General features: G+C 69.4%; 52 protein-coding genes (1 of these 52 running past the window's edge). 23 read left to right on the top strand and 29 right to left on the bottom strand.

Annotated features, from left to right (window positions below):
* From IG04_RS0138035 to IG04_RS0138015, 5 genes are all read left to right on the top strand, one after another.
* Nucleotides 1-1,082, top strand: partial view of a sensor histidine kinase gene (locus tag IG04_RS0138035; RefSeq protein ID WP_051771614.1) — the 3' portion only. Its footprint begins 25 nt before the window's first position; the window shows 1,082 of its 1,107 coding nt (coding positions 26-1,107); the start codon falls outside the window, past its left edge; its stop codon occupies nt 1,080-1,082.
* A gap of 168 nt (nt 1,083-1,250) precedes the next feature.
* Nucleotides 1,251-2,297 carry a M12 family metallopeptidase gene (locus IG04_RS0138030; RefSeq protein WP_063758367.1) on the top strand — a complete coding sequence of 349 codons (1,047 nt, stop codon included), beginning with the start codon at nt 1,251-1,253 and terminating at the stop codon, nt 2,295-2,297.
* An 11-nt stretch (nt 2,298-2,308) separates the two neighbouring features.
* Nucleotides 2,309-2,494, top strand: coding sequence for a hypothetical protein (locus IG04_RS0138025; RefSeq protein ID WP_030481599.1), 186 nt, complete (start codon nt 2,309-2,311; stop codon nt 2,492-2,494).
* A gap of 13 nt (nt 2,495-2,507) precedes the next feature.
* Nucleotides 2,508-2,765, top strand: coding sequence for a hypothetical protein (locus IG04_RS0138020; RefSeq protein WP_030481598.1), 258 nt, complete (start codon nt 2,508-2,510; stop codon nt 2,763-2,765).
* A 4-nt stretch (nt 2,766-2,769) separates the two neighbouring features.
* Nucleotides 2,770-3,081 carry a YbaY family lipoprotein gene (locus IG04_RS0138015; protein WP_030481597.1) on the top strand — a complete coding sequence of 104 codons (312 nt, stop codon included), beginning with the start codon at nt 2,770-2,772 and terminating at the stop codon, nt 3,079-3,081.
* Nucleotides 3,082-3,097: 16 nt separating this feature from the next.
* Here IG04_RS0138015 and IG04_RS0138010 read toward each other — a convergent pair whose 3' ends face one another.
* Nucleotides 3,098-6,190, bottom strand: coding sequence for a glycoside hydrolase family 2 (locus IG04_RS0138010; protein WP_051771608.1), 3,093 nt, complete (start codon nt 6,188-6,190; stop codon nt 3,098-3,100).
* A 101-nt stretch (nt 6,191-6,291) separates the two neighbouring features.
* Here IG04_RS0138010 and IG04_RS46955 point away from each other — a divergent pair, with 101 nt between their 5' ends.
* A complete protein-coding gene (locus IG04_RS46955) occupies nt 6,292-6,462 on the top strand; it encodes a hypothetical protein (RefSeq protein ID WP_157513086.1) in 171 nt (56 codons plus the stop codon).
* A gap of 113 nt (nt 6,463-6,575) precedes the next feature.
* Here the strand turns inward: IG04_RS46955 and IG04_RS0138000 are convergent, their stop codons facing one another.
* From IG04_RS0138000 to IG04_RS0137990, 3 genes are all read right to left on the bottom strand, one after another.
* Nucleotides 6,576-8,357, bottom strand: coding sequence for a CocE/NonD family hydrolase (locus IG04_RS0138000; RefSeq protein ID WP_051771606.1), 1,782 nt, complete (start codon nt 8,355-8,357; stop codon nt 6,576-6,578).
* 120 nt (nt 8,358-8,477) lie between these two features.
* On the bottom strand, nt 8,478-9,596 hold the full coding sequence (locus tag IG04_RS0137995; protein ID WP_030481594.1) for a fatty acid desaturase family protein: 1,119 nt from the start codon (nt 9,594-9,596) through the stop codon (nt 8,478-8,480).
* Nucleotides 9,597-9,678: 82 nt separating this feature from the next.
* Nucleotides 9,679-10,746, bottom strand: a complete 1,068-nt coding sequence (locus IG04_RS0137990) for a ferredoxin reductase (protein ID WP_030481593.1) — start codon at nt 10,744-10,746, stop codon at nt 9,679-9,681.
* An 86-nt stretch (nt 10,747-10,832) separates the two neighbouring features.
* Here IG04_RS0137990 and IG04_RS0137985 point away from each other — a divergent pair, with 86 nt between their 5' ends.
* The gene (locus IG04_RS0137985; protein WP_030481592.1) at nt 10,833-11,975 is read left to right on the top strand and encodes a PucR-like N-terminal domain-containing protein; all 1,143 of its coding nucleotides are present in this window, start codon (nt 10,833-10,835) and stop codon (nt 11,973-11,975) included.
* A gap of 55 nt (nt 11,976-12,030) precedes the next feature.
* Here IG04_RS0137985 and IG04_RS0137980 read toward each other — a convergent pair whose 3' ends face one another.
* Genes IG04_RS0137980 through IG04_RS0137965 form a run of 4 tightly spaced genes read right to left on the bottom strand, consistent with a single transcriptional unit; the run spans nt 12,031 to nt 14,870 of the window.
* Nucleotides 12,031-12,687, bottom strand: a complete 657-nt coding sequence (locus tag IG04_RS0137980; protein WP_030481591.1) for a response regulator — start codon at nt 12,685-12,687, stop codon at nt 12,031-12,033.
* Nucleotides 12,684-13,808, bottom strand: a complete 1,125-nt coding sequence (locus IG04_RS0137975) for a sensor histidine kinase (protein ID WP_030481590.1) — start codon at nt 13,806-13,808, stop codon at nt 12,684-12,686. The genes IG04_RS0137980 and IG04_RS0137975 overlap by 4 nt, the downstream gene beginning before the upstream one ends.
* The gene (locus IG04_RS0137970) at nt 13,805-14,632 is read right to left on the bottom strand and encodes a CPBP family intramembrane glutamic endopeptidase (protein ID WP_030481589.1); all 828 of its coding nucleotides are present in this window, start codon (nt 14,630-14,632) and stop codon (nt 13,805-13,807) included. Before IG04_RS0137970 ends, IG04_RS0137975 begins: the two co-directional genes overlap by 4 nt.
* 10 nt (nt 14,633-14,642) lie before the next feature.
* Nucleotides 14,643-14,870: a hypothetical protein gene (locus IG04_RS0137965; RefSeq protein WP_030481588.1), complete on the bottom strand. Its 228-nt coding sequence runs from the start codon at nt 14,868-14,870 to the stop codon at nt 14,643-14,645.
* A gap of 550 nt (nt 14,871-15,420) precedes the next feature.
* Here IG04_RS0137965 and IG04_RS0137960 point away from each other — a divergent pair.
* From IG04_RS0137960 to IG04_RS0137925, 7 genes are all read left to right on the top strand, one after another.
* Nucleotides 15,421-16,392, top strand: a complete 972-nt coding sequence (locus IG04_RS0137960) for a TerC/Alx family metal homeostasis membrane protein (RefSeq protein WP_030481587.1) — start codon at nt 15,421-15,423, stop codon at nt 16,390-16,392.
* Nucleotides 16,393-16,561: 169 nt separating this feature from the next.
* A complete protein-coding gene (locus IG04_RS0137950) occupies nt 16,562-17,368 on the top strand; it encodes an IclR family transcriptional regulator domain-containing protein (protein ID WP_030481586.1) in 807 nt (268 codons plus the stop codon).
* 76 nt (nt 17,369-17,444) lie between these two features.
* Nucleotides 17,445-18,863, top strand: a complete 1,419-nt coding sequence (locus tag IG04_RS0137945; RefSeq protein ID WP_030481585.1) for an amidohydrolase family protein — start codon at nt 17,445-17,447, stop codon at nt 18,861-18,863.
* On the top strand, nt 18,863-19,999 hold the full coding sequence (locus IG04_RS0137940) for a CaiB/BaiF CoA transferase family protein (RefSeq protein WP_030481584.1): 1,137 nt from the start codon (nt 18,863-18,865) through the stop codon (nt 19,997-19,999). The genes IG04_RS0137945 and IG04_RS0137940 overlap by 1 nt, the downstream gene beginning before the upstream one ends.
* Nucleotides 19,986-20,753, top strand: coding sequence for a citryl-CoA lyase (locus tag IG04_RS0137935; RefSeq protein ID WP_030481583.1), 768 nt, complete (start codon nt 19,986-19,988; stop codon nt 20,751-20,753). Before IG04_RS0137940 ends, IG04_RS0137935 begins: the two co-directional genes overlap by 14 nt.
* 3 nt (nt 20,754-20,756) lie before the next feature.
* The gene (locus IG04_RS0137930) at nt 20,757-21,623 is read left to right on the top strand and encodes a dioxygenase family protein (protein WP_030481582.1); all 867 of its coding nucleotides are present in this window, start codon (nt 20,757-20,759) and stop codon (nt 21,621-21,623) included.
* The gene (locus tag IG04_RS0137925) at nt 21,608-22,495 is read left to right on the top strand and encodes a quinone oxidoreductase family protein (protein ID WP_030481581.1); all 888 of its coding nucleotides are present in this window, start codon (nt 21,608-21,610) and stop codon (nt 22,493-22,495) included. The genes IG04_RS0137930 and IG04_RS0137925 overlap by 16 nt, the downstream gene beginning before the upstream one ends.
* Here the strand turns inward: IG04_RS0137925 and IG04_RS0137920 are convergent.
* The 3 genes from IG04_RS0137920 to IG04_RS49090 form a co-directional block, all read right to left on the bottom strand.
* On the bottom strand, nt 22,468-23,844 hold the full coding sequence (locus IG04_RS0137920) for an alpha/beta fold hydrolase (protein WP_211257890.1): 1,377 nt from the start codon (nt 23,842-23,844) through the stop codon (nt 22,468-22,470). The two genes, IG04_RS0137925 and IG04_RS0137920, sit on opposite strands and share 28 nt — an antisense overlap.
* Before the next feature lie 268 nt (nt 23,845-24,112).
* Nucleotides 24,113-24,451 (bottom strand): DUF1996 domain-containing protein, encoded by a 339-nt coding sequence (locus tag IG04_RS48840; protein ID WP_477218349.1) that lies wholly within the window; start codon nt 24,449-24,451, stop codon nt 24,113-24,115.
* A complete protein-coding gene (locus IG04_RS49090; RefSeq protein WP_051771598.1) occupies nt 24,363-24,677 on the bottom strand; it encodes a hypothetical protein in 315 nt (104 codons plus the stop codon). The genes IG04_RS48840 and IG04_RS49090 overlap by 89 nt, the downstream gene beginning before the upstream one ends.
* Nucleotides 24,678-24,736: 59 nt before the next feature.
* Between IG04_RS49090 and IG04_RS48835 the strand changes: the two genes are divergently transcribed.
* From IG04_RS48835 to IG04_RS0137905, 3 genes are all read left to right on the top strand, one after another.
* Nucleotides 24,737-24,919: a hypothetical protein gene (locus IG04_RS48835; protein WP_211257889.1), complete on the top strand. Its 183-nt coding sequence runs from the start codon at nt 24,737-24,739 to the stop codon at nt 24,917-24,919.
* A gap of 92 nt (nt 24,920-25,011) precedes the next feature.
* On the top strand, nt 25,012-25,419 hold the full coding sequence (locus IG04_RS48830) for a hypothetical protein (RefSeq protein WP_051771593.1): 408 nt from the start codon (nt 25,012-25,014) through the stop codon (nt 25,417-25,419).
* Between the two features lie 97 nt (nt 25,420-25,516).
* Nucleotides 25,517-26,047: an AMIN-like domain-containing (lipo)protein gene (locus IG04_RS0137905; RefSeq protein WP_030481578.1), complete on the top strand. Its 531-nt coding sequence runs from the start codon at nt 25,517-25,519 to the stop codon at nt 26,045-26,047.
* 135 nt (nt 26,048-26,182) lie between these two features.
* Here IG04_RS0137905 and IG04_RS0137900 read toward each other — a convergent pair whose 3' ends face one another.
* From IG04_RS0137900 to IG04_RS0137890, 3 genes are all read right to left on the bottom strand, one after another.
* Entirely contained in the window at nt 26,183-27,085 is a 903-nt protein-coding gene (locus IG04_RS0137900) for a S1 family peptidase (protein ID WP_051771590.1), read from the bottom strand.
* A 145-nt stretch (nt 27,086-27,230) separates the two neighbouring features.
* Nucleotides 27,231-27,677 (bottom strand): GNAT family N-acetyltransferase, encoded by a 447-nt coding sequence (locus tag IG04_RS0137895; protein ID WP_245815980.1) that lies wholly within the window; start codon nt 27,675-27,677, stop codon nt 27,231-27,233.
* An 80-nt stretch (nt 27,678-27,757) separates the two neighbouring features.
* A complete protein-coding gene (locus IG04_RS0137890) occupies nt 27,758-30,037 on the bottom strand; it encodes a proprotein convertase P-domain-containing protein (protein WP_211257888.1) in 2,280 nt (759 codons plus the stop codon).
* Nucleotides 30,038-30,234: 197 nt separating this feature from the next.
* Between IG04_RS0137890 and IG04_RS0137885 the strand changes: the two genes are divergently transcribed.
* Nucleotides 30,235-31,119: a helix-turn-helix domain-containing protein gene (locus tag IG04_RS0137885; protein WP_036016715.1), complete on the top strand. Its 885-nt coding sequence runs from the start codon at nt 30,235-30,237 to the stop codon at nt 31,117-31,119.
* A gap of 28 nt (nt 31,120-31,147) precedes the next feature.
* Here the strand turns inward: IG04_RS0137885 and IG04_RS0137880 are convergent, their stop codons facing one another.
* Nucleotides 31,148-32,920, bottom strand: coding sequence for a proprotein convertase P-domain-containing protein (locus IG04_RS0137880; protein WP_051771581.1), 1,773 nt, complete (start codon nt 32,918-32,920; stop codon nt 31,148-31,150).
* 83 nt (nt 32,921-33,003) lie between these two features.
* Entirely contained in the window at nt 33,004-34,290 is a 1,287-nt protein-coding gene (locus IG04_RS0137875) for an MFS transporter (protein WP_030481572.1), read from the bottom strand.
* A 155-nt stretch (nt 34,291-34,445) separates the two neighbouring features.
* Here IG04_RS0137875 and IG04_RS0137870 point away from each other — a divergent pair, with 155 nt between their 5' ends.
* Nucleotides 34,446-34,994, top strand: coding sequence for a class I SAM-dependent methyltransferase (locus IG04_RS0137870; protein WP_084590043.1), 549 nt, complete (start codon nt 34,446-34,448; stop codon nt 34,992-34,994).
* 18 nt (nt 34,995-35,012) lie between these two features.
* On the opposite strand, the gene purU is transcribed toward IG04_RS0137870, so the two are convergent.
* Genes purU through IG04_RS0137845 form a run of 5 tightly spaced genes read right to left on the bottom strand, consistent with a single transcriptional unit; the run spans nt 35,013 to nt 40,771 of the window.
* The gene (gene purU / locus IG04_RS0137865) at nt 35,013-35,855 is read right to left on the bottom strand and encodes a formyltetrahydrofolate deformylase (protein WP_030481570.1); all 843 of its coding nucleotides are present in this window, start codon (nt 35,853-35,855) and stop codon (nt 35,013-35,015) included.
* Complete coding sequence (locus IG04_RS0137860; protein WP_030481569.1) at nt 35,855-36,433, bottom strand: sarcosine oxidase subunit gamma; 579 nt, start codon at nt 36,431-36,433, stop codon at nt 35,855-35,857. The genes purU and IG04_RS0137860 overlap by 1 nt, the downstream gene beginning before the upstream one ends.
* A complete protein-coding gene (locus tag IG04_RS0137855) occupies nt 36,423-39,245 on the bottom strand; it encodes a 2Fe-2S iron-sulfur cluster-binding protein (protein WP_030481568.1) in 2,823 nt (940 codons plus the stop codon). The genes IG04_RS0137860 and IG04_RS0137855 overlap by 11 nt, the downstream gene beginning before the upstream one ends.
* Entirely contained in the window at nt 39,242-39,523 is a 282-nt protein-coding gene (locus IG04_RS0137850; RefSeq protein WP_030481567.1) for a sarcosine oxidase subunit delta, read from the bottom strand. Before IG04_RS0137850 ends, IG04_RS0137855 begins: the two co-directional genes overlap by 4 nt.
* A 9-nt stretch (nt 39,524-39,532) precedes the next feature.
* A complete protein-coding gene (locus IG04_RS0137845; RefSeq protein WP_030481566.1) occupies nt 39,533-40,771 on the bottom strand; it encodes a sarcosine oxidase subunit beta family protein in 1,239 nt (412 codons plus the stop codon).
* 70 nt (nt 40,772-40,841) lie between these two features.
* Here IG04_RS0137845 and IG04_RS0137840 point away from each other — a divergent pair, with 70 nt between their 5' ends.
* Nucleotides 40,842-41,501, top strand: coding sequence for a GntR family transcriptional regulator (locus IG04_RS0137840; RefSeq protein WP_030481565.1), 660 nt, complete (start codon nt 40,842-40,844; stop codon nt 41,499-41,501).
* Here the strand turns inward: IG04_RS0137840 and IG04_RS0137835 are convergent.
* From IG04_RS0137835 to IG04_RS0137820, 4 genes are all read right to left on the bottom strand, one after another.
* Nucleotides 41,485-42,618, bottom strand: a complete 1,134-nt coding sequence (locus IG04_RS0137835) for an aromatic ring-hydroxylating oxygenase subunit alpha (RefSeq protein ID WP_030481564.1) — start codon at nt 42,616-42,618, stop codon at nt 41,485-41,487. The two genes, IG04_RS0137840 and IG04_RS0137835, sit on opposite strands and share 17 nt — an antisense overlap.
* Complete coding sequence (locus IG04_RS0137830; RefSeq protein ID WP_030481563.1) at nt 42,615-45,062, bottom strand: GcvT family protein; 2,448 nt, start codon at nt 45,060-45,062, stop codon at nt 42,615-42,617. Before IG04_RS0137830 ends, IG04_RS0137835 begins: the two co-directional genes overlap by 4 nt.
* Nucleotides 45,059-46,144: an S-(hydroxymethyl)mycothiol dehydrogenase gene (locus tag IG04_RS0137825; protein ID WP_030481562.1), complete on the bottom strand. Its 1,086-nt coding sequence runs from the start codon at nt 46,142-46,144 to the stop codon at nt 45,059-45,061. Before IG04_RS0137825 ends, IG04_RS0137830 begins: the two co-directional genes overlap by 4 nt.
* A 315-nt stretch (nt 46,145-46,459) precedes the next feature.
* The gene (locus IG04_RS0137820; protein ID WP_030481561.1) at nt 46,460-47,242 is read right to left on the bottom strand and encodes an IclR family transcriptional regulator; all 783 of its coding nucleotides are present in this window, start codon (nt 47,240-47,242) and stop codon (nt 46,460-46,462) included.
* 179 nt (nt 47,243-47,421) lie between these two features.
* Here IG04_RS0137820 and IG04_RS0137815 point away from each other — a divergent pair, with 179 nt between their 5' ends.
* Entirely contained in the window at nt 47,422-47,739 is a 318-nt protein-coding gene (locus IG04_RS0137815) for a bifunctional 3-phenylpropionate/cinnamic acid dioxygenase ferredoxin subunit (RefSeq protein WP_030481560.1), read from the top strand.
* 46 nt (nt 47,740-47,785) lie between these two features.
* On the opposite strand, the gene IG04_RS0137810 is transcribed toward IG04_RS0137815, so the two are convergent.
* Nucleotides 47,786-50,683: an ATP-binding protein gene (locus IG04_RS0137810; RefSeq protein ID WP_245815979.1), complete on the bottom strand. Its 2,898-nt coding sequence runs from the start codon at nt 50,681-50,683 to the stop codon at nt 47,786-47,788.
* Nucleotides 50,684-50,816: 133 nt separating this feature from the next.
* Here IG04_RS0137810 and IG04_RS0137805 point away from each other — a divergent pair, with 133 nt between their 5' ends.
* Together IG04_RS0137805 and IG04_RS0137800 are read left to right on the top strand one after the other, a co-directional pair.
* Entirely contained in the window at nt 50,817-52,376 is a 1,560-nt protein-coding gene (locus IG04_RS0137805) for a S8 family peptidase (protein WP_030481558.1), read from the top strand.
* A 20-nt stretch (nt 52,377-52,396) separates the two neighbouring features.
* Nucleotides 52,397-53,929, top strand: a complete 1,533-nt coding sequence (locus IG04_RS0137800; protein WP_030481557.1) for a S8 family serine peptidase — start codon at nt 52,397-52,399, stop codon at nt 53,927-53,929.
* 69 nt (nt 53,930-53,998) lie between these two features.
* On the opposite strand, the gene IG04_RS0137795 is transcribed toward IG04_RS0137800, so the two are convergent.
* From IG04_RS0137795 to IG04_RS0137785, 3 genes are all read right to left on the bottom strand, one after another.
* Nucleotides 53,999-55,804: a trypsin-like serine protease gene (locus IG04_RS0137795; RefSeq protein WP_030481556.1), complete on the bottom strand. Its 1,806-nt coding sequence runs from the start codon at nt 55,802-55,804 to the stop codon at nt 53,999-54,001.
* 133 nt (nt 55,805-55,937) lie between these two features.
* Complete coding sequence (locus IG04_RS48445; RefSeq protein WP_030481555.1) at nt 55,938-56,150, bottom strand: hypothetical protein; 213 nt, start codon at nt 56,148-56,150, stop codon at nt 55,938-55,940.
* A 224-nt stretch (nt 56,151-56,374) separates the two neighbouring features.
* Nucleotides 56,375-56,639: zinc ribbon domain-containing protein (locus IG04_RS0137785; protein WP_030481554.1), on the bottom strand; the 265-nt coding region annotated here is incomplete at its 5' end.

Raw genomic sequence — 56,639 nt, 5'->3', positions numbered from 1 at the left:
GGACAGGGACTAGGCCTCCAGGGCTTAGCGCGCGCCTGAAGTTCACCCTGAGCTACGCGGGCATCGTCGTCGTGGCCGGCGCCGTCCTGATCGGGCTGGCCTGGTGGGACCTGCTGCGCTACGTCCCCGACAACGACCAGGGCCTGCTCTTCACCAGCCCCAACCGCTACCTGCTCTCCCGCATCTTCGGCCGCGCCGCCGCGATCGCCATGGTGTTCCTGGTGGCGTTCGGCCTGATCGGCGGATGGATCCTGGCCGGTCGCATGCTCTCCCCGCTCGACAAGATCGCCGACGCCGCCCGGCTGGCCTCGAAGGGGTCGCTGTCGCACCGCATCCGGCTTCCCGGCAAGGCGGACGAGTTCCGCGAACTGTCCGACGTCTTCGACACCATGCTCGAGAAGCTCGAGTCACACGTCGGCGAGCAGCGCAGGTTCGCCGCCAACGCCTCCCACGAACTGCGCACCCCGCTGGCGATCTCGCAGTCACTGCTCGACGTGGCCCGCCAGGACCCGTCCCTGGTCGACGCCGAGCTCCTCGACCGCCTGCACACCGCGAGCCGCCGCGCGATCGACCTCACCGAGGCCCTGCTGCTGCTCAGCCGCGGCGAGCGGGGCGTGTTCAGCCGAGAGCCCGTCGACCTCTCCCTGATCGCCGAGGAAGCCGCCGAAACCCTTCTCCCCCTTGCGGAACGGCGCGGGATCGAGCTCGTGGTCACCGGTGAGCCGGCGACCACCACCGGTTCCGCGGAGCTGCTCCTGCGGATGGTGACGAACCTCGTCCAGAACGCCATCGTCCACAACCTCCCGACCGGCGGCACGGTCACCGTCCACACCGAACCGCAGCACCAGGCGTGCGTGGTCCGGATCGAGAACACGGGCCGCCGGCTCGCCGCGGACCTGGTGCCGACGCTCACCGAGCCGTTCCAGCGCGGCGGCGAGCGCGTCCGCGACGACGATCACGCGGGTGTCGGCCTGGGACTCGCCATCGTGCACAGCATCGTCCGGGCGCACGACGGCGCGCTCGACATCGTCCCGCGTCCGGCGGGCGGCCTGCGCGTCACGATCCGGCTGCCCAGCTCCTGAGCAGTGGCTGTGGTCCGATCGATGAGGTCGCTTTCCGGCGCTTTTCCGTTACACCACCACTTTGCACTCTCCATCAATTCGGTGAATGCGACGGAGACCTTCGGCCCTAGGCGTTGTGGCCATTCGGGGATCAGGCTTGTTCGTCTTCTGCCATGACGGGAGGGCACGATGACCGAGCCGAGTGGCACGGTGACCGGCAGCGGCCAGTTCCGCGTCGGCCCCGAACTCCGAACCGGTGTGATCGAAACGCAGGGCCAGGGCGCGAAAGCCGTTCTGTACACCGTGGTCGACGGTGAGCCGATGGTCGAGGGCGACATCGTGCTCACCCTCGTGCAGGAGGGTGAGATCCACGCGAGGGGCGTGGTCATCCCAGGTCAGCAGTTCCGCTGGCCGGGTGGGCGGGTGCCGTTCGAGATCGACCCGACCCTGCCGAACCAGGCTCGCGTGCACAACGCGATCGCGCACTGGAAACGCAACACCCGCATTCGCCTGGTGCCGAGAAACGCGACAGACACGAATTTCATTCGTTTCCAGCCTGGCGGTGGCTGCAGTTCTCCCGTGGGCATGCGCGGAAACCGGCAGAACATCACGCTGGCGCCAGGGTGCGAGACCGGCGCGACCATTCACGAAATCGGGCACAGCGCGGGACTGTGGCACGAGCAGAGCCGCGAGGACCGCAACAACTTCGTGACGATCGATTTCACGAACATCCAGCAGCAGAGCGCCCACAATTTCAACCAGCACATCACCGACGGCGACGACGTCGGGCCGTACGACTACCACTCGATCATGCACTACCCGCGGCGTGCGTTCGCGATCGACACCGGCCGCGACACGATGACACCGGTCCAGAACGTCGAGATCGGCCAGCGCGAGGGGCTCAGTCCCGGCGACTGCGCGGCGGTGCGGTCGATGTACAGCGGCCTTGAACCGGCGGCGGTGTTCCGGGGCGTGCAGTTCACCGGGTCCGTCCCGGCGGGCACGACCAAGCGGTGGTTCACCCACAGCTGGCCCGCCCACTGGTACGTGCTGTGGACGGTCGTGCCGACGGCGCCCGCGGTCGACGGCGGGGCGCAGGTCGAGTGGACCACCCAGGTCACCCGGCAGTCCGGCGGGCTGCTCAAGTACTTCCTCGCCATCACGAACCTGACCGGCGGCCAGGTCGACGTCGAGGCCCGCTACGACGTGCTCGGCTGGTCGCCGGGCGCACTGTGAGAGGAGCCGCCATGAGCGCCGACCTCGACGGCGGGGCCGCCCCCGCGTCGCTCGACGACCTGATCGTCGCCGAACCCCTGGAAGCCGCGGACAACGGTGGTGCGGCACCGGATGCCGCGCAGGACACCGAGGCCGCCGTGGCCGAGGAGACCTCGTACGCGGCCGAGGACGCCGGTCCCGCGCCCGAAGCAGAGTGAAGGGAGAACCCCGATGCGACTTGGTGTGCAGTTCCGGGGACAGGTGCCCGGCGGGACGTCGCGGCGCTGGTTCACCCACAGCTGGCCGGAGGGCTGGCGGGTCGTGTGGATGGTGGTGCCGACGTGGCCGATGGTCGACGGCGCCGCGCAGATCGAGTGGAAGGTGCAGGTCGACCGGCAGGCCGCCGGGCTGATCAAGTACTTCATCGAGATCCGCAACCTCACCGGCGGTCCCGTCGACATCGAGGCCCGCTTCGCCGTGCTCAACTGAGCAGGTGCACGGCACCGTCGTGATCCCTGCAGGCACGCCCGCGTTCGGCCGGGCGGTGCTGCGGGTGCGGCTGCTCGACGTCTCCCTCGCCGACGCGCCGGCCGTCACGAAGGCCGAGCACGTCAGCGAGTTCCGCCGTGACGACACCGCCGAGCAGCGCCTGCCGTTCGACTTCGGCCTGGCTGATGGGCCGATGCTGAACGTCGCCGCTCACGTGGACGTGAGCGGCGACGGGCGGGTTCGTCACGGCGATCTGGTCAGCACCAGGGCCATCGAACCGTCGGACGGCGTGGTCGTGCCCGTGGAACCGGTGTAGCTCAACGCGTCCCACATCAGGAGGTGACGACCACGTCCTTGATCGCACCTCGCCAGAAGTCCACGTTCTGGCCGTTGTACTTGGCGCGTCCCACCGCGAACGCCCCGGTGCTCTCGACGGCCGGTCCCGCCGGTGCCGTGGCGACCAGCGCGCCGTCCACGTAGAGCCGGATCTCGCCGCCCTTCCGCTCACCCTTGATCTCGTACCAGCGGCCGATCTCCGGCGTGATCTCGTACCGCGCCCGGTTGCCGCCGGGCGTGCTGAACGCGAACGCGCCCTGGCCGTACTGCAGGTAGAAGGGGTTCTCCGACTGACGGCCGTCCTGGCTCACCGCGGAGGCGTAGTTGCCTGGCAGTTCGTCCAGCCGCACCTTCGCGGACACCGAGTAGTCCTTGGTCGTGTCGACCACCGGGCCGTAGCTCTCCGCCGAGCCGTCGCGGAGTTCCAGCGCACCGTCCTTCCAGGTGGCACCGGCCGGGCTGAGCGTCAGCGGGTTAACGCCCTTCGAGTCCTGCGCGGTCGTTCCCGTGGTCTCGTTCAGCTTCCACTCGCCGCTGCCCGCGTACGGGTACGGCTTGCCGGCGTTGGCACCGGCCTCGATCACCCGCCGGTTGATCTCGCGGACCGGACCGGGATCGACCTTGATGCGCTTGCGGTCGTAGGTCCACAGGCCGTTGAGCTCGCCTTCCAGGTCGGTGACCTGCGTGTAGACCGACGCGGACATCTCCTGGCGTGCCTGGCCCAGGTAGAACGTGCGGGTGTTGTCGACGTACTTCGCCGTCAGCGCCGCCTTGTTCGCCACGCCACTGTAGATCGCGATCGGCGCACCGGGCCACTGATGTCCCGGCGTGCGCAGCGTGAAGCCGCCGTGCTCGCCATCCATCACGACGCGCTTGCCGTCCGGACGTGCCGGGTCGGTGTTGTTGTAGTCGTGGTGGTCGATGACGTCGCCCTTGCCGCTGTCGCCCTTGGAGGCACAGCAGTTCACGCCGCTGTGCGCGCTGACGATCCGGCTCGGGTCGGCTGCCTTGACGTCGTCGGTGATCTGGCCGGTGACGGTGCGGTCCCACTCGCCCCAGCCCTCGTTGAACACGATCCACGCGTAGATCGACGGGTAGTTGTGCAGCTGCTGCATCAACTCGCGGCTCTCGTTGAGGAAAGCCTGCTGCGCCACCGGGTTGCTGCCGTCCTCGACGGACACGAAGTCCTGCCACACCAGCAGTCCGAGCCGGTCCGCGTGGTAGTACCAGCGGGCGGGTTCGGCCTTGATGTGCTTGCGGACCGAGTTGAAGCCGAGGTCCTTCTGCGCCTTCAGGTCGAACACGAGGGCCTCGTCGCTCGGTGCCGTGTTCAGGCCGTCCGGGTAGAAGCCCTGGTCCAGCTGCATCAGTGAGAAGATCGGCTGGCCGTTGAGCGTCAGCTTCGGCGTGCCGCCGACGTTCGCGATGCCGGTGGACCGCATGCCGAAGTAGCTCTTGACCTTGTCCTTGCCGAGCGTGACGTCGAGCTGGTAGAGGTACGGGTCGTCCGGCGTCCACAGGTGCGGGTTCGGCACCGGCAGCGTCAGCTTGGTGTTGGCCGGTCCGGTGACCGTGCCGACCTGCTTGCCCTTGGCGTCGCGGGCGACCGCCGTGACGGTGGCGTTGCCGGCGGACTTGACGTTCACCGACAGCGAGCTGGTGGCGAGGTCCGGGGTCGTCCTGATCTCGTCGATCCCCTTGTCGGCCACCGGTTCCATCCACACGGTCTGCCAGATGCCCGACGACGGCGTGTAGAAGATGCCGCTGGGGTTGGGCGACTGCTTGCCCTTGGGCTGGTGCGGGCCGGTGGTGTCGGTGACCGCGACGACGATCTCCTGCTCACCGCGCTTGAGCGCGTCGGTGATGTCCGCGCTGAACGCCGTGTAGCCGCCGGTGTGCTCGGCGACCAGCTTGCCGTTCACCCAGACCTTCGCGTGGTAGTCGACCGCGCCGAAGTTGAGCTTCAGCCGTTGCCCGGACCCGATCCTCCAGTCGTGCGGGACGCTGACCGTGCGGCGGTAGAACATGTGGTCCTCGTGCCGTTCGAGCCCGGAGAGCTGCGACTCGATCGGGTAGGGCACGACGACCTTCTCGCGCAGCTTCTTCCCGAACACCGGCTGCTCGCCGGCCTTGGCACCCGCGAACTCCCATGGGCCGTTGAGGTTGAGCCACTTGTCGCGTTCCAGTTGCGGCCTCGGGTACTCCGGCAACGGGTTGCGCGTGTCGACCTTCTCGCCCCACGGCGTCCTGAGCCGTTCGGTGGAGACGTTGCCGACCGTGCGCGCGGTCTTCTCGACCTTCTTGCCGCCGACCGCGAGTGCACCGGCGCCGTCGTAGTACATGCGGACCCGCTGGCCCTTCAGCACCCGCTCGGCCAGCCGGACGGTCAGCCGGTTGCGGCTCGTGGTGACGACCGAGACCGGCATCGGCGTCGCGTCGACCTCGACCACGAGGTGGTCCTTCAGGTCAGACGTGCCCGAGACGCGGCCGTCGAACTCCGCGGTGAGGGTCCGGCCGTCCTTCGAGACCCCGGCCGTGCGCGGCACGACCTGGAAGCCGGACGGCGGCGTGAACGCGGACTCCGGCACGATCTGCTTGGGCGTGGTCGCACTCGACCAGCGCAGGAACATGTTGGCGCCGCCGACGTCCTGGAACATCTCCAGCCTGAAGTCGTACTGGCGCCCGGCGGTGAGCGTCACCGGCGCGCTGGTCTGCTCGCGGTCCCAGTCCGGCACCCAGTGGTCGATCACCGGCTTGCCGTCGACCAGCAGCCGGAACCCGTTGTCCCCGACGGCGTAGAACGTGTAGTCGCCGGTCTGCGGCACCGCGATCTGGCCGGTCCACCGCGCGGTCGTGTGTTCGGTGCGGCCGTTCAGGAACCCGAACACTCCGGTCAGGTCACCGTGGTTCACGTCGGCGTCGAGCACGGTGCCGCCCAGGGTCGCGAAGTCCCGCGCGCCCGGTGCCGACATGCTGAAGTACTCGCCCTTCAGACCGTGCACGGGCTCGGCGGCACCCGCGGACGGCGTGCCGGGCGCTATGCCCAGCGCCAGCAGCAGCGCGACGAGTACGGGGGCGGTTTTCTTCATCGGCGAAGATCCCCTTCAGTTTTACAACGTTGTAAGAGCGCTCCCATACATCCACGCACACGGCTCTGCGGCCGGGCTACGGCCGAACGGAGGTATCGGGCATGTCAAACCGGACAAGTTTCCGGGACGTCACGAGGCGCGCCCAGGTCGTTCGGGGCTGGGCCGAACTGCCACCGCTCGGCCGGCACGCGGACGGCACGGCGAGTTCAGTGGAGACGGCGAACGCTGAGATCGAGGTTGGCGGCGATCTCCCGTTCGGTGAACTCCCCTGACCCACTTCTTCTTCGCGTACAGCCGAGCCTGGTCGGTGTGGTGCGGCGAGGCCGCGCCACACCAACGACGCCGGGGCCTGCGCACTGTGAAGTGCGCAGGCCCCGGCTCGTCATCACTTGTTCAGCGCACCGCCGACGATCGGCAGCACCACCTTGCTGACGCCCAGCGACACGTTCAGCGAGACACCACCTGCCGCCGTGTCCGCGGTGATGTAGCCACTGTGGTTCGTGACGAGCACGATCCCGATCCGGTGCCCGGCCGGGATCAGCGCGTCCCTGGCGTGCAGCTTCCAGGTGACGTCCGCGGTGGACCCGTTGGTGGGCAACGGGGTCGCGGTCTCCAGCGACAGCCGGTTCTTGGCGTCGACGGCACCCTTGGTCAGCATCGTCGCCGAGACCGCCTGGATCGACACGTCCGGCGGACGCGCGCAGCCGGTCCTGTCCCGCAGGTCGTTCTTGCCGCACACCTCCGTGGACAGCTGCAGCGGACTGCGTTCGGACAGCACCGCCTGCGTGCTCGGGCCGTAGTCCACCAGCAACGCGGTGAGCGGCGTCGACGCCCGGTTCGACGCGATGCGGACGGTCAGGCTGACCTCACCGGACAACCGCGCGTCCTTCGTCAGCGGTGCCGTCACGTAGGCCAGCCGGCGGGTGTTCGCGGTCTCCGGGCTGGCCATCATGGTCGCCTCGCTGATGTTCGCGTTCGCGCCCAGAGTCTGCGTGCCGCCGGGAACCGGTGCGGTGGTCAGCGAACCGGACATGCCGCCGGCCGCCGGACCGAAGTACAGCGTGGTGTCCTTCGTGTCCGGTCGCGGCCACGCGGCGGCCTGTTCCCAGCTGCCGTCGGACTTCTGCACGTCGGCCATGGGCTCGTTCATGATCCCGTTGTTCGCGCCCTTGAGCCAGTGGTCCATCCACAGTCCCATGACGCGCTGCCACTCGGCCTGGCGGAACGAGATCGGGTCGAGGTGCCCGCCCCGGTGCAACCAGATCTTGCGCGGCACGTTCCGGTCCGCCAGCTCTTCCCACCAGCGGCCGAACTGCGACGGCTTGACGTTCCAGTCCGCCTGGCCGTGCACCGCGAACACCGACGCGGACACGTTCTGCGCGCCCACCCGGTAGTCGCGGGCCTTCCAGAACGACGTGTAGTCGTAGGACTCGTCGCCGTCCTCACGGGACAGCTTGTCGAACACCGGCTTGCACTTCGCCTTCTGCGCCGCGCTCACGACGTAGTTGGCGAGGAAGGTCGGATAGTTGGAATCCCAGCCCTTGTAGCCGATGCCCTGGTCACGGGCGTACTCGTACCAGCTGGAGATCGCGGCGATCGGCACGATCGTCTTCACGCCGGGGATGTTCGCCGCGGCCGCCGCGTTGGGCAGCGTGCCGTTGTAGGAGACGCCGAGCATGCCGACGTTGCCGGTGCTCCAGCTCGCGACCGCCGCCCGGCCGTCCGCGTAGAACGCCTTGGCACGGCCGTTGAGCCAGTCGACGACCGCGCGGACGCTCGCGGTGTCCTCGGGACCGCCCGTGGTCGGGCAGCCGGTCGAGCGGGAGGTGCCTTGCATCTCCATCTCGACGACGGCGTAGCCGCGTGGCACGAAGTACTCGTCGTACCAGCGGCCGAAGCCGCGCGGCACGTTCGTCGCCGTCGCGGCCGCCGCGCCCAGCCCGTAGTAGGGGCTGGCCTCCATCACGATCGGCACTCGCCCGGCCGTGTCGGGCCGCATGACGTCGGCGGCGATCCGGTCGAGTTTGCCGTCCGCGTCACTGTCGATCGTGGACTCGACGTAGACGGTCTCGGTGATCGCCGCGGCGGCAGGAGCCGCGTTCGAGGCAGGCGTGTAGATCGTCGCGGCCATGAGCAGGGCGGCCGTGACGAGGTAGACCCTTCGCATGAGTTCCTCCGTCGGAGGGCCCGATGAAGCAGCAGGGGTGGAACTCGGGCCCTACGAAGGAATCTCACCGAATCCGGCGGTGTCGCCGGTACGGCCGAAAGATCTGAACCATTGCCTGTCTCAGGCCGCGACCAGTTCCTTGTCCCGGTCCGAGGCCTTGACCTTCGGCTTCTTGTTCGGCAGCGACAGGCGGAACACCTTGTGCCACGCCGAGAAGACCTGCTTGGGCAGCGGGCCGGTCACGTAGTCCAGCTCGTACTTCTCGAACAGCGCCTTCACCTTGACCGCGACCTCGGCGTACCGGTTGCTCGGCAGGTCCGGGAACAGGTGGTGCTCGATCTGGTGCGACAGGTTGCCGGTCATGAAGTGCATGGCCTTGCTGCCGCTGATGTTCGCGGAGCCCATCATCTGGCGCAGGTACCACTGGCCGCGCGTCTCGCCCTTGATCGACCGGCGCTCGAAGGTCTGCACGCCCTCCGGGAAGTGCCCGCACATGATCACCGAGTGCGACCAGATGTTGCGGACCAGGTTCGCGGTGAACGTCGCGGCGAGCGTGGTCAGGAACGACGGGCCCGACAGCAGCGGGTGGATCACGTAGTCCTTGAGCACCTGCTTGCGGATCTTGCGACCCACGGCCGCGGCACGCGCGCGGAACTCGGGGCGGTTACGGCGGCGCTTGTGCAGGTTCTTGCCGAGCTCCAGGTCGTACGCGGCGATGCCGTACTCGAAGAAGCACGCGTTGATGAAGTTCCACAGCGGCTGGCCCAGGTGCATCGGGTGCCACTTCTGGTCCTCGTCCACGCGCATGATGCCGTAGCCGAGGTCGTTGTCCTTGCCGATCACGTTGGTGTACGTGTGGTGCAGCTCGTTGTGCGAGTGCTTCCACTGCTCGGCCGGCGAGACGTGGTCCCACTCCCAGGTGGTGGAGTGGATCTTCGGGTCGCGCATCCAGTCCCACTGGCCGTGCAGGATGTTGTGCCCGATCTCCATGTTGTCCATGATCTTCGCCACGGACAGACCGGCGGTGCCGATGATCCACGCCGGCGGGAAGAGCGAGAACAGCAGGATGCCGCGGCTGGTCAGCTCCAGCTTGCGCTGCACCGAGATGACCTTGCGGATGTAGGCGGCATCCTTCTCGCCACGGCTCGCGATCACCTCGTCGCGAATCGCGTCGAGTTCGCGGCCGAGCTCCTCGATCTGCTCGTCGGTCAGGTGGGCGGTGGGATCGATGGCGGTCATGGAACTCGCTTTCCGGGGAGCAGTGGCTGGGGGTGGGCCACTTCGCGGGGGGAGGACTGAAAGTCTGTGGTGGGCGCGCTGGTTAGCGTTCGAGTTCGCAAGGGCCCGCAGCGGCGGACACGCAGGTCTGGACGAGCACGTGGGCGGTGGGGCTGTCCTCGGCCTCGGTGATCTCGCCGGTGCGCAGGTCTCGCACGGCGCCGGACTTCAGCGGCGTCACGCAGCCGTAGCAGATGCCCATGCGGCAGCCGGACGGCATCAGCACGCCCGCTTCCTCGCCGACGTTCAGCAACGGCGTGGCGCCGTCGGCCTCGACGGTCTTGCCGGTCTTGCCGAACGTGACCTCGCCACCCTCGCCGGCCACGACCACGGTCGGCCGGAAGCGTTCGGTGTGCAGGCGTTCGGCGGCGCCGTGCTCTGCCCAGTGCGCCTCGGCGGCGTCGAGCAGACCGGCCGGCCCGCAGGCCCAGGTCTCGCGCTCGGCCCAGTCGGGCACGAGCTTCTCCAGTTCGGCGAGGTCAAGCATGCCGTCGATGTCGGTGTGCAGCTCGACCAGCTTCAGCGCCTTGCCGGCGACCAGGTTGTGCAGGTCGTTGCGGAAGATGACGTCTTCCTTGCGCGGCGCGGAGTGCACCATCACGACGTCGGCGAGCTTCGAGTCGCGCAGCATGCCCATCACGGGCGTGATGCCGCTGCCGGCCGTCAGGTAGAGCACCTTGGCGGGCCTGGCGGCGGGCAGGACGAACTCGCCGGTGGCCTGGTCGAGCTGGATGACCGTGCCGGGCTTCGCCTTGCGGACCAGGTGGTTGCTGACCTTGCCGTCGGGGATGGCCTTCACGGTGATCGTGATGCGGCCGTCCGCGCGGTTCGTCGGCGACGTCACCGAGTACGCGCGCCACAGGCGCACGCCGTCGACGTCGATCCCGACGCGGATGTACTGACCGGCGACGTGACCGCGCCAGCCCTTGCCGGGCTTGATCACGATCGTCGCGGCATCGTCTGTCTCGCGGTGCACGGCCTCGATGCGGCCGCGCAGGTCGGCACCGGCGCGGAGGGGGCTCACCAGGTCGAGGTAGTCGGACGGCAGCAGCGGCGTCGTGACCAGCTCAAGCAGTTTCCACGCCCTGCTGCGGAGGGCGACACTCGTCATGACTCCAGCTTGATGCGCCCCAGGGCGTAAAGTCCTGTCCGTAGGACGTGAATCTGCCCGGCTGGATTGTTCGCAGGGAACAAATCGTGACTCACGCAATGAGGCGGGCCACCGAACTGGCCCTCGATGAGAAGACCGTGACCGCGTTGCGGGCGGTCCTGAGGCCGACGGCCGACGAGGTAGTCCGCGCCATCATCACCGAGGTGCCGAGCTACGCCAACGCACTTTCCGGACGCATGGGTGGCACCATCCGCCGTGCCGTTCGCACGGCGCTAGGACACTACTTGGACCTCGCCAGCGGCACAGGCGGGGGTGGTGACGCCAGCGACGCGGCCTACGAACTCGGCCGCGGCGAGGTGCGCGACGGCCGTTCGATGGACGCGTTGCTCAGCGCGTACCGCGTCGGCGCCCGCGTGGCCTGGCGAGGCCTGGCCGCAGGCGCCGTACCAGCGGGTCTGCCCGCCGCGGAGGTCGCGAAGTTCGCCGAACTGACCTTCGCCTACATCGACGAACTGTCCGCCGCCAGCGCCGCGGGCCACGCCGACGAACTGGCGGCGCGAGGCCTCGCCCACGAACGCCACCTCGAACAACTGGCCCGCGACCTGCTGGCCGGCGCGAGCGCCGAGGTCCTGCAGACCGACGCCGGACGCGCCGCCTGGCAGCCGCCGACCACCCTGACCGTGGTCCTGCTCCCCTCGTTCCAGGCCCGTCCCGCCTACCGCTCGCTCGACCCCGGCACCCTCGTCCTGGACGACCTGCCGGACTCGACCGGCGTCCTGTTCGTGCCCGACGCCGACCGCGCTCACCTGCTGCGACAGCTCAGCCACCGCAACGCCGTCGTCGGGCCGGCGCGCCCATGGATGCGTGCCTCCGACTCGTATGAACGAGCCGTACGCGCGCGATCCCTCTCCCCCGACATCCGCGACACCGAGGAACACCTCGCCGCTCTTGTGCTGAGCGCAGACCCCGACGCGTACGCCGACCTGCGCGCCCGCGCCCTGGCACCCCTGCTGGCGTTGCCGACCACCACGGCACGGCGCCTTGAGGAGACGCTGCGTGCCTGGTTGCTGCACCACGGCCGGCGCGAAGAGGTGGCCGCCGCCCTGTTCGTGCACCCGCAGACCGTCCGGTACCGGATGGGGCAGCTCCGGGACCTTTTTCCGGACCTCGGGTCTCCGCAGCGGGTTTTGGAGCTGACGCTGGCGGTGGGTTTGCCTGCACAAGGTTAATTTTGGTCAACACTGAAGCTATCGAGCAGACCGATGGAGTCCAGGCCGACGAGCGCTAGGTCACCAGGCCGCGGCGATAGGCGTAGACGACGGCCTGCACCCGGTCCCGCAGGTCGAGCTTGGTGAGGATGCGCGACACGTACGTCTTCACCGTCTCCTGGCTGATGACCAGGGCGGCGGCGATCTCGCTGTTCGACAGGCCCTCGGCGATCAGCCGGAGGACTTCGAGCTCACGTGGCGCCAGCTGGGTCTGCGCGATCTCCTCGGCGGGCCGGATGCGCGCCGCGAACCTGCCGACGAGCTGCCGGGTGACCTCCGGCGCGAGCAGGGCGGCACCGCTCGCCACGGTCCGGATGCCCTGCAGCAACTGGGCCGGTGGCGCGTCCTTGAGCAGGAACCCGCTCGCACCGGCCCGCAGCGCCTCGTAGACGTACTCGTCGAGGTTGAACGTCGTGACCACGAGGACCTTGACCGGGTCGGGGACGCCGGCGCCCGCCAGCAGCCGGGTCGCCCCGATGCCGTCGAGCACCGGCATGCGCACGTCCATCACGACGACGTCCGGGTCGAGCCTGCGGGCGAGGTCAACCGCCGCGCGACCGTCCCCGCACTCCCCCACGATCTCGAGGTCCGGCTGGGCGTCGATGATCGTGGCGAAGCCGGTGCGGATGAGCGCCTGGTCGTCGCACACCAGCACGCGAACCGGTGCGGTCACGCCGGGTTCCCCGCGGGGATGCGCGCCCTGACCACGAAACCGCCGTCGCGTTGTTCCGCCGAGAACTCGCCACCCAGCACGTCGACGCGCTCGCGCAGCCCGGCCAGGCCGCGGCCGCTGCCTCCGACCGGCGTGGACGACTTCGCGCCCTCGGTACCGACCTCCACGGTGATTTCCCTTTCGCCGTAACGCACGTGCACGTTCGTCGGGTTGCCGTGCGCGTACTTCAACGCGTTCGTCAACGCCTCCTGCACGACCCGGTACGCGACGGCCTCGGCGCTGCCCGCGTCCCGCGTCGCCTCGCCTTCCTCCGCGAACTCCACGGGCTGCCCGGCCAGCCGGGTCTGCTCGACCAGCGTGCGCAGGTCCCCGAGCGTTTCCGTGCTGTGGTCGGGATTCAGCAGGTCGAGCAGGTGCCGCAGGTCGGTCAGCGACCGCCGGCCGGTGTCGGTGATCGCCTGCAACGTCTGGTCCAGCCGGTCGGGAGCCGCGGTCAGGTACCGCGCGGCCTCCGCCTGCACCACCATCGCGGTCACGTGGTGGGTCACCACGTCGTGGAGCTCGCGGGCGATCAACGTCCGTTCCGCGACACGGGTCGTCACAGCGACGTGCCGGCGGCGTTCCTCCTCGGCAGTGCGCGAGAGCCGCAGCCACGCGCCGATCGCCCACGTGGCGGCCAGCGCCAGGTAGAACGTGACGAACCCGGCCACGCCTTCCGTGGCTCCGTTCAGGTCGAGCGCGACGGCCAACCCGGCATACCCGGCGGAGAGCGCGATCACGGTGCCGCGCCGGTGGTGCGACAGGTGCAGCCCGGCGCTGATCAACGCGATCGGCAGGGCCGTGCCGGCGACGGTGTGGTAGCCGCGCAACTGGTCGACGGCGAACGCGACCGACACCAGCACCAGGCCGACGAGGGGCCACTTCCGGCGGACGACCAGCGGCAGGCACTCGAACGCGATCACCGCGATCGCGAGAGCGTCGAACGGCCGGTTCGGCAGTCCGCCGAGCTGGGTGCCCTTGTCGTGCAGCGCGGGCACCAGGGATCCCAGCGCGAGCAGCAACGCCAGTGGCGCGTCCTGGACGCGAACGTCCCGGACGCGCCACCACTGAAGGCTGATCACGCGGCGAGGGTAGCGGCCGGCGCAGTACGGCCACGGCGCGGCATGATGTTGCCGCGGCGCTTCGCCAGCCACAGGAACGCCGCCGTGACGACCAGACCGGCCAGCACCGAGTACACGCTCGCCTCCGGCCCGAAGTTCCCTCCGGTGACGAGTGCGGAACCGGACGTGACGCCGTCCAGCAGCCCCTGCGGCGCGTCCTGACCGGACACACTCGTGCTGAAGATGCCGCCCTGGGCGAAGTTCCACGCGAAGTGCACCCCGATCGGCACCCACAGGTTGCGCGTGGCCACGTAGGCGGCGCCGAGCATGAGCCCCGCCTCGATCGCGATGGCGAGCGAGCTCCACACCGTGGCGTTCGGGTTGAAGATGTGGGCGAAGCCGAACACCAGTCCACTCAGGACCAGGGAGAGCGACGTGCCGAGGCGCTCCTCGACGATGCGGAACAGGACGCCGCGGTACATCAGCTCCTCGGTCACCGCGACGGCGACCATGAACCCGAAGATCGCGATCATGCCGGACACCGAACCCCAGCCGCGCACCTCGTAACCGCCGAGGAAGGTGATGTTCAGGATCACCGCCCCGAACATCGCGAGTCCGACGAGGACACCACGGCCCAGAGCGCCAGGGGCGATCTTCAACGAGACCTCGGTGGGCTCCCGGTGTTCGGTCCTGCGCACCACCCAGGCGTACCCCGCCAGTGCCAGCGCCGCCGCGACGACGCCGGCGACCAGCGTGAGCGGCGCGTTCCACCCCAACGCCTGCACGCCGACGCCACCCGCGAACGTGACGAGCGCGATCAGGAAAAACTGCTTCAGAAATCGCATGACCGGAACGTTATGGATTTCGCGCCTCTGGAACGTCACCGTGCGGTGGACATTCGCGTGTAGCTCGCAAGGGGGACACAGAGGCGTTGAGCGCTGCGGACAGCCAGGCGAACGGTATGAAGTCGGCGGCCTCCTGCGCGGTCCCGTCGATGATCGCGACCAGCAACCGGATGGCGCTGACGCTCAGCCCCGTCCGGTGCGCCACCTCTCCGATCGCGTACCGCCTGGTGTCGTTCATCGGGATTCCTCCGTGGATACCCCGGCCTTCAGACCGGGGAGGAAACGGACCCCTGCGGAGCAGGACAAGGACGGAGTTTCGCCTCCAGGGCGAAAGACCGTGCTCTGACCCCCAGGATGGGCGGTTGGCGGAGCGGCTTGTGAAGTTGTCGCGCCCGGTCGGCGATAACCAAGTCGGCCGGGTCTACCGCCGGGCTGGTGGGATGTCAGGTCTGTGGAGCTCGTGTAAGACCGTGGGCGGTACACCGTCCCTGTGCTGGTAACCCCAGGCGGCAACGAGCTGCGAAGCAGAAAACTCGACCCGCGAGGGAAGAATCTCCCTGCTTCAGCTGGGAGAGAGGTCAAGAGGCCACTATCGAACCTCAAGTGGCTTGAGACGCAACCCATACGAATGACTTACTTGAGCATTACCAACCCTTTACCTATGCTGACCCGCGAGGGGAGTACTTCCCAAGCGTCTGCCCGGTCAGTACGGACACCCCGAGGTGTCCTCGGGAGGCCGCCCGCACCGGGTGAAGGAGACCTCGAACGATCCTGTTCGAGGAGGTTCCGTGCCCGTGCAATCCGTGGCGTCGCCCGGTCTGTGGTTTCTGAGCATCGCGGCGCTGCTCGCCCTGCTGGTGGTCGACTTCCTGGTCACTCGCCGCCCGCACGAGGTGTCCCTCAGGGAGGCGGCGGGCTGGTCGGTCTTCTACCTCACGCTGCCGCTGGTGTTCGGGCTCTGGCTGTGGTTCGAGTTCGGCAGCGGCCAGTCGCTGGAGTTCGTCACCGGGTTCGTGGTGGAGAAGTCCCTCTCGGTGGACAACCTGTTCGTCTTCATGCTGCTGCTCGCCGCGTTCCGTGTGCCCCCGGAGATCCAGCAACGCGTGCTGCTCTACGGCATCGTCGGCGCGTTGGTGCTGCGCGGCATCTTCATCGTGGCCGGCGCCGCGATGCTGGCGGCCGGGACCTGGGCTTTCCTTGTGTTCGGGCTGGTGCTGTTCGCGTCGGCGCTGAAGATCCTGCACGCGGCTCTCGCCGGTGTGCCGGCCGCGAAGGACACCTCGAAGATGCGGTCGGTGCGGCTGCTGCGCAGGCTGATGCCGGTCACCGACGACTACCGCGGCACGCGGATGACCGTCCGCGAGAACGGGCGCAGGGCGCTCACCCCGCTCGCGATCGTGGTGGTGGCGATCTTCGCGACCGACGTCGTGTTCGCGATCGACTCGGTGCCGGCGGTGTACGGCATCACCGAGGACCCGTACCTCGTGTTCACCACCAACGCGTTCGCACTGCTCGGCCTGCGCGCGCTCTACTTCGTGCTGCACTCGGCGCTCGCCAAGCTCGTGCACCTCAACCACGGCCTGGCGATCATCCTGGCGTTCATCGGGGTGAAGCTGGTGCTGCACTGGGCGCACGGTGTGTGGCCGGCCGTGCCGACGATCCCGACCCCGGTCTCGCTGGCCGTCATCGTGGCGACGCTGGGCATCGTGACCCTGACCAGCCTGCGCTCCCGTCGCCACGAAGCAGCCAGTCTGGACTGATCCACATGGCCACCGCGCGCATGATCGATTTCCTCGTCGACGTCAGCGTGACGCTCCTCGTCCTGACGGCGCTGGCGATCACCTGCGCGGTGCTCGCCTCCAGACCGTGAGTTCATCGAGGCGTGGCGGAGTCACGGCCTAGCGGACAGGTGTCCGATATCGTGGGCACATGCCTGCTCGCCCTGACACCGGCCCCGACTTCATCGAGGCGCTCGCCCGCGGCCTGGACGTGATCCGCGCGTTCCGGCCGTTGCGCCCGGTGATGACGCTCAGCGAGGTCGCCTCGGCCACCGGGCTGGCGCGGCCGACCACGCGCCGCATCCTGCTCACGCTCGCCGAGCTCGGGTACGTGCGGCAGAGCGAGGCCGGCTTCGCGCTCACGCCGCGAGTGCTCGACCTCGGCGTCGCGTACGTGCGGTCGATGGGCCTGTGGGACGTCGCCCGCCCGCACATGGAACGGCTGTGTGCCCGCACCAACGAGTCCGTGTCGATCGCGCAGCTCGACGGGCCGGACATCATCTACGTCGCGCGGGTCGCCGTGCCGAAGATCGTCACGCTGTCCGTGCAGATCGGCACGCGGTTCCCGGCTTTGCCGACCTCACTGGGGAAGGTGCAGCTCGCCACCCTGGCACCGGACGAGCTGGAGGCCGTGCTCGCGCAGCCGACCCGGTCCGGCCTGACGTCGCGCTGGCAGCCGGACGCGGCCGAGCGCGACGCCGAGCTGCGGGACGTCCGGGCACGCGGGTGGGCGCTGACCGACGAGCAGCTCGCGCTGGGCATCCGGTCGGTCGCGGCACCGTTGCGCGACGGGAGCGGCAGGGTCGTGGCCGGGATCAACGTCAACTGCCACGCGTCCGAGACGTCGGTCGAGCACATGGTCGAGCACCACCTGCCCCTCCTGCTGCAGGTCGCGGGCGAGATCAGCGCCGACTTCGCCCGGCTCGGCACGGTGCCGCACGAGGTCGTCGCGTCCTGAGGGGGGTTGACCAACGGCCGTCGAAGGTTGACGATTCAACGGACACCTGTCCGCTAGACGGTCAAGGGAGTTCCCGATGAGTTCCGTCGTCCTGAGAAACGGCACTGTCCTGACCATGGACGGCCGCCGGCCGCTCGTCGACCACGACGTCCTCGTCGCAGGCGACCGGATCGCCGCGATCGGGCCGCGGCTGGAGGTGCCGGAGGGGACCGTCGAGGTCGACGCCACGAACGGCATCGTCATGCCGGGCATGATCGACACGCACCGGCACATGTGGCAGACCGCGATGCGCGGCTACGGCGCGGACTGGACGCTCACGCAGTACTTCGTCTGGTACTACCTGGAGTGGGGCAAGGTGTTCCGGCCGCAGGACATCCACGCCGGCAACCTCCTGGGCGCGGCCGAGGCCCTCGACGCCGGTGTCACCACGACCGTCGACTGGTCGCACGGCCTGCAGACCACCGAGCACGCCGACGCCGCCGTCGACGCGCTGCGGGCGGTGCCCGGCCGGTTCGTGCTGGCCTACGGCAACATCCAGGACAGCCCCGCCTCCTGGACCGCCACACCCGAGTTCCGGGACTTCGTCTCCCGCCGCATCACCGGCGACGACATGCTGGGCTTCCAGCTCGCGTTCGACGTGACCGGCGACCCGTCGTTCCCCGAGAAGGCCGCCTTCGAGGTCGCGCGGGAGCTCGGCGTCCCCGTCACGACGCACGCGGGCGTGTGGGGCGCGACCAACGACGACGGCATCAGGCTGATGTACGACAACGGTTTCATGACGCCGCAGTCGATCTATGTGCACGCGGCGACGTTGTCCGCCGACTCCTACCACCGCATCGCGGCGACCGGTGGCTCGATCTCCGTGTCGACCGAGAGCGAGCAGAGCGCGGGCCAGGGCTACCCGCCCACCTGGGCGATCCGCGAGCACGGCATCCCGATGTCGCTGTCGATGGACACGTCGGTGTGGTGGAGCGGAGACCTGTTCTCCGCGATGCGCGCGACGCTGGGTGCCGACCGGGCCCGCGAGCACATGGCCGCGCACGGCACCAACGACACCGTCACGCACTCGTCGTTGCGGGCCGAGCAGGTCGTGGAGTGGGCGACGATGGGTGGCGCGCGGGCGTTGGGACGCGCCGCGGACCTCGGCAGCCTCGAAGTCGGCAAGAAGGCCGACATCGTCCTGCTGCGCAACGAGAACTCCCCCGCGATGTTCCCGATCCTCAACCCGTACGGGCACGTGGCGTTCCAGGCCCAACGGTCCGATGTGGACACCGTGCTCGTCGACGGACGGATCGTGAAGCGCGACCACAAGCTCGTCGGCGTCGACCTCGGCTCCATCCGCGCCCAGGTGTCGAACACCGTGGACCACCTGCGGACGCAACTCGGCGAGGAGGCGTGGGCGAAGGGCATGAACCCCGACATCCCGGAATCCAAGGTGCTGGACAACCCCTACACCTACACCGAGTACCGCGGCGACACCCGGACGTCCGTCTGATGGGTCCACTCGAAGGCCTGCTCGTCGCCGACTTCTCGCGCGTGCTCGCGGGCCCGTACGCGACGATGCTGCTGGCCGACATGGGCGCCACGGTCGTCAAGGTCGAGGGACCGGCCGGCGACGAGACCCGCACGTGGATGCCGCCCGTCCGCGACGACGTCTCCACCTACTACCTGGGCGTCAACCGGGGCAAGCGGTCGATCGCTCTCGACCTGCGCTCCGAGGACGACGCCGTGCTGGGCCGGGAACTCGCCCGGCGCGCGGACGTGGTGATCGAGAACTTCAAGCCCGGCGGCCTGGCCAAGTACGGGCTCGACCATGCCTCGGTCAGCGCTTCGAACCCGCGCGTGATCTACGCGTCCATCACGGGTTTCGGTTCCGGGGAGGGCAGGCACGTTCCCGGCTACGACCTGATGGTGCAGGCGATCTCCGGGCTGATGAGCCTGACCGGTGATCCGGACGGGCCGCCGTACCGCGCGGGCATCTCGGTGTTCGACGTGATGGCGGGCAACCACGCCGTCATCGGCATCCTCGCCGCGCTGCGCCACCGCGACTCGACGGGGCAGGGCCAGCTCGTCGAGGTGAACCTGCTGTCGTCGGCGTTGACAGGGCTGGTGAACCACAGCTCGGCGTTCGTGGCGGGCGACGTCGTGCCGTTCCGGATGGGCAACGCGCACCCCAGCGTGTTCCCCTACGAGCCGTTGCCCACGGCCGACAACGACCTGATCGTCGCGGCAGCCAACGACGGCCAGTTCCGGCGGCTGTGCGAGGTCCTCGGGTTGTCCGAGGTGCCGGACGACCCGCGGTTCGCCCGCAACGCCGACCGGACGCGCAACCGCGAGGAGCTGCGGCCGATCCTGGTGGAACGGCTGCGAGCCCGTGGCGCCGTCGAGTGGTTCGACCTGCTCGTGGCGGCCGGCGTGCCGTGCGGGCCGATCAACACGATCGACGGCGGGTTCGCGATGGCCGAACGGTTCGGACTCGACCCCGTCGTGGTGGTCGGGGACGTGCCGACCACCCGGCACCCGATCCGCTTCTCGGAGACACCGGCGGTCTACCGGCTGCCGCCGCCCGAACTGGACGAGCACGGCGAGGAGCTGCGCACGTGGCTGAAGGAGGACCGTGACGGTGTATGAAACGGCGCTCGGCGCGTCCACGCCCGACACCATCACGTTGCTGGGGCAGGACCTCGCCCGTGACGTGATGGGCACCGTCGGGTTCGGTGAGCTGGCGTTCTGGCTCGCCACCCAGCGCAGGCCGAGCCCCGGCGAGACGCGGCTGTTCGAGGCGGTGCTGGCCGCCCTCGCCGACCACGGATTCACGCCGACCGCCATCGTCAGCCGCCTGACCTTCCTGTCCGCCCCGGACTCCGTGCAGGGCGCGCTGGCGGCGGGACTGCTCGGCGGCGGTTCGCGGTTCCTCGGCGTCACCGAGGACGCCGGCCGGTTCCTCAACTCCGTGGTCAGCGCTCACGCGCCCCGGGAGGACTGGGACGCCCTCGCGCTGGAAACCGTTCGGGCGCAAGGGAAAACACGCATTCCCGGACTCGGGCACCACGTGCACAAGAACGGTGATCCCCGCACCCCACGCCTGTTCGAGATCGCCGACGAGGAAGGCCTGGCCGGGCCGCACCTCTCGCTGTTCGCCGCGATCGGGCGCGTTCATCCGCAGGTGCTCGGCAAGACGTTGCCCCTCAACGGTGCCGGCACGTGCGGCGCGGTGCTCGCCGACCTCGGCCTGCCACTGGAGTTGTTGCGGGGCTTCGCACTGCTCGCCCGCACCGCCGGACTGATCGGGCAGCTCGCCGAGGAGCTGCGTAACCCCGTCGCCAACCAGATCTTCCTTTCCGTCGACATGAACACCAGGTCTGTCGCGCCTGTCGAGGAGTGAGCAATGCAGCTCGTCACCGAGGACAACATCACCGCGCTCGCGGAACAGCGCTGGGCCACCGCGAAGGACCCGCGGACCGCGACCCTGATGACCGCGCTGGTCCGGCACCTGCACGAGTTCGCCCGCGAGGTGCGGCTCACCGAGGCCGAGTGGATGGCCGCGATCGGGTGGCTCACCGCCACCGGGCAGATCAGCGACTCCAAGCGCGAGGAGTTCATCCTCGCGTCGGACGTGCTCGGCCTGAGCATGCTCGTCGTGCAGATGAACCACCGGTTCTCCGCGGGTGCGACACCCGCGACCGTGCTCGGGCCGTTCCACATCGACGGCTCCCCCGAGCTCGGGTTCGGCGGTGACATGTCCGACGACGTGGACGGAACTCCGCTCTACCTCACCGGAACCGTGCGTTCACTGGACGGTTCGCCGGTGTCCGGTGCGGTGCTGGACGTGTGGCAGGCCGACGCTGAGGGCGCGTACGAGGCGCAGCTCGAAGTGGACGAGGCACGGCTGCGCGCGAAGTACCGCGCCGAAGCGGACGGCACCTACTGCGTCCGCACGATCACGCCGAAGGGGTACTCGATCCCGATGGACGGGCCGGTCGGCGCGTTGATCGGGCAGACGGAGATCAGCCACTTCCGGCCGGCGCACGTGCACTTCCTGCTCACCGCCGAGGGGTACGAACCGCTGATCACGCACCTGTTCGAGGAGGGCGCCGAGTACCTCGACAGCGACGTCGTGTTCGGCACCAAGCAGGAACTCGTGGTGAGGTTCGAGCCGCGCGAGCCCGGTCCGACGCCGGACGGCGGCACGTCCGCGGTGCCGTGGGTGCTCGCCGAGTTCGACTTCGTGTTGCAGCCGTGCGCGCCGCAGTAGTCGTTCGTCCCGGTCAGCCTCCGTCGCTCGTTGACCGGGACGAGCCCTCCGGCGAGGTCGTCGTGGACGTCCTCGCCGCGCCCATCACGCCGTTGGATCGCTTGTGCGCCAGCGGCACGTCCTACTTCGGCGTGCCCGCGACACCCTATGTGCCTGGGGTGCAAGGGATCGGGACCGTCGGCGGGCGGACGGTGTGGTTTCCCACCAGCGCCGGGATGGCACCCGGCGACGGGAGCATGGCCGCGAAGGCGTTGGCACGTGAGGAAGATCTGGTGTTCGTGCCGGACGTCGACCCGGTCGTGATGGCCGCGCTCGGGTTGTCCGCCGTCGCCGCGTACATGGCGCTGAGCAGTCTGGCACCGGGCGAGTCCGTTGTCGTGCTCGGCTGCGGCGCGGTCGGCCAGGCCGCGATCCAGCTCGCCCGGCTCGCCGGTGCCGGACGGGTGGTGGCCGCCGCGCGTTCGGCCGAGGCGCGCGCACGCGCGGTGCGAGCGGGAGCGGACGTCGTGGTCGCGCTGGAGGACGTGGCCGACGCCGCCCAGGGCGTCGACCTGCTGATCGACCCGTTGTTCGGGGCTCCCGCCGCCGCGGCCGCCCAGGCGTTGCGACCGGGCGGCCGGTGGGTGAACCTCGGCGGATCGGCGGGCGAGACGAGCCCGATCACGTCGTCCACGTTGCGCAGCCGGTCATTGCGCCTGACCGGTTACACCAACAACGAACTGACCGTGCGGCAGCGGGCCGACGCCATCTCCGTGATCGCCCGGCACGCGGCGGCGGGTGCGCTCACCGTCGACCACGAGGTGGTGCCCCTGGCCGGCGTCGCCGATGCCTGGCACCGCACCGCTCACGGCCGGGTCGTGCTGGCCATGTAGTCCTGCACCTTCTTCAGCGTCACCGGGTCCTCCATGCCGCCGCCGTGCCCAACGCGTTCGGTGACGACGTGGATCGCCTTACCCCCCAGCTGCTCCTGCACCTTCTCGGCCCAGACCTTCGGCGTCGCCGGGTCCAGCGAGTTGCTCAGCAGCAACGTCGGACTCGCGCTGCGCGAGGACACCGGCTTCGGCCTTCCGGTCTTCGGGCCGCCCACGCAGATCGAGGTGTAGTTGCTGGAGTTCGTCGAGTACCCGACGACCGGCGCGGCCTTCCTCGCCGACCTCAGATCCGCACGAGCCTCCTCCACGTTCGGCAGCGCGAAGGGCCAGTCGGAGCACGTGGTCGGGTCCGCGTACTCGAGCCTGCGCGGAGGAACCTCGCCGCCGGGCTCGTCGGGGAACGGGTTGCGCCCCTCGGCGAGCTCCTTCAGCCCCTTCGCCACCTCACCGAAGTCACGCGGGGCGAAGATCTCGAAGTAACGCGTGATCATGACCTCCGACCACGGGAGGCCGTAGAAGGTCCCCGGCAGGCGGGCGGCGTTCTGCCGCGCCTTGCGGAACACGTCCGCCGGGTCCTGGCCGTGCAACGCGCTGTCCGGTGTCTCGTCGGACCACCGCGCGAACTCGGTGAAGATCGCCTCGACCCCCGCCGCGGCCGTGGTCATGAACTCCCGGCGGTCCTGACCGGGGTTCATCACACCCTCGAGGACCGAGCCGTCGACGTGCCGGCCGAACTTCTCCAGGTACCGCTCGCCGAGCAACGTGCCGTACGAAAGGCCGTACACGCTGACCTTCCGGGCACCCACGGCCCTGCGCAACGCGTCGGCGTCGCTTGCCGTGCTGTAGGCGTCGAGATGGTCGTCGAGGTTCTCCACGCCGGTCGTGCACGTGGACCAGAACGCCTTCTGGTTCTGCTTCAGCGCCTCGAACGCCCCGGCGTCCGTCGGCGGCACGTACGGGATCTTGAGGATCTTGTCGACGTCGCAGGTCATCGGGTGGCTCTCGCCGACACCGCGCGGGTCGAGCGAGATCAGGTCGTAGCCGGGCAACGCGCGCCGGAGCGTGCCGAAGGTGTAGTCACCGGGCTGTCCCGGGCCGGACGGAAAGCCCAGGATCGTTCCCTTGCTGTTCTCCGCCTTCCACCGGTAGACCCGCAACCCGACCGTGCCGCCGCCCGGTTTCGCCCAGTCGACCGGCACGGTCAGCGTGCCGCACTCGACTCCCGGCGCGACCGGCTTGGCGCACGCGCCCCAACCGGGATCCGGTGTCGCGGAGGCCGGCGGAACGCCGATGAGCGCGAGCGTTCCCGCCGCGACCAGGACCGTCACATGTTCGCTGAAGATTCCCACCTGATCAGAGTGGGTCTACCGATCGTCAGCCCGCATCACACCAGGGGCTTGGCCGAAGTCCGCCCGAGGTAGCACGATCTGCGCGGGTGATCATGGCCTGCCACCATGGGCTGTGTTCAGCGCCGATCCGACGCGCTATGTCATGGTCAGCGACACCGGGTGGCTGAGCCTGGCTCCCACCGACATCGAACGCATCGCCCACCGCATCGAGTCGGTGCTCACCACGGGCTGAGGTGGCGGTGCGGGTCGCACCGCCACCTCACGACGTTCAGGAGCACTTGCGCCCGTCGTTCACGCACTTCACGATCTGCGCCATCGTCTGGTCGGAGTTGACGTTGGCGTAGTCGTGGTGGTCGGAGAACGGGTTGTGGTTCTCCTCGGGGAAGGCGTCGAGCTGGTACTGACCCTTCTGCTGCACGTCCGCCGGGAGGTCGTAGACGGTGGTGACCCGCAGCTGTGGGATCGCCTTGAAGCCCTTGGGGCACGCGCCGGTCTGCTTGTCCGCGAACCGCATGTGATCACGATGGTTGGCGCTGTCGGTGTTCTGGCCGTCCCAGCAGCCCGGGAAGTCGTGCACCCGCATGACCTTGCTGCCGTTCGGGCAGATGACGTACTTGTCCGAGAGGCGGTCCTCGAACCCGCTGCAGGTCCACGTCGCGCGGGCGTTGGCTCAACGGCCCCAGAATGGCGTTGTTGACGAAGTTCGGGCCGCCCTGCCCCTTGGTGGTCACGATCCGCTGGTTGGCCTCCGCGATCTGCTTGTCCAGCAGCACGAGGTTGCGGTCCACCTCGGCGATCGCCTGGTCCGGCACGGCACCCAGCGCGCCGCGCACCGAGGGGCACACCGGGGTTCTCGTTGCGCGCCACCCGGTCGTTGGCTTCCTTGAGCTGCTTGTCCAGCAGCTCGAGGTTGCGGTCCACCTCGCCGCTCGCCTGCTGCGGCACGGCGGGCAGACGGTCCTTGACCGACGGGCAGGTGACGTGCGGTGTGCCCGCCTCCTTGATCTTGTCCGGACCGGACCCCGACGAGGTCGTGTTCGCATTCGGGTTGATCCGCACGACCGGCCAGAAGTAGGACGACTTGTCGCCGTTCTTGCAGCTGGTGTCCGAATCCTCCAGGGACTCGTCGGTCGAGTCCGCGCTGATCGACTGGTTGCCGACGAAGTCGTGGACGTGCTGGGCGCCGTGATCAACACCCGGCTGGGCGACCGGGTTGTCCGCGCTGCGCTTGCCGTTCTCGTTCGTGCCGCAGTCGACGGTGAACACACCACTGGTGCCGCCCTGCTGCACCTTCGGGTTGACGACGTTCTTACCGACCTGCTCGATGCGCACGAACGCGCCGGCTGGCGCCGGGTCACCGTTCTTCGCGGCCAGTGCCACGGTGGCGGTACCGGCGGCCACCACGGCGACCGCCGACAACGAGGCGATCAGGCGGAACTTCCGCCTGTCGGTTATGCGGTGTGTCATACGTCCTCCTCGGCGATGCCGTGCATGATCAGGAGTACGTACTACGCGCCCTTCCGGATTAATCACGAGTGTCGCGTCACAAGTTCGCAGGAAATCCAGCCCCGATAGGGCAGTATGCGCTCTTGGCCGAAGACACGGCGCCACGCAACCGGAGCACGGGGCAGGCGTCCTTCAGTGCAGCAGTATTTCGTGTCAGGAGGCCGTGATGAGGCGTTCCCTTGTGGTCCTGGTGGCGATTGTCTTCGGTGTGCTGCTGGGGGTGCCCGCCACGGCGGGGGCCAGTACGCCGTACTGCGGCATCACCTGGGGTTCCCTGCCGAAGGAGGCGAGCCCCGGCTCCACCGACGAGCTGTACGACATCCGCACCGGCCGCCACACTTGCTTCGACCGGATGGTCCTCGACGTGAACGGCGACGTGCGCGGCTACTCCGTCCGGTATGTCGCCGAGATCCGCAAGGACGGGTCGGGTGAACTCGTCCCCGTGCGCGGCGGCGCGCGGCTGGAGGTCATCGCGAGGGTTCCGACGATCGCGACCGACGCGATCTTCCTCCCGACCGGCGAACTCGCCGATGTCAGCGAGTACAGCACGTTCCGCCACGTCGCGTGGGCGGGCCAGTTCGAGGGGCAGACGACGATCGGGCTGGGCGTCCGCGCGCGGCTGCCGTTCCGGGTGTTCCTGCTCGACGGGCCCGGCACTGGATCGCGAATGGTCGTCGACGTCGCGCATCGCTGGTAGTCCCCATCGCCGTGCTGATCCCCTACGCCGCCAGCAATCTCTCCAGCGGAACGGCGACGGCGGCACACCGTTGGCGCACAACGAGAACGACGGATCAGGCGGCGTCCCGTGAGCAGACGGGACGCCGCCTGAAAATCAGGGGATGCGCGCGCCCACCGCGGCGAGCGCTCGGGTGACGGGCTGGAAGAACGTGACGCCGCCGCTGCGGCAGTCGCCACTTCCGCCCGAGGTCAGGCCGATCGCGTTGCCGTTGACGGTGAAGAGCGGTCCCCCGCTGTCGCCGCCCTCCGCGCACACCGTCGTCTGGATGAGACCGGTGACGCGTCCCTCCGGGTAGTTCACGGTGGCGTTGAGACCGGTGACACGACCGGCGCGCAGGCCTGTCGTACTGCCCATCCGCTGGACCTGCGTGCCCACCCGGGCCTCGGCGGCGCGCTGGATCCGCACCTTGCGGCCGTTGCCGGTGTCGACCTCGCTGGGCGCGGCGGTGTTGCGGTTGTTGTAGGTGAGCAGGGCGAAGTCGCCGTTGCCGGGGAAGGTCGAACGCGCGACGGTCGCGACGGCCCTGCCGCCCGGCGTGAGGGAGAACTGCCTGCCCGCGGCCGTGCAGTGGCCGGCGGTGAGGATGCCGGGACTGCCGTCGTCCGTGACGACGTTGAAGCCGAGCGAACAGCGGCTGTTGCCCGCGAAGATCCCGTCGCCGCCCTCGGCGAACAGCTTGAACGTGCCCGCGGTGCGTTGCAGCCTCACCCCGGCGCCCATGCCCTTCACCGTGGACACCAGGTTGTCCCACTTGGCGCCGGTCACGGTGCTGTCGGCGGTGACGAGGACCTCGTTCGTCGACGGGTTGACCGCCCACGCGGTGCCTGCCACGGAAGCCTTCTCCCGCAACGTCTCGGTGGCCTGTGCGGGGGCCGTGCGCAGCTCCGGCGCCGCCTGGCTCGCCGTGAACGTCGAGGCGGTGATCGCCACGGCGACGAGCCCGATGGCGCCCGCGATCACCTTGGCCCGGCGGTTGTCATCGTGGTGTTTGCCCATGTGGCGCCCTCTCGTTACCGGATTGAGATCCGCTCCTGTCTGGGTGTACGTACAGCGAGGCGCTCCGGTTTAGGTGAATCGCGGGAATCGAGACGGCGGCGACACCGCGACGGTCGCGATCGACGGGCGTGGGGGCGACGCCCTTTCAGACGCTCTTGGCGAAGTGGAACGCGGGGATGACGAAGCCGGACGCCAGGTAGAGGCGATGCGCGTCGTGCCGCGGCGTCCCGGAGTCGAGGTGCACGCCCGCACAGCCCAGGCGGCGGGCCTCGTCGTCGACCCAGCGCAGCAGGGCGCCCGCGTGGCCCTGCCCGCGGGCGGACGGCAGGGTGCTCAGGTCGTCGATGTAGAGGTGCGGCCCCGCGTAGAGGTTGGTCATGTGCCGGAATCCGGCCAACGAGACGAGACGGTCCTTCTCGTCGAAGGCGACGACGAGCCGGTAGCCCTCCCGTCGCTGGGCGCGCACGAGCTCGGCGAACTCGTCGGCATCGGTGAGATGCGGGCGGAGTTCGCGCATCACGTCGAACGCCAGGGCGGTGTCCCCGCCGTCCAGTTCGGCAATCGTGCGGGTGAAGGTGTCGCTAGTGGTCACGGTGATGATGTTCGCCGAAGAAGTGGCCTCTCAGAATACCCAATGCAGGGATAAACAAAGAGGCCACTTATCGGCGGAACCTACGGGGCCAGGTTGAGGCCCCACGTGTCGATCCGGCCGACGTCGGCCGGCCCGAGGTCGCGGACGCGAAGCTTCCACGTGCCGTTGGCGGTCTCACCCGACAGGTTCGCCGTGAAGGTGCGGTCGATGTTGTCCGCGGAACCACCGGAGCGGTTGTGCAGCGTGTACGACGTGCCGTCCGGCGCGATCAGGGCCACCGTCAGGTCACCGACGTACGGGTGCACGATCCGCACCGTCACCACGGAACTGGCGGACGGCGTCGAGGAACACCCGGAGATCACGATGTCGCTGTCGACGGCGGCACCCGCGTCCGGGATGGCGACGTCGTCGGGGTTGGTGCCGGTGCAACTGCCGCCACCGCCGCCGGTGACGGTCAGCGAGTAGCTGGCCGTGCGGGACGCCGAGCCGGCCGCCGTGATCGTCACCGGGTAGGTGCCCGCCGCGACGGACGCCGTGGTGCTGACGGTGAGCGTCGAGCTTGATCCCGTCTGGACGGACGCGGGGCTGAACGACGCCGTCGCGCCGGAGGGAAGCCCGGACGCGGACAGCTGCACGGTCTGCGCGTCACCGCTCACCGTCGCGGTGCCGACGGTGGCCGAGACGGACGAGCCCGCCGCCACCGAACCGGACGCCGGCGACACCGACACGGAGAAGTCCGCACCCGGCGTACCGGCGCTGACGGCCGACTTCCACACGGTGTAGGCGATGCCGTCGACCGCGCGGTTCAGGTGCGTGTCACTGATGTTCGCGGTGGTGTCGCAGGACGCGTGGTAACAGGGGTCGAACGCGCCGCCCGAGGTACCGCCCCACTTCGTCGCCTGCGCCGCGGTCTTGCGGGCGCTCGCACCCATGGCGTAGCCGGACGCCGGGATGCCCGCGTTGGTGAAGGACGCGTCGTCGGAACGGTTGCGTCCCTCGGTGTTCTCCTCCGGCTGCAGGCCCAGGGAGTCCCAGTACGCCTTCATGTGCGTGGACTGCGCCGAGGTGATGTTGTTGATGAAGTAGCCGCCGTTGATCGAGCCCACCATGTCGAAGTTGTGGTAGGTCTTGATCTTCGTGCGTTCGGTGGACGGAAGCTGCGAGACGTAGAAGCGCGAGCCGTTGAGGCCCTGCTCCTCGTCGGTCCACCAGCCGAAGCGGACCTTGTTCAGCATCGACGGGTTGCGCTGGGCGAGCACGAGCGCGGTCTCCAGCAACGCCGACGAGCCCGAGGCGTTGTCGTTGATGCCGGCGCCCGCGGACACGCCGTCGAGGTGGGCACCGAACATGTAGACGTTGTTCGCGTTGCCGCCGGGCCATTCCGCGATCACGTTCGGGCCGGCGCCGGTGGTGCAGCCCGAGGTGCAGGGCTGCTCGGTGACGGTGTAGCCCGCCGCGGTGAGCTTGTCCTTCACGTACGTCACCGACGCGCGGTAGCCGGCCGACGTCGAACGCCGGTTGCCGCCGTTCTGCGAGGCGATCGTGCCGAACGCGGTCAGGTGCGCCTTGACCGCGTTGATGTCGATGTCCGGGATCTGCGGACCGGTGCCGCCGGTGACCGTCAGCGTGTAGGTCGCGGTCTTGGCCGTGCCGCCCGCGGCCCGCACGGTGATCGGGTAGGTGCCCGAGGAGATCGACGCGGTCGTGCTGATCGAGAGCGTGGAGTTCGTGCCCGTCGTGACGGACGAGGGGCTGAACGACGCGGTGGCGCCGGAGGGCAGGCCGGTCGCGGTCAGCGCGACGGTCTGCGCCTGGCCCGCCGTGGTCTGGGTCTGGACGGTGATCGAGGCGGCCGAGCCCGCCGCCACCGAACCGGAGGCGGGCGAGACGGCGACGGAGAAGTCGTTCGCCGGGGTCGAGCCGCCGAGGTTCAGCGTCCAGGTGTCGATCCGGCCGACGTCGTTGTTCGCGTTGTCGTTGACCCGCAGCTTCCACGTGCCGTTCGAGGTCTCGCCAGACAGGTCGACGGTGTAGGTCTGGTCGATGTTGTCCGCGGAACCGCCCGAGCGGTTGTGCAGGACGTAGGCGGAGCCGTCCGGGGCGACGAGGCTGACCTGGAGGTCACCGACGTAGGTGTGGACGACCTTCACCGGCACCGTGGCGGTCGCGGACGGAGCCGAGGCGCAGTCGGAGATGACGATCGGCGACTCGACGGTCGTGTTGTCGCCGATCGCCACGTCGCTGTCGTTGATGCCGGAACACCCGGCCAGCGCGGCAGGTGCGGCCGATGCAGGGACGGCCAGCGCTGCCACGGTCATCGACACCAGTGCTGTGGCGAGCAGAGATCTTCTTCTTCGCACAGTCGGGCTCCTTCGCAGGGATGCAGGGTCACGCGACCGTAGCCGTCGAAGTCGTGGCCGACATCCGGCCTTTCGGATGGTTGTCGTCACGATTGACGTGCGGCGATCCGCCGATGTCCGTTTTCACTTTTAAGTCTCGGCTTCCGTTGCTCCGTCGGAGGGATAGCGTCGGAGGACCCGGCCGGAAGGAGACATCGATGTCGCTCTCGCCAGACACGCCTCCCGGCTTCGCGGACACCCTGCGCGAGGCAGTGGCGGCGCGTGGCCTGTCGCTGGAACGGATCCGCGACCACCTCGCCCGGCGCGGGGTGTCGGTCAGCCTCGCGACGCTGAGCTACTGGCAGACGGGTCGCAGCCGTCCGGAACGCCGTGCGTCGCTCACGGCGGTCGGTCATCTCGAAGAAGTGCTGACGCTGGAACCCGGTGCGTTGTCGGAACTGCTCGGGCCGGCCCAGCGCGGAGGGCGGCGTCAGAGCACCATCAGCGCGTTCTGGCCGGTGCCGTCGGTGATAGACGACGTTGTCGGCGGGGTCGACACCCGCTGGGACTCGCGGCTGACCCGGATCAGCCAGCACGACCGCGTGACGGTCGGGCCGGAGCGCGGCGAACGGTCCTACGTGTCGCGGCAAGTGCTGCGGGCAGAGGAGGACGGACCGGACCGCTGGGTCGTGATCCTGCACCTCGACGAGCACGACCGGCCGTTGCCGTCGATCAGGCCGCTGCACAACTGCCGGCTCGGCCGCGTCGTGACCCGGCCTTCCGAGGGACTTCTCGTGGCAGAGCTGATGTTCCGGGCCCCGTTGCGCCGGGGCCAGACCGTGATCACCGAGCACGAGCTGGTCAACCAGGCGCCGTACCCGCCGGCCACCAACTACTCCCGCAAGTTCCGCCGGCCCGTGCACGAGTACGTCCTCGAGGTCACCTTCGACGCCCTGGCCCTGCCCCGCACGTGCCGCCGGGTCGTCCGGGACGCGGACGGCGCGCGGCAGTCGTTCGGGGTGCGGCTGGACGAGGGCAACTCCGTGCTGGGCGTAGCTCTGAAGTTCGGGCCCGGCTGTTACGGCTTCGAGTGGACCTGGTGAACGGTCGCTCACCAGGTCCACCCTTTTGCTAGACCGTGAGCGACCAACTGCTCAGGACGCCTGTGTCACCGGGACCGTTGTCCCCGATGCGCAGCGTCCAGGTGCCGCTCGCGGTCTCCCCTGCACCAGGGACCACGGTGAACGTCTTGCCCGCTGGGAACGGATGGCAGCTGTAACCGCCACCGGGCGTGCGCATCAGCGCATACGCGCGGCCGCTCGGGGCGACGAGCGTGACGTTCAGGTCTTCCAGACAGGTGTGGGCGGCGTCCACCTTGACCGTGACGGGGTTCTGGGCGGAACCGGTGGCGGTGGATCGCACCGCGCTGATCGCCACCTGGAAGTCACGGATCGGGTAGTCCGTGCCGTTGGTGAACGTGCGGCCGCCGGTGTTGCCGGACGACGTGCGCGCGTTGACTTCCGCCGACAGCTTCGACTGGTTTCCGGCCGCGTCCACCGCACGGACGGAGAACGTGTACGCGGTGTCGGCGTTCAGCCCGGTCACGGTCGCGGAGGTGCCCGTGACCGTCGTGGCGACCGTGCTGCCGTTGAGCACCTCATAGCCCGTCACGCCGACGTTGTCGGTCGAGGCGTCCCACGCCAGGGAGACGCTCGACGCGGTGGTGCCGGTCGTGCGCGCGTTGCCCGGAACGCTGGGCGCGGCGGTGTCGCTCGAACCCCCGGTGACGAGGGTGAGGTTCCACTTGCGCAGGGCTTCGTTGACCGGCTGGAAGATCGACAGGTCGGCGTCGTTGGTCGGGTTCTGCACACACTGCGACGGGCCGCCGTCGTGCAGGCCGACGGCCTTGTCGCCGAGCAGCCACGCGCCGCCGGAGTCGCCGCCCTTGGAGCACGCGGTCGTCCAGGTGAGCCCCTCGATCACCAGGCCGCCGCCATAGTCCACGGCCTTGTTCGTGTACTTGACCTCGCCGCACTGCCACTTCGAGGTGTTGCCGGAGTGGCAGACGCGGTCGCCGACCATCGCCTCGGCCGAGCCGGTCACCGTGATCGCGGGCTGGCCCCAGGTGTTGACCGCCGCGGACAGGTTCCAGCCGGCCTCGGTCACCGCGACCACGCCCATGTCACCCTCGCGGGCGTTCACGCTGCGGGAGCCGCCGACGTTCGAGGTGCCGAGCCGGTTCTGCTGGCTGATCTGCCCGTACGCGGCCTGGTTGGCGTCGTTCGTGCAGTGGCCGGCGGTGAGGAAGTGCTTGCCGCCGTTGGCATCCGTCGCGGCGAACCCGACCGAGCAGTACGTCTCCGACCCCGGCCACCACGGGCTGCCGGCCTGCACGGTGCCGGCCTGCTGGCGTTGCTGGGACCTGGTCTCCGAGACGTGGGCACCGTCGCCGAGCGCGCGCATCTTCTCCAGGAACTGTTCGGTGGCTTCGGTTTTGCGCGTGGTGTTGACCGTGACATCGACCTGGTTGTCACGCACGTCGACGCCCCAGCTGTAGACGCCGGGCACGCCGTCACCGATCAGCTTCTTGACGTCGCCGAGCAGCTTCTCCAGGTCGGCGGCACTGCGTCGCACCACCACGGCGTTGATGCCCTCGGTGCGCGCTTGCCGGGCGGTTTGCTCGTCCGGGACGGCGACGGTGAGCTTGCCCGCCGCCGAGTCGAACCAGTGGCCGGCGAGCCGGCCGCGCAGGTCCTGCGACAGTCCCTTGAACCGCTGGTGTGCCTCGTCCTGCTGCTGAGCGCCGATGTCCGGCTGGACGGCGGCGGCCGCGCTGGGAACGACCGTGAACGCACCGAGCGTCAGGATCGATCCGCACGCGGCAGCGATGATTTTGCTGCGCATTCGCATGAGTGGAACTCCTTCAAAGGCAGGGTGCGGAAACGGTATTCCGGCCTGCCTCGAAGGCGCATTGTTTAACTGTTCAGTCAGCGCGGCCAGCGAACGTGCTCGTCGTTGATGCGAAACTCGTGAGCGTGCGTCCACACAACGCCCGCGGCATCACAATGTTCGTGCTCGACCACTTCCGGATCGTGCGTGGGCCAGAACTTCACGGCGATCATCGCGGCCACGGCGGTCACCGCGCCGAGCACGAGGAACGCCGTGGCCGTGCTCGCGGACGTCGCCACCCAGCCCGCGAGCGGATAGCAGAGCAGCCAGCACGCGTGGGACAGCGCGAAGTCCGCGGCGAACAACGCCGGACGGTCCGCGGGATCGGCGGAGCGGCGCAGGAGACGCGCCCCCGGCGTGAGGGCGAGCGAGCACCCGGCGCCGATCAACGCCCACAGCACCAGCAACGTCTGCCAGTGCCCGGCGAACACCGTCCCCGCGAACAGCACCACGACCAGCAGGACAGCCGCGCGCAACACCACGACCCGATCCGCGAACCGGTCGAGCAGCCGGGGCAGGGTGAGTGCCGCGACGAGCGATCCCAGGCCGTTCGCGGCCAGTGCGACGGCGACGTCGGACGCATCGCGGCCGAGGCCGTCCCGCACGTGCGCCACGGTGTTCACGAACACCATCGAGCCTGCGGCCGCTGCGGCGAGGTGGACGGCGAGAAGCCCGCGCAACCGCGGGGTGGCGAGGTAGATGCGGATTCCCCGCGTGGTGGCGTCGTACCAGTCACCCTTGCGCAGCAACGGTTTCGGGCGCGGCAGAGCGACGGAGAGCACGAGCAGGGCCGATGCCGCGAACCCGAGGGCGGTACCGAGGAACAGCTCGTGGAAGCTGACCAACGCCAGAGCCGCGGCGGCGAGGGCCGGGCTGAGGAGGCTTTCCAGGTCGTAGGCCGTGCGCGACAACGTGATCGCGCGGGTGTAGTCCCGTTCGTCGGGCAGGACGTCCGGGATGGTCGCCTGGAACAACGGCGTGAACGCGGCGGATCCGGCCTGCAGGAGGAAGATCAGCACGTAGACGTGCCACACCTCGTCGACCCACGGCAGCATCGCCGCGACCCCGGCGCGGACGAGGTCCAGCGCCACCAGTACGGCTCGGCGAGGCAACGCGCCGAGCAACGCCGTGGCGATCGGCGCCACCGTGACGTAGGCGATCATCTTGATCGCCAGCGCGGTGCCGAGCACCGCGCCCGCCTCGGGCCCGGCCAGGTCGTAGGCCAGCAGGCCGAGCGCGACGGTCGCCAGTCCCGTTCCGGTCAGCGCCACGACCTGGGCGCCGAACAGATTCCGGTAGACCGGATCGCGCAGAACGGAAATCACGGCCGAACTATAAGCACGAGAACAGGTTTGCGTCGACGGTGCAACAGCCGAACACTGGCAACAGCAATAGACTCACATTAATTCGTTGTAGGATTATCGCCGTGCCCACCCCGTATGACGCCGTCGCTTCCCTCTACGCCGAACTGTTCAGCGACATGCTCGACACCCGTCCGCTCGAACGCGCGATGCTGGCCGCGTTCGCCGAACTCGCCGACGGCCCGGTGGCGGACCTCGGCTGCGGCCCCGGCCACCTGACCGCGCACCTGCACTCGCTGGGGCTGGACGCCTTCGGGCTCGACCTCTCCCCCGCCATGATCGCCCTCGCCCGCGAAGCGCATCCGGAACTGAGGTTCGACCAGGGGTCGATGACCGCGCTGGACCTCGCAGACGGGGTTCTCGGCGGCATTCTGGCGTTCTACTCGGTCATCCACATGCCGCCTGACGAGCTCCCGGCCGTGTTCGCCGAGTTCTTCCGCGTGCTGGCACCGGGAGGCCATCTGCTGCTGGGGTTCTACGCGGGTGACGATCCCGAGCCGCAGGAGTTCGACCACAAGGTGACGCTCGCCTACCACGAACCTTCACCGGGTCTTCCGGCGCTCAGCAGGGCGCCTCGCGGCACCGTCCCCGCGCCCCCGTACGTCCAGTACTCGGGACGCGGGGACGGCACCACGATGCACCCGTCTGACCGGCGAAATACCAGGTAAAGGTTCGTGGCCACCGCACTAACGGAACACGACCGTGCCGTTGCCGTTGAGCAGGACGCGGTGTTCGCAGTGCCAGCGAACCGCCCGCGACAGGGCGAGTGCCTCCGCGTCGCGGCCCGCGGCGGTCAGCGCACGCGGGTCGTAGGAGTGGTCGACGCGCAGGACCTCCTGCTCGATGATCGGGCCCTCGTCGAGGTCCGGCGTGACGTAGTGGGCGGTGGCGCCCACGTACTTCACGCCGCGGTCGTAGGCCTGGTGGTAGGGCTTGGCGCCCTTGAAGCCCGGCAGGAACGAGTGGTGGATGTTGATCACGCGGCCCGCGAGCTTCGCGCACAGGTCGTTCGACAGCACCTGCATGTACCGCGCCAGCACCACCAGATCGGCCTGGTACTCCTCGACGAGCTCGATCAGCCGCTGCTCGGCGACGTGCCTGGTATCGGCGGTGTTCGGCACGTGCACGAAGTCGAGGCCCGCCGCCTCCGCCATCGGCCGCAGGTCCTCGTGGTTGGACACGACGGCGGCGATCTCCCCGCCGAGGCTGCCCGCGCGCCACCGGAAGAGCAGGTCGTTCAGGCAGTGGCCGGCCTTCGAGACCATCACGAGAACGCGCGGCGGCCGGTCGTCCCACAGGTCGAACTCCATCGCGAACTGGCTCGCCACCTTCGCGAACTCCGTCGCGAGATCGTCGGCGTCAGAGGAGTCGCACGAGAACGCCGTGCGCAGGAACAGCTTTCCGCGCACGTCGTCGTCGAACTGCTGGTGCTGGACGATGTCGCAGCCGTGGTCGACCAGGAACGACGTCACGGCGTGCACGATGCCCGCCCGCTCCGGGCAGTGGAGGGTCAGCGTGAACTGGGGCATCACGCCACCGCCAGGTACTCGGTGCACGCGTCGCCGAGCCACGCCGCGAAGTACTCGGCGAACGACGACCGCACCAGGATCGTGTACCGGTCCTGGCCGGTCACCTGCAGGACGATTCCGGTCCTGGCGAGGAGTGTCTGCACGCAAGTGCCGACGGGAGCCGAAGCCGGGTGCAGGTCCACGGAACATCCGTGAGCCAGCACTTGCCGGGCGAGCGGCCCTTGAAGGACCACGGTCGTGCGTTGAGCCGAAGTGTCCACAACGGACCCTCCGACAGTCCCGAGCGCGCCACGCAACACCTCCTCGATCGTGACCTGCAGGCCGGGCGAGGCCGTGACGAGGAACTCGTCCGGGCCGAGCCAGAGCACCTCGACGTCCCCGAATCGTCCGGTGCCCGAGGCGAAAGTGCAAGCAGCGGAAGGAAACGGGGCTCCGAGCGCCGAGCCCATCGCCACGATGGCGTCCGGGTCGGACACGCGGACGGTGAGCTGCGAACGGAACGGCACCTCGGCGACGTCCAGCACCGGGGCGAGCGCCGCCAGCCGGTCGCGCCAGGCAGCGAGGGGACTAACCGTCACGACGGGCTCCTTCCTTGTCGTACAGCACGGATTCGGTGACGGTGACCGGCACCAGCGAGTCCTCGACGGGCACGTACAGCGTCTCGCCGATGCGGTCGTGGCCCGAGCGCACCAGCGCCAGCGCGAACGTCCGGCCCAGAGCGGCACTCGGGTAGCTGGACGTGACGTGGCCGAGCATCCGGACCGGCGGTTCGGGCAGCCGGTCGGTCTCCACGATCTGCGACCCCTCCGGCAGCAACACGGCCGGATCGACGGGCAGGAGCCCCACGAGCTGCTTGCGGTCCGTGCGGTTGTTCTCGGCACGGGCGAACGAGCGCTTGCCGATGAAGTCGGGCTTCTTCTTCGACACCGCCCACGACATGCCCAGATCCTGCGGCGTGACCGTCGCGTCGGTCTCCTGCCCGATGATCGGGTAGCCCTTCTCGGCGCGCAGCACGTGCATGGTCTCGGTGCCGTACGGCGTGATCCCGTACTGCTCCCCCGCCGCCATCAACGCCTCCCACACGGCGATGCCGTGCCACGCGGTCACGTTGATCTCGTAGGCCAGCTCGCCGGAGAAGCTGATCCGGCAGACCCGCGCCGGCACACCGGAGACCTCCGTGTCGTGCCAGGTCATGAACTCGAACGCCTCGTTGGAGACATCCAGCGAAGGAGCCACCGCGGCCAGCACGTCCCGGGATCGCGGGCCCACCAGCGGGATCGTGGCCCAGTGCTCGGTGACCGAGGTGCAGTGCACGTCGAGGTGCGGCCACTCCGTCTGCAGCCACTCCTCCATCCAGTCGAGGATCTTGGCGGCGTTGCCGGTGGTCGTGGTGACGAGGTAGCGCTCCTCGCCGACCCGGATCACGGTGCCGTCGTCGATCACCATCCCGTCGACGCCGCACATCACGCCGTAGCGGATCCTGCCGACCTTCAGCGTGCTCATCATGTTGGTGTAGAGCATGTCCAGGAACTTGCCGGCGTCACGGCCCTGCACGTCGATCTTGCCGAGCGTCGAGCCGTCCATCATGCCGACGCTCTCGCGCGTGGCCTTGCACTCGCGCAGCACGGCCGTGTGCAGGTCTTCCCCGTCCTGCGGGTAGTACCAGGGCCGCTTCCACTGGCCGACGTCCTCGAACAACGCCCCGTGCGCGACGTGCCACGGGTGGATCGACGTGACGCGCACCGGGTCGTGCAGCTCGCCGCGATCCCGGCCGGCCAGCGCGGCGAACGACACCGGCGTGAACGGCGGGCGGAACGTCGTGGGCCGCTGCTCGGCCAGCTCGACGTCCAGTTCCTCCGCGACGATGCCCGCGGCGATCATGCCGGACGTCTTGCCCTGGTCGTGCGCGGTGCCGATGGTCGTGTAGCGCTTGATGTGCTCCAGTGACCGCAGACCCGCGCCGGTCGCCCGCAGCACGTCCGCCACCGTCGAATCCCGTTGCAGGTCGACGAAGCTCGCGTCCTCGTTGCCCGGCACCCGCCACAGCACCAGGCCGGACCGGGCCGTGCAGCGGGAGTCCGACACCGGCAGCGGCACCTGGCCGCCCGGCGTGAACCCGGCGGCGGCCGCGGCTTGCGCACCGGCTTCCCGGCCCTGCCGCGCGCACGCGCCGAGGTCCAGTTCGCCGGTCGCGGAGCCGGCGACCCGCACGGTGGAAAGCTCTTCTCCCGGCACGAAAGCACCGAGTTCGGCGTCGTAGCGCAGCTTGCCGCGCGCCTGGCTGAACAGGCTGACCACCGGGTTCCAGCCGCCCGACACCAGGACCGTGTCGCACGCGACGGTCACGTCCAGCGGAGCGATCCGCACCCCGCTCACCCGGCCGTCGCCCTCGGTCCCGGCCACCACGTGCCCGGCGAGGACCTCGATGCCCCGCGCCGCGCACTCCGCCGCCAGCCGGGCCGGGGCCTCCGGGCGGGCGTCCGCGATCAGTGCGATGTCCACACCGGACTCGGCCAGGTCGATCGCCGCGCAGTACGCGCTGTCGTTGGTGGTGAACACGACCGCCCGCGAGCCGGGCAGCACGCCGTAGCGGTGCAGGAACGTGCGGGCCGACGAGGCGAGCATGATCCCGGGCCGGTCGTTGTCGGCGAAGGCCACAGGGCGTTCGTGGGCGCCGGTGGCGAGCACGGTCTGCCGCGTCCTGATCCGCCACACCCGCTGCCGGGCGGCCGAGGCCGGCGCCGCGAACCCGAGGTGGTCGGTGCGCTTCTGCAGCGCCAGCACGAACCCGTCCTGGTACATGCCGAACGCCGTGGTCCGTTCCAGCACCAGCACACCCGGCGTGCTCCTCAGCTCCGCCACGACATCCGCGACCCACTCGGCGGACGGCCGGTCGTCCAGGTACTCGTCCACGCCCAGCAGCGCGCCACCGGCCTGGTTCTGCTCGTCGACCAGCACCACCCGCGCACCACTGCGAGCGGCGGTCAGCGCCGCCACCAGACCGGCCGGCCCGGCGCCCACGACCAGCACGTCGCAGTGCTCGTGCTTCGCGTCGTAGCGCGCCGGGTCCGGTTCGGGCGACAGCCTTCCCTGGCCTGCCAGCCCGCGCGCCACCAGGCCGTCGTACAGCTCGACGGTCGTGGCGAGCAGCATCGGCTCGGAGAACGGCGCTTCGACCTGCACCAGCGACGTCGGGTCCTCGGATCCCGCCGCGACGACGCCGCGCGGCCTCCCGAGCTTCACGCTGCTGCCGATCTCGTGCACACCATGAGCGAGCAACGCCGACGCGAGCGTGTCGCCGGGGTGCCCGGTGTACGGGCGGCCGTTGAAGGTGAAGTGCAGCAAGGTGTTCCGGTCGATCGAACCACCGGTCGGAGTGCGGAGGGTCATGCGGTCACCTCGGGCATGGGCTCGCCCACGCGGTAGACGGCCAGCAGGTCGTGGGTGCGGGTGTCGCGGACGGCGTTGAACCACCGGCGGCACCCGGAGTGGTGGCTCCAGCGCTCGGCGAACGGGCCGCTCGGGTTGTCCCGGAAGAACACGTACCGCGCCCATTCCTCGTCGGTCAGCGCCGACGGGTCCTCGGGGTACGCGACGTGGGCCTGGCCGCCGTAGTGGAACTCCGCTTCCTCGCGCGGCCCGCACCACGGACACGGGATGAGTTGCATGTCGGCTCCTCAGTGCGCCACGGCGGCGGCGCCGTGCTCGTCGACGAGAGCGCCCGTGGTGAAGCGCTCGAGGGTGAACGGCTCGTTGAACGGGTGCGGCTTGTCGTGGGCGATGGTGTGCGCGAAGCAGTCGCCGACACCGGGCGTGGCCTTGAAGCCGCCGGTCCCCCAGCCGCAGTTCAGGTACAGGCCGCCGACGGGCGTGAGACCGACGATCGGCGAGGCGTCGGGGCTGACGTCGACGATGCCCGCCCAGGTCCGCAGCAGGTGGGCCCGCGCGAAGACCGGGAACAGCTCCAGCGCCGCCGACATCTGCTGTTCGATGATGTGGAACGAACCCCTTTGGCCGTAACCGTTGTAGCTGTCGATGCCCGCGCCCATCACCAGTTCTCCCTTGTGCGCCTGGGAGACGTAGACGTGCACGGCGTTCGACATCACGACGGTCGGGTGGACGGGTTCGAGCAGCTCGGAGACCAGGGCCTGCAACGGATGCGAGGCGAGCGGCAACCGCAGGCCGGCCATCTTCGCGAGCACCGAGCTGTGGCCGGCCGCGCACAACGCGACCTTGCCGGCGGCGATGCGACCGCGTGACGTCTCGACCGCGGTGATCCGGCCCTGAGCCGTCTCCAGACCGGTGACCTCGCAGTTCTGGATCAGGTCGACGCCCATCGCGTGCGCGGCGCGTGCATAGCCCCACGCCACGTAGTCGTGCTTCGCGATGCCCGCGCGTGGCTGGTAGGTCGCGCCCAGCACCGGGTAGCGGACGTCCGGCGAGGTGTTGACGATCGGGCAGATCTCCTTGACGCCGGCGGGATCCACCCATTCCGCGTCGATGCCGTTGAGCCGGTTGGCGTTGACCCGCCGGACGCTGTCGCGCACGTCCTGCAGGCTGTGCGCCAGGTTCAGCACACCGCGCTGGTCGAACAGGATCGGGTAGCCGAGGTCGTCCTCCAGGCCCTCCCACAGCTTCAGCGAGTGCTCGTAGATGCCGGAGCTCTCGTCCCACAGGTAGTTCGACCGGATGATCGTGGTGTTGCGGGCCATGTTGCCGCCCGCGAGCCAGCCCTTCTCCAGCACCGCGACGTTCGTGATGCCGTGCACCTTCGCGAGGTAGTACGCGGTCGCGAGGCCGTGCCCGCCACCGCCGACGACCACGACGTCGTAGGAGGACTTCGGTTCCGGGTCGTCCCAGAGGAAGTCCGGGTGCTCCGGCAGGTGCGCTCCGGGCGGCTGAGCCGAGCTGGTCATGCGCGACGCCTCCAGCGAGATCCGTCTGGTCGACTACTGGTATATCAGTCTGTGCGTTACCGTAGGTCACATGAACGCACGGGTCAACGACGAGCCCGCCTCCGTCTCACTCACCGAGCAGGCGTACGCGGTCCTGCGAGATCGCCTGGTCATGCTGGAGATCAAGCCGGGTGAGCCGATCAACGAGGACAGGCTGCGCACCGAGCTCGGCGTCGGCCGCACCCCGATCCGCGAGGCCCTCAAGCGGCTGGAGCAGGAACGGCTCGTCGTCGCCTTCCCGCGCCGCGGCACGTTCGCGACCGACGTGAACATCTCCGACCTCTCGCACATCTCCGAAGTGCGCCGGACCCTGGAACCCCTCGCCGCGGCAGCCGCAGCCGAACGCGCCACGGCCCAGGACAGGACCGCGCTCACCGACCTGCGCTCGCGGCTCGACACGGCGGCGCCGACGGGCGACAACACGGAACTCCTGCGCACCGACGTCGGCGTGCACCGCGCGATCTACGGGTGCGTGCACAACCCGTTCCTCGAGGACACCCTGATCTCCTACGACAACCTGGCCACCCGGATCTGGTGCGTCTTCCTGCCACGACTGTCCGGAATGGCCGGTCACGTCGACGAGCACGTGCCCCTCCTCACCGCGATCATCGAGGGCGACGCGAAGAAGGCGAGCGAACTCGCCTCCCAGCACGTCATCGGTTTCGAGCAGGCGATCAGGGCGTTGATCTGACGGTCAGCTCGTCCTGTACCCAGCGGTGGAACTCCCCGATGTGGTGCTCGGAGGGAACCAGCACACCCCCTTGCGCGTAGGCCCGCGACGACATGCCGGGCTGACACCGTTCGCAGGCCTCGAAGTCCTGCTCGTTGACGCGGTGGAAGAGCTCGACGGACCGCGACACGTCCTTGCCGGTCGCGACGACGTCCTTGGCGTAGAGCCAGTCGCACTCGACGATCGTGCGGTCGGCGGCCATCGGGAACATCCGGTGGATGATCACGTGGTCCGGCACGAGGTTGATGAACACCTGCGGCCGCACGGTGATCGCGTAGTACCGGCGTTCCTGGTCGGAGGCGACGCCGGACAGGTTCTCGAAGCCCTCGCTGCCGTCGATCGTGAAGCCCTTGATCTCCTCGCCGAACACCGCCCCGTGCCCGACGTAGTACTGCGCGGCGTACCCGTCCGCGAACTCCGGCAGGACCTCCGTGAGCTCGGGGTGGATGGTCGCGCAGTGGTAGCACTCCATGAAGTTCTCGATGATGAGCTTCCAGTTGGCCTTGACGTCGTAGGTGATCCGGCGGCCCAGGTCCAGCTCGCTGACCTGGTAGTTGCCGATCGCGTCGAGGTTGCCCAGACGTTCCCGCACGTCCTGCTGCACGGTTTGTTCGAACGACGCGGGCTCGTCGGCCAGCGACAGCCAGGCGTAACCGAGCCATTCTCTTAGATGTACGGGCCTGAGGCCGTACTCGACGCGGTCGATGTCCGGCATCGACGTGAGGTTCGGCGCGGCGACCAGCTTGCCGTCCAGGCCGTAGGTCCAGGCGTGGTACGGGCACTGGAAGTTGCGCTTGACCGTGCCGGTCTCCTCGACGCACAGCTTGGCGCCGCGATGCCGGCAGATGTTGAGGAACGCGCGCAGCGAGCCGTCGCGCGAGCGGGTCACCAGGACGCTCTCGCGTCCGATCTGGACGGTCCGGAAGTTGCCGGCGTCCGGCAGGTCGGCGGCGCGGACCGCGCAGAACCACATCCGCTCGAAGATGTTCTGCTGCTCCAGCGCGAAGATCGCCGGGTCGGTGTAGGTGTTGCCGGGCAACGTGGGGATCAGGCTGGACGGGAGTTCGGTCTGGGTCATGCGCGGATCCGCTTCATCTCGGGGTCGAACAGCGGTTCCACCGCCACGACGGCCTGGACACGTTCACCGAAGTACTCGATCTCGACCGGCGTGCCCTCGACAGCCACCTCGGCAGGCAGCCACGCGTAGGCGATGTTCCTGCCGATCGAGTAGCCGCGCGCCGCGCTGGTGACGTACCCGACCGCCACCCCGCCCGCGAACACCGGTTCGGAACCCATCACGACCTGGTAGTCGTCATCGATGACCAGGCAGGTGAGCTTGCGGGCCACGGTCTCCTCCGACCTGCCCTCCAACGCCTTGCGGCCGTGGAAGTAGCCCTTGTTCATCCGGACCGCGAAGCCCAGCCCCGCCTCGAACGGGTCGTGCTCGGTGGTCACGTCGGCGCCCCACGAGCGGTAGCCCTTCTCCAGCCGCATGCTGGTGAACGCGCTGCGGCCGGCGGCGATGACACCGTGCTCCTGCCCGGCTTCCCAGAGCGTGTCCCAGAGACGCCGCCCCATGTCCGCGGTGGTGTAGAGCTCCCAGCCGAGTTCACCGACGTACGACAGGCGCATCGCGGTGACCGGAACCTCACCGATGAAGGCTTCCTGGGCCTTGAAGTACCCCATTGCCCCGTGGGAGAAGTCGGTGCGGGTCAACGGTTGCAGGAGATCGCGGGCCAGCGGCCCCCACAGGCCGATGCAGCACGTGCCGGGGGTGATGTCGGTGATGTGCACGCCGCCGTTGGGTGGCATACGCCTGCGCAGCCAGTCGAGGTCGAGCGGGCCGTTGGCGCCGACCTGGAACCGGTTCTCGCCGAGCCGGGCGATGGTCAGGTCGCTGCGCACTCCCCCGTCCTCGTTGAGCAGCAACGTGTAGACCACCGCGCCCGGCTTGCGGTCGAGCTGGTTGGTGGTCATGGTCTGCAGGAACGTCAGCGCCTCCGGGCCACTGACCTCCAGCCGCTTCAACGCGGTCATGTCGAACATCGCGACCCGCTTGCGTGCGACGAGGGCCTCGGCACCGGCGATCGGCGACCAGAACCGGGACGCCCACTCGTTGCGTTCGGGGATCTCCGCGACCTCGGGCAGTGCGGCGTTGGCCTCGTACCAGTGCGGCCGTTCCCAGCCCGACGCTTCGAGGAACACCGCGCCGAGTTCCTGCTGCCGCTCGTAGAACGGACTGGTGCGCAACGGTCGCGGGTTCTCGGCGGGCTGCAGCGGGTGCAGGATGTCGTAGACCTCGACGAACGCCCGGCAGCTGCGTTCGTGTACGTAACCGGTCGAGCGCTGGACGTCCTCGAACCGGTTGATGTCGCAGCCGTGCAGGTCGATGCCCGGCTGCCCGTCCACCAGCCACTCGGCCATCGCCTTCGCGACACCGGCCGAGTGCGTGATCCACACGGCCTCGGCCACCCAGAACCCGTTCAGGCCAGGGTGTTCGCCGAGCAGCGGGTTGCCGTCCGGGGTGAAGGAGAACAGGCCGTTGACGCCCTCCTCGACCTTCGAGTCGGCCAGCACCGGCAGCAGGTCGACGGCGGCGTCCCAGGAGGTCTCGAAGTCCTCCGGGGTGAACGCGATCTCGGACGGCATGGTCGGCGCGACGTCGAAGTCGAGGATGTCGTCCGCCGAGATCGGCATCGGCCGGTGCCCGTACGCGCCGATGCCGACGCGGTCGACGTGCTCGCGGAAGTACAGGTCCGCGTCCTGGTGGCGCAGCAACGGCTTCGACATCTCGGACAGCTCGGTGTTGACGCCCTTCAACGCCGCCAAGGGCGCCGTCTTCGCGTACTGGTGGGCCATCGGGACGAGCGGGATGTCGAGGTCGACCATCCTGCCGATGCGCGGGCCCCACATGCCGACGCACGACACCACGACGTCAGCGGGGAAGGTGTCGTGCTCGGTGACGACGGCCTTCACCCGGCGGCCGGTGCGTTCGATGCCGGTGACCTTGTGGTGTGCCAGGAACTTCGCGCCGCGTTCCATCGCCCTGCGTGCCTGTGCCTCGGCCGCGCGCAACGGCTTCGCGATGCCGTCGCTGGGAATGTGGAACCCGCCGAGGATCTTGGCCGGGTCGAGCAACGGGTGCAGCCGCGCGCACTCCTCCGGATCGCGCAGGAAGCTCTCGACGCCCCACGACGTCGCCCAGCCGTGGCGGCGCTTGATGTCCGTCCAGCGTTCCGGGGTGGTGGCGACCTCCAGGCCGCCGAGCTGCTGGAAGCACCACTGGTCGTCCATCGTCAGCGCCGTGTACTTCTCGACGGTGTACTTGGCGAACGAGGTCATGGTCTTGCAGCCGGTGGTCTGGAAGACCAGGCCCGGCGCGTGGGAGCTCGACCCGCCCGTCGAGAACAGCGGTCCCTGTTCGAGCACGGTGATGTCGGTCCATCCACGCGCGGTCAGTTCGTCGGCCAGCGCGCATCCGACGATGCCCGCGCCGATCAGCACGACTCTCGGCTGGGTCACAGGACCACCACCGAACGGAGCACGCGGCCGTGGTGCATGTCCTCGAACGCCTTCTCGACGTCGCCGAGCCCGATGGTCTCCGAGACGAACGCGCCGAGGTCGAGCCGGCCCTGCAGGTACAGGTCGATCAGCATCGGGAAGTCACGTGACGGCAGGCAGTCGCCGTACCAGGACGACTTCACCGCGCCGCCGCGTGAGAACACGTCGATCAACGGCAGTTCGAGCACCATGTCCGGGGTAGGCACTCCCACGAGCACGGCGAGGCCGGCGTGGTCCCGGGCGTAGAACGCCTGCTGGAACGTCTCGGGGCGGCCGACCGCGTCGATCACGACGTCGGCGCCGTTGCCCTCGGTGAGCTCGCGAATCGCCTCCACGACGTCCTGCTCGCGGGCGTTGACCGTGTGCGTGGCACCGAAACGCCGCGCCCACTCCAGTTTCGTGTCGTCGAGGTCGACGGCGATGATCGTGCGCGCCCCCGCCAGCCGGGCGCCCGCGATGGCCGCGTCACCGACACCACCGCAGCCGAGCACGGCCACGCTGTCGCCTCGGGTGACGCCGCCGGTGTTGATCGCGGCCCCGATGCCCGCCATCACGCCGCAGCCGAGCAGGCCCGCGACCTCCGCCGGTGCCTTCGGGTTCACCTTCGTGCACTGTCCCGAGTGGACGAGCGTCTTCTCCGCGAACGCGCCGATGCCCAGCGCGGGTGACAGCGGCGTGCCGTCCTCCAGCGTCATGGGCTGCGCGGCGTTGTGGGTGTTGAAGCAGTACTGCGGCCGGCCGCGCAGGCAGGAGCGGCACGAACCGCACACCGCGCGCCAGTTCAGGATCACGAAGTCGCCGGGTTCGAGGTCGGTCACGCCGTCGCCGACGGCCTCCACGACGCCCGCCGCCTCGTGCCCGAGCAGGAACGGGAACTCGTCGTTGATCCCGCCCTCCCGGTAGTGCAGGTCGGTGTGGCAGACCCCGCAGGCCCGCACAGCCACCAGCGCCTCGCCGGGGCCGGGGTCCGGCACGAGGATGGTCTCGACCGAGACCCTGGCCCCGCGCCCCGCCGCCACGACACCTTTCACCGCATGTGCCACTGCGAACGCTCCTGTCAGACGTGGAGTTGGAGGGGGTTCTTCCCGGCCGGCCGGGTGGGAACGGAGAGCGACAACGGGCCAACCCTTCCGAACGAGTTCCGCAATACGCAACGAGATTCGCATTATGCAACTACAGCGCGCATCACGGTGCGGCCCGGAGGAGCCGTTGTCAAGCCCTTGTCGCACGGACGGAGGCATCCAAATAACAGAAGAGCTGTGTCCTGAACGAGTAACCAGTACAGGCAGGGCGTTGCCCCCGGAGGGAGGCGCCGGGGCGCCACATCGGCCTCGGGGCTCGCTATTCCTGAATCTCTTTCACAGCACGGGATGCCCCATGCGCACGGAGAGGTCACGGGACGCGACCCGCAGCTCCTCGACGATCTCGGGCATGCGCTTCTGCGAGAGCCGGTAGGCGGGGCCGGCGGCGCTGATCGCCGCCACGACGTCGCCATGGGAGCCGAACACGGGCACGGCGACCGCGTGCAGACCGGCCTCCAGCTCCTCCATGCAGGTGGCGAACCCGTCCTCGGCGGTGCGGCGGAGCACGCAGCGCAGCTTCACGGGATCGGTGATCGTGCGCGGGGCGCAGGGCTCCAGGTCGCCGGACAACAGGCGTTCCTGCTCGGCCGGCGGTGCGGCGGCGAGCAGGACCTTGCCGCTCGACGTGGCGTGCAACGGCGTGCGCTGGCCGATCCAGTTCTGCGCCGCCACCGCCGAACTCCCCCGCGCCTGGCTCACGTTGAGGGCCACGTCGCTGTCGAGGATCGCGATGTTGACGGTCTCTCCCAGCCGATCCGCCAGCGCCGAGCAGACGGGAGCTCCCACCCGGACGTAGTCGAGCTGACCGCTCACCGCCCCGGCGAAGCGGAGCATGCCGATGCCGATCCGGAACGGGCCGCGTTCGCCGTCCTGTTCCACGAGGTCACGGGCCTGGAGCGTGTAGACGAGTCTGGACGCGGAGGACTTGTGCACGCCGAGCTCGGCGGCGATCTCGGTGATCCCCGCTTCCCCGTTGCGGGCCAGCAGTTCCAGCACCGCCACCGCCCGATCGACCGATTGCACCAGCGCCGGGTCGCGCGCCTCCCCGTTGTTGCTCATCACGCAACATTATCCGATTGGCGCAACGCCGTGTTGCGAACGGACACCAGGGCGTTGCCCCGAGCGGGCGCCGGGGTGTCTGCGGCGGAGTTTGAGTCTTGACGCGTCCGGAACGCCTCCGTCATCCTTCTGTTGCGTATCGCACACCCAGTTCCGTAATACGCAACGGAGGGTTTCTGATGATCACCGCCTGCGCCGTCGACGACCTGCCACCGGGCGAGTCCGTGCGGGTTCACGGCAAGCCTGCGATCGCGGTCTTCAACGCGGACGGCGAGCTCTACGCGATCGACGACACCTGCAGCCACCAGGACGCGTCGCTGTCCGAGGGCTGGCTGGAGGGGTGCTTCGTCGAATGCCCGCTGCACGCCGCGCTTTTCGACCTCCGCACGGGCATGCCGACGTGCCTGCCCGCCAAGAAGGCCGTGCGCACGTACCCGGTCGTGGTGCGGGACGGCGTGATCTACGTGGACACCGGCGGCCAAGAGGCCGTGGCGTGAGAACGGCCGCTGTCGCCATGAACAACGGCGAGCTGCGCCGACGCGACTAAGCCAGGTCCTCGGCCTGCAACTCGGCCCGCGACGACACCCCGAGCTTGCGCAGCACCCGCGCCGCGTGCTGCTCGACGGTGCGCGGCGACAGGAACAGCACGTCGGCGATCTTGCGGTTGGTGTGGCCGGCGACCAGCAGCCGGGCGACCTCCTGCTCGCGCGGCGACAGCTCGTCGCCGTAGCCGCGCCTGCCGCGCCGCGACGGCTTGCCGCCGCCGATGCTGCGCAGCTGGTGCCGGCACCGGGCCGCGTCACGGGTGGCGCCCAGCCCGTCGAACGTGTCCACGAGGGCCGACAGGATCTCGGCCGCCTTCTCCTGGTCTGACGGCAGCAGGCAGGCGGCTTCGCGTTCGGCGACCAGTGCGGCGGGGTAGGGCGCGGGCAGCGCCGAGTACCGGTCTGCGGCCTCGCGGAAGAACGACATGGCGGTGTCGAACTGACCGCGTGCCTCAGTGAGCAGGCCGCGGCACCAGGCGAGGGCGGCGAACGCCATCGGGGCGTCCCTGCCCTCGATTCCCGCGGCGATCTGCTCGATGAGCGTCTCGGCGTCGGTCTCCCGCCCGGCCGCGAGGAACGTGGCCACGGCGACCGGGCCGAGCTCGGTCGCCCACACCCACACGCCCTTCGTGCGCACGATCGCCAGGCCGCGGTCGACGTCGACGCAGGCGCGGGTGATCTCGTCCTGCGCGAGCATGGTCCTCGCGAGCGCCGCGCAGCCCGCGACGGCGACGGGAATGATCGACTCCTCGGGGGCGAACGCGCCGGTCTCGGTGAGATAGCTGGTCGCCTCCGCCCACTCCCCCCGCGCCATCGCCAGCGAGCCGAGCACCAGGCACAGCTCGCTGGCCAGCGGGAACAGGTCGCGGTACTCGTCGAGCAGGCTCGACGCCCGATCGGCGAGGCCGTCCCAGTCACCCGTCAGCCAGTCGAGGCGGGCCCTCGTCGCGTGGGCGGTGCTCGCGGTGAACGGGGCACCGCACTCGGCGGCGAACCGCAGGCCGTCGCGCAGCAGGTCGGCGCACCGGCCGAAGTGACCTGTCGTGGTCATGGCGTCGGCGAGGTTGCAGTGGGCGCGGGCGAGCTGGCGCAGTTCGCCCGACGTGGAGGCGGGCCGGAAGCCCCACTCGGCCAGCACCGAGGGGTCGCCCGTGTGCATCTTGGAGCCGACCTCGTTGGCGTACAACGCCATTCTCTGCTCGGGGTCGGTCTCGGCGGCGCGTGCCCGGCTGACGCGGTCGAGCCAGGGCTGGACCTCGCTCATCGGAGTCACGCCCAGGTAGGACAGTCCCAGCACGGCTTCTCCGCGCGCGGCCAGGTCCGGGACCTCGGTCAGGTCGGCGACGGCCCGTTCTAGCTCGGAACGGGCCTCCTCGATCCCGCCCGCCTGGCGGATCAGCAGCACACCCCGGTAGTGCCGGACCTGCCCGCGCGCAGCGGTCGACAGGCGCCGGTCCGACAGCAGGCGTTCGAGCGCCTCGGTCGGGTCCAGCTGGTCGAGGCCCTGGTGGGCGACCTTGCCGAGCTTGATCGCCAGCCGGTCGACGTCGGCCACGGGCACGGCCGGGTCGAGCAGCAGCCGTTGCAGCAGGGCGGTGGCCGTGCCCGCATCCCCGTTCTCGACCGCCCTGTCCGCGGCGGCTTCGCCATAGCGCAGCCACGCGGACGTGCGGCCGGCGCGTTCGCTGTGCTCGGCGAGCTGGACGAGCGGGCGTGGTTCGACCCGGTCGAGCACCTCGGCCGCGCGGCGGTGCAGGTCCTGGCGGTCCGGTCCGCTCAACGTGTCGTAGACGGCCTGCTGGGCCAGCGCGTGCCGGAAGCCGTACCGCCGTGCGTCGACCTCGTGCAGGACATGGCCCGTCAGCGCGTGCGTCAAGGCAGCACGGCTCTCACTGATCTCAGCCACCTCGCCGAGCAGTTCGGCGGACGCGGGCGCGCCCAGCACCGCCGCGGCCTCGACCAGCCGGGTGGCGGCGGCGGGCAGTGCGGCCAGGCGTTCGGCGATGGCGTCGCGCAGCAGGACCGGAACGTCCACGTTGTCGAGCAGCCTGCGTGCCGTGGCTCCGTCCGCGTGTACGGCGCCGGCGGGATTCCGCAACGCCCGCAACGTCTCCTCGACCACGAACGGGATACCGGCCGTGCGTTCGTGCAGCTTGGCCGCGAACTCCGCCGACACCGCCTCGCCGTCGAGGATCGCCGACGTCAGCGCCCGCACCTCGGCCACGTCGAGCGGTTCGAGTTCGAGCAACGCGCTGGTGATGCCGGTGGGCGGCCGGTACGCCGAGCCGAGCGGCACACCACCGGGCACGTCCTCGCGCCGGTAGGTGACCACGATGGACAGATTGGCCGGCGGATCACCCATCAGGAACCGCAGCAGCTGCCGGGAACCGTCGTCGGCCCAGTGCAGGTCCTCGACGATCAGGAGCACCGGCCCGAGCACGCCGAGCAGTTCGCGGAGAGCACGGAACAGCCGATGGCGGTCGGCGCGCGGATCACCGGTCGAGGGCAGCGGCGCGGGCAGGTACTCGGCGAGTTCCGGCAGCAGCGCGCCGAGCGCTCCCGACACCGGGCTCAGCCGTGAGTGGTTGCGCGCCAGGCGATCCGTGCAGTCGCGCAACGCCTCCAGCACCGCGCCGTACGGGAACGGCTCCCCCACCGGCTGGCAGTGGCCCATGAGGACGAGGAGCGGCCCCAGATCGGTGTCCAGCAACTCCCGCACCAGGCGTGACTTCCCGACGCCCGCCTCGCCCTCGATCATGACGACCGCGGGCTGGTTCGGCACGGCCGTCCGCAGCGCGCCGAGCTGGTCACCTCGGCCCACCAGCACCGGCGAGCTGGTGCGCATCAGTCCGCCGGGGTCGCAGCGCCGCGCCCTGGACTTCGGTGTCCGGCTCATCCGCACCGATGTTAGGTGAAAGACGGGTATCCCTACGTAGAGATATCCGGATTGTTCGCCGTTCGGCCTCGATCGATGGTGATCGGCACGTGCCGCCCATCCCTGCAGTGGCGGCCAGAACGGAGAACCCGAGATGCGACTCGATCGCACAACACGCGTGCTCGCGGCGGCCGGCCTCGGCCTGGCCGTCGCGGCGGCGGTGAGCAGCCCCGTCTCCGCTCAGACGGGCTCGATCCAGAAGAGCGACAAGCCCGTCGCGGGCAGCTACATCGTCGTCTTCAAGGACGGTGCCACCGACGTCCCGACCACCAACGCCAAGGCGCTCGGCCTCGCCCGCAAGCACGGGGGCAAGGTCAGCAACACCTACGTCGCGTCGGTGCGCGGCTTCGCCGTGAAGCTGGACGAGGCGGCGGCGCGGCGGCTCGCGGCCGACCCGTCGGTGGCCTACGTGCAGCAGGACGGCTGGGCGAGCATCTCCGACACCCAGACCAACCCGACCTGGGGACTGGACCGGATCGACCAGGCGAACCTGCCCGTCGACCAGAAGTACACGTACCCGAACACCGCCCCGACCGTGACCGCGTACATCCTGGACACCGGCATCTACAAGGCGCACAGCGACTTCGAAGGCCGGGCCACGGACGGCTACGACTTCATCGACAACGACCCGGACGCGTCGGACTGCCAGGGCCACGGCACGCACGTCGCCGGCACGGTCGGATCGAAGACGTACGGCGTGGCGAAGAAGGTGAACCTGGTCGGTGTCCGCGTGCTCGACTGCAGCGGCAACGGGCAGTACTCGCAGATCATCAAGGGCATCGACTGGGTGGCCCAGAACGCGAAGAAGCCCGCCGTGGCGAACATGAGCCTCGGCGGCGGCGCGGACTCCACTGTGGACAGCGCGGTGCAGCGCGCGATCGCGACCGGCGTGACGTTCGGCCTGGCGGCGGGCAACAACAACGGCAACGCCTGCAACACCTCTCCCGCCCGCGTGCCGGAAGGCATCACGGTCGCCGCCAGTGACTCGGCCGACAAGCGCTCGATCTACACCGGCGGGCAGGCCTCGAACTGGGGCTCCTGCGTCGACCTCTTCGGGCCCGGCTCGAACATCACGTCGACCAGGAACGGCGGCGGCACCACCTCCATGGGCGGCACCTCGATGGCCACCCCGCACGTCGTCGGCGCCGCCGCGCTGTACCTGTCCGCGAACCCGTCCGCAACCCCTGCCCAGGTTCGCGACGCGCTGGTGAACAACGCCACGACCGGCAAGATCACCGATCTCCAGGGCTCGCCGAACAAGCTGCTCAACATCAGCTTCATCGGCGGCGGTGGCCCCGACCCCGAGTGCCCGGCGGCCACCAACGGTGACGACGTGTCCATTCCGGACACCAACACCGCGGTCACGTCGTCGGTGAGCGTCACCGGCTGCACCGGCAAGGCCTCGGCCACCACCAAGGTCAAGGTCGACATCAACCACCCCTACACCGCTGACCTGGCCATCGACCTGGTCGGTCCGTCCGGTGCCACCTACAGCCTCAAGAAGGCCAAGGGCGCCACCTCGTCCGCCGGTGTGCACGAGACCTTCACGGTCGACGCGTCCGCGGAGAACCGCGACGGCACGTGGAAGTTGCAGGTGACCGACGTCTGGACCTACGACGCCGGGAACATCGACACCTGGACCCTGACGTTCTGACGACGCCCGGAAGGATTCCCATGCATCGCACCACCTGCGGGCTCGCCGTTCTGATCGTCTCCTCCGCCCTGCTGGCCACCCCGGCACAGGCGGCTGAGGCCGACTTCGTCAAGGCCAAGAACCCCGCGGCCGGCGGCAGCTTCATCGTGTCCCTCAAGCCCGGCGCCGCCGTCCAGGCGTCGTCGAGCACTCTCACCCAGAGGTACGGCGGCACCCTCGACGCCGTGTTCTCCCACGCCATGCGCGGCTTCCAGGTCAGGAACCTGACCGAGGCCGCGGCGCGGAAGCTGGCGGCCGACCCCGCCGTCAAGGCCGTCTACCAGGACGGCACCGCGAAGGCGCTGGACGTGCAGACCAACCCGACGTGGGGCCTGGACCGCGTGGACCAGGCGAACCTGCCGCTGGACAAGAAGTTCACCTACCCCAGCGGTGGCGCGTCGAACGTGACGGTCTACGTCACCGACACCGGCATCAAAACCTCGATCGCCGACTTCGAGGGACGCGCGTCCGTGGGCGCCGACTTCATCGAGGACGGCCAGAACGGTCAGGACTGCTCCGGTCACGGCACGCACGTGGCGGGCACCGTCGGTTCGAAGACCTACGGCGTGGCGAAGAAGGCCAAGCTGGTCTCGGTCCGCATGCTCGGCGCGAGCTGCGGGAACAGCGGCCCTGACTCGGCCGGTGTCAAAGCCATCGAGTGGATCACCGCGAACGCGCAGAAGCCCGCTGTGGTCAACGCTTCCTGGACCTTCGACACCGCCGACATCGGCAACGACGCCATCGCCGGCATGGTCGGCTCCGGCGTGCAGATGGCCACCGCGTCGGGGAACAGCTCTACCAACGCCTGTTCCACCGGCCCCGCCAAGATCGCGTCGCTGATCACGGTGAACGCGACCTCGTCCAACGACGCACGCGCCTCGTTCTCGAACTTCGGCAACTGCACGGACATCTTCGCCCCCGGTGACGGCATCACCTCGCTGGGGCTGAACGGCGGCGCCACGAACATGTCCGGCACGTCCATGGCCTCTCCGCACGTCGCGGGTGTCGCGGCCCTGTACCTGTCGGCCAACCCGTCCGCGAGCCCACAGGCCCTGCGTGACGCGCTGGTGAACAACGCCACCGACGGCAAGGTCACCAACCCGGGCACCGGTTCGCCGAACAAGCTGCTGTACAGCGGTTTCATCAGTGGCGGTCCCGACCCGGTGTGCGGCCCCGGCACGAACGGCGACGACGTGTCCATTCCGGACACCGGCACCGCCGTCTCGTCGTCGGTGACGATCTCGGGCTGCACCGGCAACTCCACGGCCTCGGCAACCGTCAAGGTCGACATCAACCACACCTACACCGGCGATCTGGCCATCGACCTGGTCAGCCCGTCCGGCAAGTCCTACGTGCTCAAGAAGGCGGGCGGCGCCTCGTCCTCGGCGGGTGTCCACGAGACCTACACCGTCGACCTGTCCTCGGAGGCGCGCAACGGCACCTGGAAGCTCCAGGTGACCGACATCTACACCTACGACACCGGCAACATCGACACCTGGACCCTGACTGTCTGAGTCTCGCGTAACAGAACGAGCCCCGGAGCCTTGTGGCTCCGGGGCTCTTCCCTGTTCCCCCAACGGGGTCTAGCGGGTGACGGTCAGCGTGAACGTGGTCGTGCCGGTCTTCCCGTCGGCCGAGGTGGCCTTGATGGTGATCGGGTAGGTGCCGGGCGGGGTGGAGAAGTTCGTGAAGATCCAGACGTTGCTGCTGCCGTTCTGGCCGATCGTGGCCGGGTTGAACGACATCTGCGCACCGGTGGGCACACCGGACGCCGTCAGCGTCAGGTTGCCGGTGCCACCGGCGGCCTTCACCAGGGTCTGGGCCAGCAGGCCCTGCCTGACGCTGGCCGACGACGGCGACGCGGTCACCGTGACCTCACCGGTCGGCGGATCGGTGCCCTCGACCGTGAGCGACACCGTCGTGGTGGCGGTCTTCCCGCCCGCGTCCGTGCCCGTCACCGTGATGCCGGTCGTGCCGGCGGTCGCGGTGCTGGAGACGTCCAGCGTCAGCTTGGACGAGCTGCCGGCACCCACCGAGGCCGGCTGGAACGTGGCCTTCACGCCGCTGGGCACGCCCGAGGCCGACAGGGTGATCGTCTGGCCGTCGCCGTTCGACGAGATGGTCGTGGAGACGTACTTGCCCTTGGCCGCCTTCACACTGCTCGGCGAGGCTCCGAGGGTGAAGTCGCCCGGCTGCGGGTCGCCACCACCGGTGACGGTCAGCGAGTACTTGCCGGACGCGGTCTTGCCGGTCGACGTGGTGCCCGTGATCGAGACCTCGTAGGTGCCGTTCGGTGCCGTGGTGGCGGCGTCGAACGTGACCTTGGCCGAGTTGCCGGTGGTCACCGACGTCGGCTGGAAGACCGCCTTCACCCCGCTGGGCAGACCGGAGGCGGACAGCGTGGCGTCCTCCGCGCCACCCGAACCGGCCGTGGTGGTGATGCCCGCGGAGAGCGTCTTGCCTGCCGCCACCGAACCGCTGCCCGGCGCGACGGTCAGCCCGAAGTCACCGACCGGGGGCTGCTGGCCGACCTCGGTCCTGACCCAGTCGCCCATGTCGTTGTCGAGGCGGCCGTAGATCGAGTACCACTTGAAGTCCGACCGGCTCCACGACGCGACGCCGTAGATCTTGCCGTCGAAGATCAGCGGGCCGCCGCTGTCACCGGGCAGGATCGAGATCCGGCCGTCGGAGTACCCGGCGCAGATCATGGTCGCCGACTTGAAGCCCGCGCCGACGCCCTGGCAGACGCTGTCCCCGTTGACGACCGGCAGGCTCGCCTTGTCGAGGGTGACGTCCTTGGAGGTGTCGTTGAAGTCCTTCTTGCCGTAGCCGAAACCCAGACCGGTCCTGCCGGGCGCGGCACCACCGGCGTCCGCCGAGGTGGCGACCGCCGGGTAAGCGGCACCGCCCTTGAGCGCGATGTCGCGGTCCACGGTCACGACGGCGACGTCGTAACCCTGGTCGAAGTTGACGTACTTCGGGTGCTTCTTGTAGCTGACGACGTTGACGGCGAACCCGGTACCGGCGCCGCCCTGGTAGTCCTTGAGGTCGTCGAGCCCGTAGACGAACTTCTTCTCCCCCTGGGCATCCGCGCAGTGCGCCGCGATCAGGATCTTGCGCGGCGCCACGACCGTGCCGGAGCAGGTCTGGCCCTCCGGCCGGGTGCCACCGGCGCGGATGCCCGCGATGATGCCGGGGAACTCGCTCACGGTGGCGTTCTGCCCGCCGACGAACATGGGCGAGGCGTCACCGAGGTTGGCGGGGACGGTGTCCCCCAGGTAGTTGGCCGCAGGGGCGTTCGGCGGTGCGGCGTTCGCGATGCTGACCGGCGTCAGCACCGTGGCCGCGACCAGGGCCAGCAGGCCCCAGGACCGTGGTGTTCTCGTCACGTTGGTTCCTCTCCGGATCTCGGAACGGCCCACCTCAGGGCAGGGACGGCGGCCGTTCGCTGCGATCACTGTCGGAGCCCCGCACGTGCGGAACAATCAGGGTTCGCATCCGTAGGGGTACGGAACTTTCTCCCTACGGCCTGCGGAAGATCGTGATGGAGTGGCCCACGACGTCGATCGGCGCGCTCGTGTCGATGAGCGCACGCAGAGCGTCGTCGGCCTTGGCGATGGCCGTGTTGGACACGACGAGCAGGCCGTGCACCTGGTCCGGCAGCACCCCGCGCGGGTCGGCGGCATGGATGCCGTAGTGCTCGGGCACCCCGGAGCCCTTGTAGACGAGCCACATCCGTTCGCCGGGGTACCGCTTCAGGCGGTCGGCCAGCCTGCCCAGGTCCTGGCCCCAGTCGACGTTCGAGTCGTGCAGGTGCAGGTGGGTCTTGGACGGGCCGCCGAAGATCTCGTTGGAGTACGGCAGGTAGTAGGGGAACGTCCACAGTCATGAACTCGTCCTTGCAGGGACGAGTTTGCCAATCGCCGCGAGCGGCGGTTTCCAGGCTTGCTGCTGCCGTCCTAGCTGGCTGCCAGGGTGGGCGCTGCGTCCGGGCGCATGACTTCGCCCCGACACACGACACCGCGAGCCGCGATGTTGAGTGCCGCGTTGTGGTCGGCGTGCCCAACGAAGTCACACCGGCCACAATGGAACACCGCCTGACTGCGGCGGTTGCGTTTGTCGACATGCCCGCAGGCGTGGCAGGTCTGCGAGGTGTAGGCCGGATCGACCTGCACCACCACCACACCAGCCCGCTGGGCCTTGTAGGTCAGGAACTGACCGAGC

Source organism: Lentzea albidocapillata, assembly GCF_000719115.1.
Classification (GTDB): domain Bacteria; phylum Actinomycetota; class Actinomycetes; order Mycobacteriales; family Pseudonocardiaceae; genus Lentzea; species Lentzea albidocapillata.
The sequence above is the reverse complement of the archived record's forward strand: the minus strand, read 5'-3'. Positions and strand labels throughout refer to the sequence as shown.

What these genes read in the sequence shown, in the direction of transcription:
- IG04_RS0137995 (WP_030481594.1), bottom strand. Translation starts at nt 9,596, where the DNA reads ATGACCGCCATCGATCCCACCGCCCACCTGACCGACGAGCAGATCGAG.
- IG04_RS0137870 (WP_084590043.1), top strand. Translation starts at nt 34,446, where the DNA reads ATGCTCGACACCCGTCCGCTCGAACGCGCGATGCTGGCCGCGTTCGCC.
- IG04_RS0137815 (WP_030481560.1), top strand. Translation starts at nt 47,422, where the DNA reads ATGATCACCGCCTGCGCCGTCGACGACCTGCCACCGGGCGAGTCCGTG.
- IG04_RS0137880 (WP_051771581.1), bottom strand. Translation starts at nt 32,920, where the DNA reads ATGCGCAGCAAAATCATCGCTGCCGCGTGCGGATCGATCCTGACGCTC.
- IG04_RS0137810 (WP_245815979.1), bottom strand. Translation starts at nt 50,683, where the DNA reads ATGAGCCGGACACCGAAGTCCAGGGCGCGGCGCTGCGACCCCGGCGGA.
- IG04_RS0137805 (WP_030481558.1), top strand. Translation starts at nt 50,817, where the DNA reads ATGCGACTCGATCGCACAACACGCGTGCTCGCGGCGGCCGGCCTCGGC.
- IG04_RS0137855 (WP_030481568.1), bottom strand. Translation starts at nt 39,245, where the DNA reads ATGACCCTCCGCACTCCGACCGGTGGTTCGATCGACCGGAACACCTTG.
- IG04_RS0137800 (WP_030481557.1), top strand. Translation starts at nt 52,397, where the DNA reads ATGCATCGCACCACCTGCGGGCTCGCCGTTCTGATCGTCTCCTCCGCC.
- IG04_RS0138020 (WP_030481598.1), top strand. Translation starts at nt 2,508, where the DNA reads ATGCGACTTGGTGTGCAGTTCCGGGGACAGGTGCCCGGCGGGACGTCG.
- IG04_RS0137840 (WP_030481565.1), top strand. Translation starts at nt 40,842, where the DNA reads ATGAACGCACGGGTCAACGACGAGCCCGCCTCCGTCTCACTCACCGAG.
- IG04_RS0137820 (WP_030481561.1), bottom strand. Translation starts at nt 47,242, where the DNA reads ATGAGCAACAACGGGGAGGCGCGCGACCCGGCGCTGGTGCAATCGGTC.
- IG04_RS0137945 (WP_030481585.1), top strand. Translation starts at nt 17,445, where the DNA reads ATGAGTTCCGTCGTCCTGAGAAACGGCACTGTCCTGACCATGGACGGC.
- IG04_RS0137900 (WP_051771590.1), bottom strand. Translation starts at nt 27,085, where the DNA reads ATGGGCAAACACCACGATGACAACCGCCGGGCCAAGGTGATCGCGGGC.
- IG04_RS0137850 (WP_030481567.1), bottom strand. Translation starts at nt 39,523, where the DNA reads ATGCAACTCATCCCGTGTCCGTGGTGCGGGCCGCGCGAGGAAGCGGAG.
- IG04_RS0138030 (WP_063758367.1), top strand. Translation starts at nt 1,251, where the DNA reads ATGACCGAGCCGAGTGGCACGGTGACCGGCAGCGGCCAGTTCCGCGTC.
- IG04_RS0138000 (WP_051771606.1), bottom strand. Translation starts at nt 8,357, where the DNA reads ATGCGAAGGGTCTACCTCGTCACGGCCGCCCTGCTCATGGCCGCGACG.
- IG04_RS46955 (WP_157513086.1), top strand. Translation starts at nt 6,292, where the DNA reads ATGTCAAACCGGACAAGTTTCCGGGACGTCACGAGGCGCGCCCAGGTC.
- IG04_RS0137990 (WP_030481593.1), bottom strand. Translation starts at nt 10,746, where the DNA reads ATGACGAGTGTCGCCCTCCGCAGCAGGGCGTGGAAACTGCTTGAGCTG.
- IG04_RS48445 (WP_030481555.1), bottom strand. Translation starts at nt 56,150, where the DNA reads ATGTGGCTCGTCTACAAGGGCTCCGGGGTGCCCGAGCACTACGGCATC.
- IG04_RS0137905 (WP_030481578.1), top strand. Translation starts at nt 25,517, where the DNA reads ATGAGGCGTTCCCTTGTGGTCCTGGTGGCGATTGTCTTCGGTGTGCTG.
- IG04_RS0137950 (WP_030481586.1), top strand. Translation starts at nt 16,562, where the DNA reads ATGCCTGCTCGCCCTGACACCGGCCCCGACTTCATCGAGGCGCTCGCC.
- IG04_RS0137930 (WP_030481582.1), top strand. Translation starts at nt 20,757, where the DNA reads ATGCAGCTCGTCACCGAGGACAACATCACCGCGCTCGCGGAACAGCGC.
- IG04_RS0137970 (WP_030481589.1), bottom strand. Translation starts at nt 14,632, where the DNA reads ATGCGATTTCTGAAGCAGTTTTTCCTGATCGCGCTCGTCACGTTCGCG.
- IG04_RS0137845 (WP_030481566.1), bottom strand. Translation starts at nt 40,771, where the DNA reads ATGACCAGCTCGGCTCAGCCGCCCGGAGCGCACCTGCCGGAGCACCCG.
- IG04_RS0138025 (WP_030481599.1), top strand. Translation starts at nt 2,309, where the DNA reads ATGAGCGCCGACCTCGACGGCGGGGCCGCCCCCGCGTCGCTCGACGAC.
- purU (WP_030481570.1), bottom strand. Translation starts at nt 35,855, where the DNA reads ATGCCCCAGTTCACGCTGACCCTCCACTGCCCGGAGCGGGCGGGCATC.
- IG04_RS0137965 (WP_030481588.1), bottom strand. Translation starts at nt 14,870, where the DNA reads ATGAACGACACCAGGCGGTACGCGATCGGAGAGGTGGCGCACCGGACG.
- IG04_RS0138010 (WP_051771608.1), bottom strand. Translation starts at nt 6,190, where the DNA reads ATGAAGAAAACCGCCCCCGTACTCGTCGCGCTGCTGCTGGCGCTGGGC.
- IG04_RS0137835 (WP_030481564.1), bottom strand. Translation starts at nt 42,618, where the DNA reads ATGACCCAGACCGAACTCCCGTCCAGCCTGATCCCCACGTTGCCCGGC.
- IG04_RS0137885 (WP_036016715.1), top strand. Translation starts at nt 30,235, where the DNA reads ATGTCGCTCTCGCCAGACACGCCTCCCGGCTTCGCGGACACCCTGCGC.
- IG04_RS0137940 (WP_030481584.1), top strand. Translation starts at nt 18,863, where the DNA reads ATGGGTCCACTCGAAGGCCTGCTCGTCGCCGACTTCTCGCGCGTGCTC.